At 54.6% G+C, this 57,671-nt stretch carries 55 protein-coding genes (2 of these 55 running past the window's edge); 23 read left to right on the forward strand and 32 right to left on the reverse strand.

Annotation, left to right across the window (positions count from 1 at the left end; translation table 11 throughout):
- Nucleotides 1-231, forward strand: partial view of a 7-cyano-7-deazaguanine synthase QueC gene (queC, locus tag C1N59_RS15280; protein ID WP_006117951.1) — the 3' portion only. 465 nt of this gene lie to the left of the window's left edge; the window shows 231 of its 696 coding nt (coding positions 466-696); its start codon lies off the left edge, out of view; it ends in the stop codon at nt 229-231.
- A 36-nt stretch (nt 232-267) separates the two neighbouring features.
- Here queC and C1N59_RS15285 read toward each other — a convergent pair whose 3' ends face one another.
- From C1N59_RS15285 to bolA, 9 genes are all read right to left on the reverse strand, one after another.
- On the reverse strand, nt 268-672 hold the full coding sequence (locus C1N59_RS15285) for an acyl-CoA thioesterase (RefSeq protein ID WP_394549834.1): 405 nt from the start codon (nt 670-672) through the stop codon (nt 268-270).
- Between the two features lie 95 nt (nt 673-767).
- Nucleotides 768-1,091 carry a helix-hairpin-helix domain-containing protein gene (locus C1N59_RS15290; RefSeq protein ID WP_033738667.1) on the reverse strand — a complete coding sequence of 108 codons (324 nt, stop codon included), beginning with the start codon at nt 1,089-1,091 and terminating at the stop codon, nt 768-770.
- A gap of 139 nt (nt 1,092-1,230) precedes the next feature.
- Complete coding sequence (gene ppiD / locus C1N59_RS15295) at nt 1,231-3,099, reverse strand: peptidylprolyl isomerase (protein ID WP_262959921.1); 1,869 nt, start codon at nt 3,097-3,099, stop codon at nt 1,231-1,233.
- Between the two features lie 250 nt (nt 3,100-3,349).
- Nucleotides 3,350-3,622 carry a nucleoid-associated protein HU-beta gene (gene hupB, locus C1N59_RS15300; protein ID WP_006117956.1) on the reverse strand — a complete coding sequence of 91 codons (273 nt, stop codon included), beginning with the start codon at nt 3,620-3,622 and terminating at the stop codon, nt 3,350-3,352.
- A gap of 215 nt (nt 3,623-3,837) precedes the next feature.
- Nucleotides 3,838-6,192, reverse strand: coding sequence for an endopeptidase La (lon, locus tag C1N59_RS15305; protein WP_033738666.1), 2,355 nt, complete (start codon nt 6,190-6,192; stop codon nt 3,838-3,840).
- 186 nt (nt 6,193-6,378) lie between these two features.
- Nucleotides 6,379-7,650 carry an ATP-dependent protease ATP-binding subunit ClpX gene (clpX, locus tag C1N59_RS15310; protein ID WP_033738665.1) on the reverse strand — a complete coding sequence of 424 codons (1,272 nt, stop codon included), beginning with the start codon at nt 7,648-7,650 and terminating at the stop codon, nt 6,379-6,381.
- 132 nt (nt 7,651-7,782) lie between these two features.
- The gene (clpP, locus tag C1N59_RS15315; protein WP_006117959.1) at nt 7,783-8,406 is read right to left on the reverse strand and encodes an ATP-dependent Clp endopeptidase proteolytic subunit ClpP; all 624 of its coding nucleotides are present in this window, start codon (nt 8,404-8,406) and stop codon (nt 7,783-7,785) included.
- A 335-nt stretch (nt 8,407-8,741) separates the two neighbouring features.
- Nucleotides 8,742-10,046, reverse strand: a complete 1,305-nt coding sequence (gene tig / locus C1N59_RS15320; protein WP_394549835.1) for a trigger factor — start codon at nt 10,044-10,046, stop codon at nt 8,742-8,744.
- 294 nt (nt 10,047-10,340) lie between these two features.
- On the reverse strand, nt 10,341-10,655 hold the full coding sequence (gene bolA / locus C1N59_RS15325; protein WP_006117961.1) for a transcriptional regulator BolA: 315 nt from the start codon (nt 10,653-10,655) through the stop codon (nt 10,341-10,343).
- 266 nt (nt 10,656-10,921) lie between these two features.
- Here bolA and C1N59_RS15330 point away from each other — a divergent pair, with 266 nt between their 5' ends.
- From C1N59_RS15330 to C1N59_RS15365, 8 genes are all read left to right on the forward strand, one after another.
- Nucleotides 10,922-11,500, forward strand: coding sequence for a lipoprotein (locus C1N59_RS15330; protein ID WP_006117962.1), 579 nt, complete (start codon nt 10,922-10,924; stop codon nt 11,498-11,500).
- 46 nt (nt 11,501-11,546) lie between these two features.
- Nucleotides 11,547-13,019, forward strand: coding sequence for a muropeptide MFS transporter AmpG (gene ampG, locus C1N59_RS15335; RefSeq protein WP_394549836.1), 1,473 nt, complete (start codon nt 11,547-11,549; stop codon nt 13,017-13,019).
- A 446-nt stretch (nt 13,020-13,465) separates the two neighbouring features.
- The gene (gene cyoA, locus C1N59_RS15340; protein ID WP_394549837.1) at nt 13,466-14,392 is read left to right on the forward strand and encodes a cytochrome o ubiquinol oxidase subunit II; all 927 of its coding nucleotides are present in this window, start codon (nt 13,466-13,468) and stop codon (nt 14,390-14,392) included.
- A 4-nt stretch (nt 14,393-14,396) separates the two neighbouring features.
- Nucleotides 14,397-16,379, forward strand: coding sequence for a cytochrome o ubiquinol oxidase subunit I (gene cyoB / locus C1N59_RS15345; RefSeq protein WP_394549838.1), 1,983 nt, complete (start codon nt 14,397-14,399; stop codon nt 16,377-16,379).
- Nucleotides 16,379-16,990: a cytochrome o ubiquinol oxidase subunit III gene (locus C1N59_RS15350; RefSeq protein WP_006117966.1), complete on the forward strand. Its 612-nt coding sequence runs from the start codon at nt 16,379-16,381 to the stop codon at nt 16,988-16,990. Before cyoB ends, C1N59_RS15350 begins: the two co-directional genes overlap by 1 nt.
- On the forward strand, nt 16,990-17,319 hold the full coding sequence (locus C1N59_RS15355; RefSeq protein ID WP_006117967.1) for a cytochrome o ubiquinol oxidase subunit IV: 330 nt from the start codon (nt 16,990-16,992) through the stop codon (nt 17,317-17,319). The genes C1N59_RS15350 and C1N59_RS15355 overlap by 1 nt, the downstream gene beginning before the upstream one ends.
- A 12-nt stretch (nt 17,320-17,331) precedes the next feature.
- The gene (gene cyoE, locus C1N59_RS15360; RefSeq protein WP_006117969.1) at nt 17,332-18,219 is read left to right on the forward strand and encodes a heme o synthase; all 888 of its coding nucleotides are present in this window, start codon (nt 17,332-17,334) and stop codon (nt 18,217-18,219) included.
- 132 nt (nt 18,220-18,351) lie between these two features.
- Nucleotides 18,352-19,716: an MFS transporter gene (locus tag C1N59_RS15365; RefSeq protein WP_006117970.1), complete on the forward strand. Its 1,365-nt coding sequence runs from the start codon at nt 18,352-18,354 to the stop codon at nt 19,714-19,716.
- 237 nt (nt 19,717-19,953) lie between these two features.
- Here the strand turns inward: C1N59_RS15365 and C1N59_RS15370 are convergent, their stop codons facing one another.
- A complete protein-coding gene (locus C1N59_RS15370) occupies nt 19,954-20,445 on the reverse strand; it encodes a YajQ family cyclic di-GMP-binding protein (RefSeq protein WP_006117971.1) in 492 nt (163 codons plus the stop codon).
- Between the two features lie 133 nt (nt 20,446-20,578).
- Here C1N59_RS15370 and panE point away from each other — a divergent pair, with 133 nt between their 5' ends.
- Nucleotides 20,579-21,499 carry a 2-dehydropantoate 2-reductase gene (panE, locus tag C1N59_RS15375; protein ID WP_033738652.1) on the forward strand — a complete coding sequence of 307 codons (921 nt, stop codon included), beginning with the start codon at nt 20,579-20,581 and terminating at the stop codon, nt 21,497-21,499.
- Nucleotides 21,453-22,052: a protein deglycase YajL gene (gene yajL / locus C1N59_RS15380; protein WP_006117973.1), complete on the forward strand. Its 600-nt coding sequence runs from the start codon at nt 21,453-21,455 to the stop codon at nt 22,050-22,052. Before panE ends, yajL begins: the two co-directional genes overlap by 47 nt.
- A 96-nt stretch (nt 22,053-22,148) precedes the next feature.
- Here the strand turns inward: yajL and thiI are convergent, their stop codons facing one another.
- Complete coding sequence (gene thiI, locus C1N59_RS15385; protein ID WP_039338476.1) at nt 22,149-23,597, reverse strand: tRNA uracil 4-sulfurtransferase ThiI; 1,449 nt, start codon at nt 23,595-23,597, stop codon at nt 22,149-22,151.
- A gap of 232 nt (nt 23,598-23,829) precedes the next feature.
- On the opposite strand from thiI, the gene xseB reads away from it, so the two are divergent.
- The 4 genes from xseB (at nt 23,830) to C1N59_RS15405 (ending at nt 27,909) form a co-directional block, all read left to right on the forward strand.
- The gene (xseB, locus tag C1N59_RS15390; RefSeq protein WP_006117975.1) at nt 23,830-24,072 is read left to right on the forward strand and encodes an exodeoxyribonuclease VII small subunit; all 243 of its coding nucleotides are present in this window, start codon (nt 23,830-23,832) and stop codon (nt 24,070-24,072) included.
- The gene (gene ispA, locus C1N59_RS15395; protein ID WP_033738647.1) at nt 24,072-24,971 is read left to right on the forward strand and encodes a (2E,6E)-farnesyl diphosphate synthase; all 900 of its coding nucleotides are present in this window, start codon (nt 24,072-24,074) and stop codon (nt 24,969-24,971) included. Before xseB ends, ispA begins: the two co-directional genes overlap by 1 nt.
- A 19-nt stretch (nt 24,972-24,990) precedes the next feature.
- Nucleotides 24,991-26,856: a 1-deoxy-D-xylulose-5-phosphate synthase gene (gene dxs / locus C1N59_RS15400; RefSeq protein ID WP_375124447.1), complete on the forward strand. Its 1,866-nt coding sequence runs from the start codon at nt 24,991-24,993 to the stop codon at nt 26,854-26,856.
- Nucleotides 26,857-26,934: 78 nt separating this feature from the next.
- Nucleotides 26,935-27,909: an aldo/keto reductase gene (locus C1N59_RS15405; protein ID WP_033738643.1), complete on the forward strand. Its 975-nt coding sequence runs from the start codon at nt 26,935-26,937 to the stop codon at nt 27,907-27,909.
- Nucleotides 27,910-28,043: 134 nt separating this feature from the next.
- On the opposite strand, the gene pgpA is transcribed toward C1N59_RS15405, so the two are convergent.
- The 6 genes from pgpA to nrdR all read right to left on the reverse strand — a co-directional run bounded on the left by pgpA (nt 28,044) and on the right by nrdR (nt 32,116).
- Entirely contained in the window at nt 28,044-28,502 is a 459-nt protein-coding gene (pgpA, locus tag C1N59_RS15410; protein WP_375093900.1) for a phosphatidylglycerophosphatase A, read from the reverse strand.
- 25 nt (nt 28,503-28,527) lie between these two features.
- The gene (gene thiL, locus C1N59_RS15415; RefSeq protein WP_054634408.1) at nt 28,528-29,505 is read right to left on the reverse strand and encodes a thiamine-phosphate kinase; all 978 of its coding nucleotides are present in this window, start codon (nt 29,503-29,505) and stop codon (nt 28,528-28,530) included.
- A gap of 54 nt (nt 29,506-29,559) precedes the next feature.
- Nucleotides 29,560-29,979, reverse strand: a complete 420-nt coding sequence (nusB, locus tag C1N59_RS15420) for a transcription antitermination factor NusB (protein ID WP_006117983.1) — start codon at nt 29,977-29,979, stop codon at nt 29,560-29,562.
- A gap of 19 nt (nt 29,980-29,998) precedes the next feature.
- A complete protein-coding gene (gene ribE / locus C1N59_RS15425; RefSeq protein ID WP_006117984.1) occupies nt 29,999-30,469 on the reverse strand; it encodes a 6,7-dimethyl-8-ribityllumazine synthase in 471 nt (156 codons plus the stop codon).
- A 90-nt stretch (nt 30,470-30,559) separates the two neighbouring features.
- On the reverse strand, nt 30,560-31,663 hold the full coding sequence (gene ribD / locus C1N59_RS15430) for a bifunctional diaminohydroxyphosphoribosylaminopyrimidine deaminase/5-amino-6-(5-phosphoribosylamino)uracil reductase RibD (RefSeq protein WP_394549839.1): 1,104 nt from the start codon (nt 31,661-31,663) through the stop codon (nt 30,560-30,562).
- Nucleotides 31,664-31,666: 3 nt separating this feature from the next.
- Nucleotides 31,667-32,116, reverse strand: a complete 450-nt coding sequence (nrdR, locus tag C1N59_RS15435; RefSeq protein ID WP_006117986.1) for a transcriptional regulator NrdR — start codon at nt 32,114-32,116, stop codon at nt 31,667-31,669.
- 458 nt (nt 32,117-32,574) lie between these two features.
- Here nrdR and C1N59_RS15440 point away from each other — a divergent pair, with 458 nt between their 5' ends.
- A complete protein-coding gene (locus tag C1N59_RS15440; protein ID WP_394550876.1) occupies nt 32,575-33,123 on the forward strand; it encodes a SadB/YajI family lipoprotein in 549 nt (182 codons plus the stop codon).
- Nucleotides 33,124-33,174: 51 nt separating this feature from the next.
- Here C1N59_RS15440 and secF read toward each other — a convergent pair whose 3' ends face one another.
- The 5 genes from secF to queA are packed head-to-tail and all read right to left on the reverse strand — an operon-like array spanning nt 33,175 to nt 38,622.
- A complete protein-coding gene (gene secF, locus C1N59_RS15445) occupies nt 33,175-34,143 on the reverse strand; it encodes a protein translocase subunit SecF (protein WP_006117989.1) in 969 nt (322 codons plus the stop codon).
- A gap of 10 nt (nt 34,144-34,153) precedes the next feature.
- Complete coding sequence (gene secD, locus C1N59_RS15450) at nt 34,154-36,001, reverse strand: protein translocase subunit SecD (RefSeq protein ID WP_394549840.1); 1,848 nt, start codon at nt 35,999-36,001, stop codon at nt 34,154-34,156.
- Nucleotides 36,002-36,026: 25 nt separating this feature from the next.
- Nucleotides 36,027-36,359: a preprotein translocase subunit YajC gene (gene yajC / locus C1N59_RS15455; RefSeq protein ID WP_006117993.1), complete on the reverse strand. Its 333-nt coding sequence runs from the start codon at nt 36,357-36,359 to the stop codon at nt 36,027-36,029.
- The gene (gene tgt, locus C1N59_RS15460) at nt 36,359-37,507 is read right to left on the reverse strand and encodes a tRNA guanosine(34) transglycosylase Tgt (protein ID WP_006117994.1); all 1,149 of its coding nucleotides are present in this window, start codon (nt 37,505-37,507) and stop codon (nt 36,359-36,361) included. Before tgt ends, yajC begins: the two co-directional genes overlap by 1 nt.
- 44 nt (nt 37,508-37,551) lie before the next feature.
- Nucleotides 37,552-38,622 (reverse strand): tRNA preQ1(34) S-adenosylmethionine ribosyltransferase-isomerase QueA, encoded by a 1,071-nt coding sequence (gene queA / locus C1N59_RS15465; protein ID WP_394549841.1) that lies wholly within the window; start codon nt 38,620-38,622, stop codon nt 37,552-37,554.
- Nucleotides 38,623-38,723: 101 nt separating this feature from the next.
- On the opposite strand from queA, the gene C1N59_RS15470 reads away from it, so the two are divergent.
- From C1N59_RS15470 to C1N59_RS15480, 3 genes are all read left to right on the forward strand, one after another.
- A complete protein-coding gene (locus tag C1N59_RS15470) occupies nt 38,724-39,305 on the forward strand; it encodes an acyl carrier protein phosphodiesterase (protein ID WP_006117568.1) in 582 nt (193 codons plus the stop codon).
- A gap of 202 nt (nt 39,306-39,507) precedes the next feature.
- Complete coding sequence (locus C1N59_RS15475; RefSeq protein ID WP_394549842.1) at nt 39,508-40,323, forward strand: inositol monophosphatase family protein; 816 nt, start codon at nt 39,508-39,510, stop codon at nt 40,321-40,323.
- Nucleotides 40,323-41,609: a histidine-type phosphatase gene (locus C1N59_RS15480; RefSeq protein WP_394549843.1), complete on the forward strand. Its 1,287-nt coding sequence runs from the start codon at nt 40,323-40,325 to the stop codon at nt 41,607-41,609. The genes C1N59_RS15475 and C1N59_RS15480 overlap by 1 nt, the downstream gene beginning before the upstream one ends.
- A 167-nt stretch (nt 41,610-41,776) precedes the next feature.
- On the opposite strand, the gene proY is transcribed toward C1N59_RS15480, so the two are convergent.
- From proY to phoB, 6 genes are all read right to left on the reverse strand, one after another.
- Nucleotides 41,777-43,129 (reverse strand): proline-specific permease ProY, encoded by a 1,353-nt coding sequence (gene proY, locus C1N59_RS15485; protein ID WP_394549844.1) that lies wholly within the window; start codon nt 43,127-43,129, stop codon nt 41,777-41,779.
- A gap of 70 nt (nt 43,130-43,199) precedes the next feature.
- Entirely contained in the window at nt 43,200-44,519 is a 1,320-nt protein-coding gene (gene brnQ / locus C1N59_RS15490) for a branched-chain amino acid transport system II carrier protein (protein ID WP_006117572.1), read from the reverse strand.
- Between the two features lie 390 nt (nt 44,520-44,909).
- A complete protein-coding gene (locus C1N59_RS15495) occupies nt 44,910-46,013 on the reverse strand; it encodes a cobalamin-independent methionine synthase II family protein (RefSeq protein WP_058708271.1) in 1,104 nt (367 codons plus the stop codon).
- Between the two features lie 279 nt (nt 46,014-46,292).
- Complete coding sequence (locus tag C1N59_RS15500) at nt 46,293-47,213, reverse strand: PstS family phosphate ABC transporter substrate-binding protein (protein ID WP_058701179.1); 921 nt, start codon at nt 47,211-47,213, stop codon at nt 46,293-46,295.
- A 13-nt stretch (nt 47,214-47,226) separates the two neighbouring features.
- The gene (gene phoR / locus C1N59_RS15505) at nt 47,227-48,546 is read right to left on the reverse strand and encodes a phosphate regulon sensor histidine kinase PhoR (protein WP_033738623.1); all 1,320 of its coding nucleotides are present in this window, start codon (nt 48,544-48,546) and stop codon (nt 47,227-47,229) included.
- 14 nt (nt 48,547-48,560) lie between these two features.
- Nucleotides 48,561-49,250 (reverse strand): phosphate response regulator transcription factor PhoB, encoded by a 690-nt coding sequence (phoB, locus tag C1N59_RS15510; RefSeq protein ID WP_014606457.1) that lies wholly within the window; start codon nt 49,248-49,250, stop codon nt 48,561-48,563.
- Between the two features lie 197 nt (nt 49,251-49,447).
- Here phoB and sbcD point away from each other — a divergent pair, with 197 nt between their 5' ends.
- The 3 genes from sbcD to C1N59_RS15525 are packed head-to-tail and all read left to right on the forward strand — an operon-like array spanning nt 49,448 to nt 54,691.
- A complete protein-coding gene (gene sbcD / locus C1N59_RS15515) occupies nt 49,448-50,644 on the forward strand; it encodes an exonuclease subunit SbcD (RefSeq protein WP_394549845.1) in 1,197 nt (398 codons plus the stop codon).
- On the forward strand, nt 50,641-54,315 hold the full coding sequence (locus C1N59_RS15520) for an SbcC/MukB-like Walker B domain-containing protein (RefSeq protein ID WP_394549846.1): 3,675 nt from the start codon (nt 50,641-50,643) through the stop codon (nt 54,313-54,315). Before sbcD ends, C1N59_RS15520 begins: the two co-directional genes overlap by 4 nt.
- Before the next feature lie 10 nt (nt 54,316-54,325).
- Nucleotides 54,326-54,691 carry a cell envelope integrity protein TolA gene (locus C1N59_RS15525; protein ID WP_033738618.1) on the forward strand — a complete coding sequence of 122 codons (366 nt, stop codon included), beginning with the start codon at nt 54,326-54,328 and terminating at the stop codon, nt 54,689-54,691.
- Nucleotides 54,692-54,823: 132 nt separating this feature from the next.
- On the opposite strand, the gene mak is transcribed toward C1N59_RS15525, so the two are convergent.
- Nucleotides 54,824-55,729: a fructokinase gene (mak, locus tag C1N59_RS15530; protein WP_006117580.1), complete on the reverse strand. Its 906-nt coding sequence runs from the start codon at nt 55,727-55,729 to the stop codon at nt 54,824-54,826.
- A gap of 143 nt (nt 55,730-55,872) precedes the next feature.
- Here mak and rdgC point away from each other — a divergent pair, with 143 nt between their 5' ends.
- Entirely contained in the window at nt 55,873-56,784 is a 912-nt protein-coding gene (rdgC, locus tag C1N59_RS15535; protein WP_033738615.1) for a recombination-associated protein RdgC, read from the forward strand.
- 33 nt (nt 56,785-56,817) lie between these two features.
- Here the strand turns inward: rdgC and ppnP are convergent, their stop codons facing one another.
- From ppnP to aroL, 3 genes are all read right to left on the reverse strand, one after another.
- Nucleotides 56,818-57,108 (reverse strand): pyrimidine/purine nucleoside phosphorylase, encoded by a 291-nt coding sequence (ppnP, locus tag C1N59_RS15540; RefSeq protein WP_006117582.1) that lies wholly within the window; start codon nt 57,106-57,108, stop codon nt 56,818-56,820.
- Between the two features lie 154 nt (nt 57,109-57,262).
- Entirely contained in the window at nt 57,263-57,454 is a 192-nt protein-coding gene (locus C1N59_RS15545; RefSeq protein WP_006117583.1) for a YaiA family protein, read from the reverse strand.
- Between the two features lie 111 nt (nt 57,455-57,565).
- On the reverse strand, nt 57,566-57,671 hold the end of the coding sequence (gene aroL, locus C1N59_RS15550) for a shikimate kinase AroL (protein WP_006117584.1). Its footprint extends 419 nt past the window's final position; the window shows 106 of its 525 coding nt (coding positions 420-525); the start codon falls outside the window, past its right edge; the stop codon is at nt 57,566-57,568.

The raw sequence follows: 57,671 nt of genomic DNA on the forward strand, positions 1-57,671 counted from the left end.
TTTGAAACACCGCTGATGTGGCTTAATAAAGCCGAAACCTGGGCGCTGGCCGATTACTGGCAGCAGCTCACCTTAATCCGCGAAGACACCCTCACCTGCTACAACGGCATTAAAGGCGATGGTTGCGGCGACTGTGCCGCCTGCCATCTGCGGGCCAATGGCCTGAAGGCCTATCAGCAGGATCGCGCTGGCATTATGGCCGCCATGAAGGCCAAAACCGGTCTGGAATAATACTTTTGCGGCGACGATGGCGTGTCGCCGCCTCAATCAGACCGGCTTCATTAATCTTTCCAGTCGCTGCCGCAGTTCTCCTTCGAGCGGAACGGCTTTTTGCGTGCGAAGATCAATGCACACAAACGTCAGTGCAGCATCCGCGACCACCGTTTCACTGCCCGCTAACAAAATGTGTTGAGTGATGATGCCACTTTTCCCATTGAGGTGCTTAATATCACTGCTGACCTCCAGTACGTCGCCCAATACGGCCGGGCGACGATAATTGATATTGATGTTTACCACCACAAAAGCCAGTTTTTGCTCAAGCAGCCAGGTAAAGGCCTCTGCTTCTTCCAGCCATTGCCAGCGCGCTTCCTCTAAAAACTCCAGATAACGCGCATTGTTAACATGCTGGTAAACATCCAGATGGTAGCCGCGCACTTTTATCGTGGTCTGCATGATCCTTCTCCTGCTGCTTATTGACTGGTTGGACCTGTTCACTCTAGCAGAGTCCCGCCCTGACAGCAGGTTAAGCATCAGAGTTGCGCTTCACTTCACAATTTTAACCGTGAGGCATTTCGCTCCACCAGCGCGTGACCAAAGCCAGGCACGTCTTTCAGTTGATCTACCGCCGTGAACGGCCCGTATTCTTCACGATAGCTGACGATAGATTGCGCCTTTTTCAGACCAACGCCATTCATCACCGCTGAGAGTTGCTCCGCCGTGGCTTCATTGATACTGACCTGCTCCTGATGCGGCATTGAAACCTGTGCAGCCTGTGTCTCACTGGGGGTTTCCGCCGCTGCCAGTGGCGTTTGAACGAGGGCGCCACACAGGGCGAGGGAAAGATAAAAGGCATGTAAGTGGGTTTTAGCCATGCTGTGTTTCTCCTTGTGTTAAACAGCAGGCTCAGCGTGTCATGTCCGCTAAACAGACTCAAAGGGCAACGTTCTAAAATGGAAAAGGCCGCATAAGCGGCCTTTAGTCATTTCAGCTGTTACCTGAAATTTGCGAGGATTACTGCATTTGAGCAGCGGCACCGTATTTGATTTTGGCCGCTTTACGCAGGTTTTGCAGTAAGGCTTCAAAGGTCAGTTGCGCGTTGTTTTGCGTGACGCCTTTGACCATCTCGTCAATCTGCGCCTGAGGCAGGCTACCGGTCGTAACCTTATTCACCGCGATCAGCACCACATTGCCTTGCATGTCCTCACCCACGCCCCATGACGGTTTGTTATCCGCTGGCTCTGGCAGGTTGAAGGCAGCCTGAGCAACGGGATCCTGCGTGTTACGGTCAACCGTTTTGCTGGCGGTTAACGTCAGACCTGCGGCTTTCAGCACATCCGGTTTACCGGCTTTCAGCTCGGCTAACAGTTTATCAGCCTGGGCTTTTGCCTGTTGCGTCGCTTTATCATGCTTGATCGTCTCGGTGATTTGCGCTTTTACCTTGTCGAGGGGTTCCACCGCTTCGGGTTTATGCGCACTGATACGCAGTACAAAGGCACGATCGCCATCGACATTGATGATGTCAGAGTTATTTCCGGGCGCACCGTTTTGTCCCACTAACCCACCATTGAAGATGGCCTGCTTAACGGCATCAAAGTCGAGATCTTTAGGCACATCGTCACGGCTGAACCAGCCTGTTTCTGTGGCTTTCATACCTGACGCCTGCTCTGCACCAGCCAGCGACTCATTATCATTGCTCGCGGCTTCACTGACTTTCTGCTGCAGTTTGTAGAATTCCGCCTGTGCTTTATCCTGTTTGACCGCGTCCGCGATCTCATCACGTACTTCTGCCAGCGGTTTAACCTGCTCAGGCTTGATGTCGTCAAGACGGGCAATCAGGAAACCTACAGAAGACTTGATTACACCGGAAAGCTGACCCTTTTCTTTCAGTCCCGCATTCTTCAGCTCGTCTGGCGTTGTTGACGGCTCAAGCCAGCCCATATCGCCGCCTTTACGGGAAGAGATCGGGTCAATGGATTTGGTTTTTGCCAGTTCCGCGAAATCCGCGCCGCCTTTCAGCTGCGCCAGAATAGCGTCGGCATCGGCTTCGGTTTTGGTCTGAATCACGCTGTAACGATCGCGCTGGGGCTGCGTGTAGTCCGCTTTATGTTGATCGTACCAGGCCTGAATATCCGCATCGCTGGCATTTTCCTGCATGCTGGCGGCATCCAGTTTGATATAGCTTACGCGGAACTGCTCAGGGGCCATAAAGCTGCTTTTATGCTGCTGATAATACTGGTTGATTTCGTCGTCATTGACGGTTTGCTTTGCAGCCAGAGCATTCACATCGAGGGTAGCCGTCTGAATATCACGCTTTTGCGCCACCAAATCCACCAGCTTAGTGGTTTCATTTTTCAGCATAAAATCGGTATTCGCGACCGCATTGATCAGCTGTTGGGTGGCCAGTTGTTTACGCAACGCTTCGGCATACTGATCCGGCGTGAATCCCATATTGCGGATCATCGCATTGTATTTAGCATTATCGAACTTGCCGTTGGTCTGAAACGCAGACTGGCTGAAGATAGCCTGTTTGACCTGATCGTCACTGATGGCAATATGCAGATCTTTTATGTAGGTATCCAGTAATGCCTGGTCAATCAGCTGAGACAGCGCCTGCTGGCGCATCTGCTGCATGTAACCTTCGTTGCCTGCAAGCTGCGAGAACTGATCACCCAGCATCTGCTGCTGACGATTGCGCTCGTTGTTGAACGCCTGCTCTAACTGCGCACGGCTGATCTCCTGGCCATTAACTTTGGCCGCATAATCGTTGTTACCGCCAATCAGATAGTTGCCAACGCCGGTCAGCACAAAGGAGAGAATGATCAACCCCAAAATAATCTTGAGCACGACATGGTTCGACGCCGCGCGTAAATTGTCCATCATGGTATGACAACACTCCGCTGTAGTGTGAATGTAAAGCCCTGCCGCAATAACGCCATCTTCCCGACGCATTACTCCGCTGCAAGTCTGGCTGGCAGCATGCATCCTGTTGAGACAAGTCTCGCAACCTTAAACCGCCTCTCCGGATGTAAAAAAGGCACATCTTATTGATGTGCCCGTATGTTACATGAGAACGCGTTAACCGTCCTCTAATCCACTCAAGAAAATGTGTTATTGAGTGGTGGCGTTGTCATTAGTTGACAGCGTCTTTCAGTGCTTTACCTGCACGGAAACCCGGTACTTTACCTGCCGGGATAGTAATCTCTTTACCGGTTTGTGGGTTACGGCCGGTGCGCGCTGCACGCTCACGTACTGAGAAAGTGCCGAAACCTACCAGCGCCACTTCATCTCCGCTTTTCAGCGCGTCAGAAACAGAGCCCATAAATGCATCTAAAACACGTCCTGCTGCTGCTTTAGAAATGTCGGCATCGGCAGCAATTTTATCGATCAGTTGTGACTTATTCACTCTATTCATCCCCTCTTTATTATTTCACATCGTACCCACGCTTCCTGTCGGGCACGAACGCGCAGCAAGTTATATCAAGCCTTATATGCCGAAACAACGGTAATCCTCTTATAACATCGCTTCAGCAGCCACCTAAATTAGCGGGACAAAAAAAAGCTGGCAAGCACCAATTGGTGTTGCCAGCGCGGCTTTTTAACGCTTTATGCCATTAATCACTATTTTGCGGTAGCTACCTGCATACCGTAAGGCGCGTTTTCCAGTGCCAGGTTCAGCACTTCCTCAATACGTTTGACCGGATGAATTTCCAGATCGGCAATCACGTTCTGAGGAATTTCTTCCAGATCGCGTTTGTTTTCGTCCGGGATCAGCACCACTTTAATACCACCGCGGTGTGCCGCCAGCAGCTTCTCTTTCAGCCCGCCGATAGGCAGGACCTGACCACGCAGGGTGATCTCGCCGGTCATCGCGACGTTTGAACGCACCGGGTTACCGGTCAGGCAGGACACCAGGGCAGTACACATGGCAATACCGGCACTGGGACCATCTTTCGGCGTCGCGCCTTCCGGTACGTGCACATGGATATCGCGTTTTTCATAGAAATCGCCATTGATACCCAGTTTTTCCGCCCGGGCGCGGACGACAGTCAGCGCGGCCTGAATGGATTCCTGCATGACTTCGCCCAGCGAACCGGTATAAGTCAGCTTGCCTTTACCCGGTACACAGGCGGTTTCAATGGTCAGCAAATCGCCACCCACTTCCGTCCAGGCCAGACCTGTTACCTGACCCACGCGGTTTTCGCTGTCGGCGCGGCCATAGTCAAAACGCTGCACCCCAAGGAAATCCTTCAGGTTTTCACCATTAATGGTGATGTGCTTTTTGGTTTTGTCCATGAGCAGCGTTTTCACTGCTTTACGGCACAGCTTGGACAGTTCACGTTCCAGGCTACGCACACCGGCTTCACGCGTGTAGTAACGAATGATGCCAATGATGGCGCTGTCTTCGACGGTGATCTCAGACGACTTCAGGGCGTTACGCTCAATCTGCTTCGGCAGGAGATGCTGCTTGGCGATATTGAGTTTTTCGTCCTCGGTATAGCCAGAAAGACGAATCACTTCCATACGATCCAGCAGTGGAGCCGGAATGTTCATGGAGTTCGACGTCGCCACAAACATCACATCAGACAGATCGTAATCGACTTCCAGATAGTGGTCGTTAAAGGCGATGTTCTGTTCAGGATCCAGTACTTCCAGCAGCGCTGAGGCCGGATCGCCGCGCATATCCGACGACATTTTGTCGATTTCATCCAACAGGAACAGCGGGTTTTTCACGCCGACTTTCGCCATCTTCTGAATCAACTTGCCCGGCATAGAGCCAATATAGGTACGGCGATGACCGCGAATTTCCGCTTCATCCCGCACGCCGCCGAGGGCCATGCGTACATACTTACGCCCGGTTGCTTTCGCAATAGACTGACCCAGCGAGGTTTTACCCACGCCCGGCGGTCCCACCAGACACAGAATCGGCCCTTTAATTTTGCTGACGCGACTTTGCACCGCAAGGTACTCAAGGATGCGGTCTTTGACGCGTTCCAGGCCATAATGGTCGGTATCCAGCGTTTCCTGGGCTTTGCGCAGATCTTTCTTCACTTTGCTGCGCGCATTCCACGGAACCTGAACCATCCAGTCGATATAGCCGCGCACCACGGTCGCCTCGGCAGACATCGGCGACATCATTTTTAGCTTCTGCAGTTCTGCTTCAGCTTTCTCACGCGCTTCCTGCGGCATTTTGGCCGCATCGATTTTACGTTTTAACGCTTCGTACTCGTCAGGCGTATCATCCATCTCGCCCAGCTCTTTCTGAATGGCCTTCATCTGCTCATTCAGGTAGTACTCACGCTGGCTCTTTTCCATCTGCTTTTTGACGCGATTGCGAATGCGTTTCTCAACCTGCAGCAGATCGATTTCAGATTCCATCATGGCCATCAGATATTCCAGACGTTCATTGACGTCTGACATCTCCAGCACTGACTGTTTATCCGCGAGTTTTAATGGCATGTGCGCCGCCACCGTATCCGCCAGGCGCGCCGCATCATCAATATTGTTCAGTGACGTTAAGACCTCAGGCGGGATCTTTTTATTCAGTTTGATATAGCCTTCAAACTGATTGATCGCCGTGCGCACCAGCACTTCCTGCTCGCGCTCTTCAATCTCCGGAGAGACCAGATATTCCGCCTGGGCGACAAAATGGTCACCGTTGTCAGCCAGCGTAGTGATATTGGCACGCTGTAAACCTTCAACCAGCACTTTTACCGTTCCGTCTGGCAGTTTTAACATCTGCAGTACGGAGGCAATGGTACCCACTGAAAAAAGATCGTTTATGCCAGGTTCATCCGTTGAAGCCTCTTTCTGTGCGACCAGCATGATCTTTTTATCATGATCCATTGCGGCTTCGAGGCACCGAATTGATTTTTCCCGGCCAACAAACAACGGAATTACCATGTGCGGATAAACTACCACGTCGCGCAACGGCAGGACGGGGATTTCAATGCGTTCAGAACGCTCAGGATTCATAGAGCTCTCTCTTAGTTTAGTGTCCGCAAGGTGATGGGTACCGCATCAGGCAGGTGTGCGGTCAAACCCACAGGTGTCTGAGTATATGGGGATGATTGTCAGACATTCAATGTCACAACGGTGAGAAATGCAAAAGGGGAAAGATTTTCCCCTTTATAGATGGCACAATGTGGACGATTTGTTTATTTATTCGCCAGAAGCCTGAGCTTCGTGCTTGCCATAAATCAGCATGGGTTCAGACTGACCTTCAATCACCGACTCATCAATCACCACTTTCTCGACATCTTCCATGGACGGCAGATCGTACATGGTTTCGAGCAGCGCGCCTTCCACGATAGAACGCAGACCGCGCGCACCGGTTTTACGTGACATCGCCTTTTTAGCAATCGCCGTCAGGGCTTCGTCACGGAACTCCAGCTCAACGCCTTCCAGGTTAAACAACGCCTGATACTGCTTGGTGAGTGCGTTTTTCGGCTCACGCAGAATCTGAATCAGCGCTTCCTCACTCAGTTCATTGAGCGTGGCTACCACAGGCAGGCGGCCAATGAATTCTGGGATCAGGCCAAATTTGATCAGATCTTCCGGCTCACATTGCGCCAGTAACTCGCCTTCTGTTGCCTTCTGTGATTTACCTTTCACCGTTGCGCCAAAGCCAATGCCTGAACCGGTTTCAACGCGCTGCGAGATAACCTTATCCAGACCGGCGAAGGCGCCACCACAGATAAACAGAATCTTAGAGGTATCGACCTGCAAAAACTCCTGCTGCGGATGCTTACGGCCACCCTGCGGCGGCACAGCGGCGACGGTGCCTTCAATCAACTTCAGTAACGCCTGCTGCACACCCTCACCCGATACGTCGCGGGTGATCGATGGGTTGTCTGATTTACGTGAAATTTTATCGATTTCATCGATATAGACGATACCACGTTGGGCTTTCTGCACATCGTAGTCACATTTTTGCAGCAGCTTCTGGATGATATTTTCGACGTCTTCCCCCACATAACCGGCTTCGGTCAGCGTGGTTGCATCCGCCATGGTAAAAGGCACATCCAGTAAACGGGCCAGGGTTTCAGCCAGCAACGTTTTACCGCTACCGGTCGGACCGATCAGCAGAATGTTACTTTTGCCCAGTTCGATACCGTTGCTGGTATCCCCGTTGCGTAAACGTTTGTAGTGGTTGTACACCGCCACGGCCAGGACTTTTTTGGCCCGTTCCTGACCAATAACGTAATCGTCGAGGTGATGGCGGATCTCATGCGGCGTAGGCAGCGCACTACGTTCGCGATGCGGGGCAACCTCTTTAATCTCTTCGCGAATAATGTCGTTACACAGATCAACGCACTCATCGCAGATATACACTGACGGCCCGGCAATCAGCTTACGCACTTCATGCTGGCTTTTGCCGCAAAAAGAGCAGTACAGCAACTTTCCTGAACCGTCTTTGCGCTTATCTGTCATCAGTTAACCTCTTCTTGTTCTCAGGCCGTACCAGCCGTACAGCACTGGCCGTGGGTACACGGCCGATGTTCATTCAACCCGTCATTATCTTGTCCTGTTAACTATAGACCAGAGACAAGGTGAAGTTAGGGCTTATTGGCGATGCGTCAGGATTGAATCGACCAATCCATACTCTACCGCTTCGCTGGCGGAGAGGAAACGGTCACGCTCAGTGTCACGCTCAATTTCTTCCAGTGACTTACCGGTATGTTCCGCCATCAGCTCGTTCATGCGCTGCTTCACTTTCAAAATTTCACGCGCATGAATCTCAATGTCGGTCGCCTGTCCCTGATAGCCACCCAGCGGTTGGTGAATCATCACGCGTGAGTTTGGCAGGCAGAAACGCTTGCCTTTCGTCCCGGCTGTCAGCAGGAAAGCCCCCATTGAGCAGGCCTGGCCCATACAAATGGTGCTGACGTCAGGCTTGATAAACTTCATGGTGTCATAAATTGACATGCCAGCCGTAATGACGCCACCCGGTGAGTTGATATAAAGGTAAATATCTTTTTCCGGGTTCTCCGCTTCCAGAAACAGCATCTGGGCCACAATCAGGTTAGCCATGTGATCTTCTACCTGGCCGGTTAAGAAGATAACGCGCTCTTTAAGCAGACGGGAATAGATGTCGTATGAACGCTCGCCGCGCGAGGTTTGCTCGACCACCATTGGCACCAACGCATTGTGCGGTGCAGTAAACTCACGATCGCCACTGTATGACATTACCGTCTCCTGGATAAATTTCATTGGCAACATTCTGTACCGATTTTACGTAAGACGAGCAACAAAAACTATGCTCTGCCTCTTACCGACAACATCAGGACGGTTAATCAGTCAGCCGAACTGTTTTTTGCATACTCCCTCTATCTTGGGATAGTGCTCAGTTGTTTCAAGCATAACAACCTTTTCATCAATCGCTAACCCGGAAAAAGCGATGCGTGAACAATTCGCCTAAAAATTAATCAAATAGCGACAGACCCGTTGCCAGAAAGCGTATTACAGAAAAAAGCCCGCGACTTTTCAGGCGCGGGCTTTAGCACAAGGGGTTAAACGGACGATCAGGCCTGAGCGGTCTGATTCATCAGTTCCTGGAAGTTAGTTTCTTTTTCAGAAACTTTGGCTTTCGCCAGCACAGCTTCAACCGCCTGCTCTTCCAGCGCCACATTGCGCATGTTGTTCATCAGCTCGTTATTTTTGCTGTAGAACTCGATCACTTCCTGCGGATCTTCGTAAGCAGACGCCATTTCTTCGATCAGCACTTTAACGCGATCTTCATCGGCTTTCAGTTCGTGCGTGCGAATCACTTCGCCCAGCAGCAGACCGACCACAACGCGACGCTTCGCCTGCTCTTCAAACAGTTCGCGTGGCAGTTCCAGCGCTTGCTTCTCGTTACCACCAAAGCGTTGTGCAGCCTGACGACGCAGAACGTCGATTTCGCTGTCGATCAGCGCAGCAGGCACATCAATAGGGTTCGCTTCAACCAGACCGTCGATAGCCTGTGTCTTCACGCGGTTACGAATCGCGCCTTTCAGCTCACGTTCCATGTTCTTACGCACTTCCGCACGCAGGCCCGCAACCGAACCATCTTCCACGCCGAAACGCTTGATGAATTCTTCGGTCAGTTCTGGCAGTTCGCGCGTTTCCACTTTCTTCAGCACGATCTCGAACTTCGCGTCTTTCCCTTTCAGGTTTTCCGCGTGGTAGTCGTCAGGGAATTTCACGTCGATAGTGAAGGTTTCGCCTGCTTTGTGACCCACAACGCCTTCTTCAAAGCCTGGGATCATACGGCCCTGGCCCATGGCCAGAACGAAGTCAGATGCTTTACCGCCTTCGAATTCTTCGCCGTCAACAGAACCGGTGAAATCGAGGGTAGCGCGGTCTTCAGCACCCGCTGCAGCGTCGGTTTCAATCCAGTTAGCCTGCTGCTTGCGCAGCGTTTCCAGCATGGTATCGACATCGGCGTCGGTCACTTCGACCTGAGGCTTTTCAACTTCGATGTTTTCCAGGCCTTTCAGCTCAACTTCTGGATACACTTCGAACTCAACCGCATAGGTGAAGTCCTGACCTTCTTTATATTCGCCTGGCACATAGTTAGGCGCGCCAGCCGGATTGATCTTCTCTTTGATGATGGCGTCAACAAAGTTACGCGTCATCAGATCGCCCAGCACGTCCTGGCGCACAGAAGCACCGAAGCGCTGCGCGACGATGTTCATGGGCACTTTGCCTTTACGGAAACCATCGATACGGACTTTCTTCGCCACATCCACCAGTTCTTTTTTAACGGCGCTTTCGATGCTGTCAGCTGCGACAGTAATCGTAATGCGACGGCCCAGGCCCTGAGTGGTTTCTACAGAAACTTGCATCTTGTTACCTCAAAAAATCACGTGCTCGGTCAACTTCAGACACCACACATTAATTAATGCGCCGTATCTAACAACCGGGACGGCTTCCGTGAAGAGAACCTGATCCCTGTTACCAGAAGCGTCCCGAAGACATTCCGGAAAAATAGACGCAGCATTATAGCGGCATCACTGAGATGAGTCGAGGACGCTAAGTCACCACTTTTCAGGGAGTTTGCTGCTTTTTTGAGCCAGGTAACGCGTTTAGCAAGGATAAAACACAAAAACGGCCCGCAGGCCGTTTAAAAAGAGAGGGTGTTATGCGAGTGTGCCCGCACCGCGACAGTTCGGCGAAGCGAGTACCGTATCCTGCAATCCTTCCCACTCTTTCAGGGTATAAGTATGCAAGGCCAGTGCGTGAACACTTCCCGCCAGCTCAGCACTGAGTTCACCATAAATTGCGCGATGGCGGGCGAGAAAACGCTGACCGGTAAAAACGTCGCTGACAATCACCACTTTGAAATGGCTTTCAGAACCGGCAGGCACATTGTGTCGGTAGCTTTCATCATGCACTTCCAGATGAGCCGGCTCAAAAGCCAGGCGCAGCTTCTCTTCTATCTGTTCTCGAATCATGGTTTTACCCTCAATGGCGAGCGCTGTGCCCCATCTGTTTAAATATTAGTCCGTTTTTGGCTGCGCAACGCGACAGCGGACGCAATATTATCACTCCGTCGCCCTCTTCGCTTGTGCCTTGTCAGGCGGGGAATATGAAAAGGTAGAGAGCAAGAAAAAGCGCCTTGCGCGGTTTACCTTGTGGCAAAGGACTTTATTCACTGCACCGCTTTGCTATGATGGCCGCAGTTTTTGCACACCAACCCATGACACTAACGAGAAAGCGTATGTTGAAAAAACTGTTATTCCCGCTGCTGGCTGCTTTTATCCTGGCCGGTTGCGCTTCCAGCAACAACACATTGACCATTCAACCTAAGATTCAGCTGCCACAGCGCGATCCGAGCCTGATGGGCATTACGGTGAGTATCAACGGCGCCGATCAGCGTCGCGATCAGGCGCTGGCAAAAGTTAATCGCGATGGACAATTGGTCAGCCTGACCCCGTCGCGCGATCTGCGTTTCTTACTCCAGGAAGTGCTGGAGAAACAAATGACAGCGCGCGGCTATATGGTCGGTCCTAATGGCGCGGTTGATCTGCAAATCATCGTCAATAATCTGTATGCCGACGTCACCCAGGGTGATGTGCGTTACAGCATTACCACCAAGGCGGATATCTCTATCGTGGCGACCGCGAAAAATGGCAATAAACAGATTAAAAATTACCGCCAGACCTACAGCGTAGAAGGGGCTTTCAGCGCCACCAATCAGAAAATCACCAATGCGGTGAATTCTACGCTGAGCGACGTGATCGCCGATATGGCGCAGGACACCAGCGTCAACGACTTCATCAAACAAAACGCCCGTTAATCAGGTCTTTTGCCCGGCACCCGGCCGGGCACTTTTTAAGGTCAGTATGAATCACTACTTCCGTGTCTTCCGCCAAAAAAATGCAGCCATTTTACTCCTTCTGGGATTCGCATCAGGTTTGCCTCTGGCCTTAACCAGCGGGACGCTGCAGGCGTGGATGACGGTTGATAATATCGATTTGAAAACCATCGGATTCTTTTCACTGGTGGGCCAGGCCTATGTGTTTAAGTTTCTCTGGTCCCCCATGATGGATCGCTTCACGCCGCCGCTTCTCGGTCGGCGCAGAGGCTGGTTGCTCATTACGCAACTGACACTGGTGGCCAGCATTGTGGCAATGGGCTTTTTGCAGCCCAGCCGGGATTTAACCCTGATGGCGGCACTGGCGGTACTGATTGCATTCTGTTCTGCGTCACAGGATATCGTCTTCGATGCCTGGAAAACGGATGTGTTGCCGCCGGAAGAACGCGGAAGTGGCGCTGCCATCACGGTGTTAGGCTATCGCCTGGCAATGTTGATATCGGGCGGTCTGGCGCTGTGGCTGGCCGATCGCTATCTCGGCTGGGAGGCGACTTACTGGCTCATGGCCCTGCTCCTGCTGCCCTGTCTTATCGCAACCTGTCTTGCCAAAGAGCCGGACAACGCGCAGGCCGCGCCGCGCACGCTACGTCAGGCGGTTGTCGATCCTCTGCACGATTTTTTTAATCGCAACAACGCCTGGCTGCTGATCACGCTCATCATTCTTTACAAGCTCGGCGATGCATTTGCCGCCTCTCTCACCACCACCTTTTTGATTCGCGGCGTGGGATTTAATCCGGGCGACGTCGGGCTGGTAAACAAAACGCTGGGCTTGCTGGCGACCATCATTGGCGCGCTTTATGGCGGCATGCTGATGCAACGCCTGAGCCTGTTTCGCGCGTTAATGATTTTTGGCCTGCTCCAGGCGGTGTCGAATTTCGGCTACTGGCTGCTGGCGGTCACCGACAAACACCTCTGGAGCATGGCGAGCGCGGTCTTTATTGAGAACCTGTGTGGCGGAATGGGAACCGCTGCGTTTGTCGCGCTGCTGATGACGCTGTGTAATAAGTCCTTCTCGGCGACGCAGTTCGCCCTGCTGTCTGCGCTTTCAGCGGTAGGCCGGGTTTACGTGGGACCTGCAGCCGGTTATCTGGTCGAGATCTGGGGCTGGCCAACGTTCTACGCCTTTACCGTTTTTGCCGGTCTGCCGGGCCTGGCCCTGCTGGCTTTTTGTCGCGGTACACTGGACTTTATCCAAAAAACCGGCCAGTTTTTGCCGCGCCGCTATTTTTCCACAGGCTACCGCTGGACGAAACGGCTGTTTGCAGGCGGATGCGGGTTACTGGCGCTGTGGCTGCTGTCGCTGGCGCTGAATGCAACGGGTATGCTCACGCTTTCGACGTGGCTGGCTCCGCTGTTTGAAGCCGGTATGGCGCTGGCGCTTTGCGGTGTGCTGTCCGGTGTGGTGCTGGATTATCGCGCATTGAGAAAGGCCGGGAATTGACCTTTTGCCTCATAATCGCACAGTCGCAGGTGCCATTTCAGCCAATTGGTTAAGCGCACCTAATTTGTCTTTGCGTGTCAATTTACAAAAAATATTTTTATCATGTGCGCGCTTCGGGCAAGATATTTAAATCCGGTACGCAATTAATTAAGTTAAAAATTAGAGAAAAAATGATGCAATATTGTTAAATAATTGAGTATTAAAAGTCAGGGTTATTCCTTTCCTACTTTTGTTTAACCCCGCATCCATCTCTTTTTGTTATATTACTGCCAACTGCTTGTCCACGTTAATAATTTGTCACCGAGAACAACATCTGTGACACCCTTAGCAAAAGGTGTCAACATGGTTCTGACACATCCTTAAGCTGGTTTACACTGCATAAACCTTCCCGTAAAATGCGCGCACACTTAAACGACAATAGAGCCCTTTGTCATTGAGGTCGTTAAATGAGACTCAGTAAATACAATAAAAGTTTGGGGATTTTGTCATTAATCGCAGGCACTTTATTAATGAGTGGCTGCGATAATGCATTGTTAAATCCCAAAGGACAGATTGCGCTGGAGCAACGTTCGCTGATACTGACCGCTTTTGGTCTGATGATGATCGTCGTGATTCCTGCAGTCTTAATGGCAGTCGTGTTTGCCTGGAAATATCGGGCGTCGAACACGAATGCTAAGTACAGCCCTAACTGGTCACACTCCAATAAAGTGGAAGCTGTGGTCTGGACCATTCCGATCCTGATCATCGTTTTCCTTGGTGTACTGACCTGGAAATCAACCCATGCGCTGGAGCCAAGCAAACCCCTGGTCTCTGACGTGAAACCGGTTGAAATTGACGTCGTTGCTCTGGACTGGAAATGGTTATTCATTTATCCAGAACAAGGTATTGCGACAGTTAACCAGATTGCCTTCCCGGCAAACACCCCGGTTAACTTCAAAATCACCTCCAACTCCGTCATGAACTCCTTCTTTATTCCTACGCTCGGTAGCCAGATCTACGCGATGGCGGGCATGCAGACCAAACTGCACCTGATTGCCAACGAGCCAGGAACTTTCGACGGTATTTCCGCCAACTTCAGTGGTCGCGGTTTCTCTGGCATGAAGTTCAAAGCCATTGCAACCAAAGACGATGCGGAGTTCCAGCAGTGGGTTGCCAAAGTAAAAGCGGCACCTAACACGCTGATGACGATGGATGATTTCGAGAAAGTGGCTGTGCCAAGCGAAAATCACCCGGTGGAATATTTCTCTTCAGCTAATCCTGAACTGTTCTTGCAGGTCATTAACAAGTTCATGAATAGCCACGGGAAAATGGACATGTCTGAACACAAAGGCATGGACATGAGTCACACCGCTACCGCGGGAGCCGAGGAATAATACGATGTTCGGAAAATTAACTCTGGATGCAGTGCCCTACCATGAACCGATTATCATGGTTACGGTTGCCGGCATCATCATTGCAGGTCTGGCGATCGTCTCTGCCATCACCTACTTTGGTAAGTGGAAATATCTGTGGTCTGAATGGCTGACGTCAATCGACCATAAAAAACTGGGTATCATGTATATCATCATGGCGTTCGTTATGCTGCTGCGCGGCTTTGCTGACGCCGTGATGATGCGTACCCAACAGGTTCTGGCTTCCTCCGGGGAAGCAGGCATATTGCCCCCTCATCACTACGACCAGATCTTTACCGCTCACGGCGTAATCATGATCTTCTTCGTGGCGATGCCATTCGTGGTGGGCCTGATGAACATTGCCGTACCGTTGCAAATCGGTGCGCGTGACGTTGCCTTCCCGTTCCTGAACAACCTGAGCTTCTGGTTTACCGCAATCGGTGTGATTCTGGTTAACCTGTCTCTGGGTGTCGGCGAATTCGCGCAAACTGGCTGGCTGGCCTATCCACCGCTGTCGGGGGCAGAATACAGTCCCGGCGTGGGGGTGGATTACTGGATCTGGAGTCTCCAGCTTTCCGGTATTGGTACAACCCTGACCGGTATTAACTTCTTCGTGACCATTCTGAAGATGCGTGCGCCGGGCATGGACCTGTTCAAAATGCCCGTCTTTACCTGGGCTGCGCTGTGCACCAACGTCCTGATCATCGCTGCGTTCCCGGTTCTGACCGTGACTCTGGCGCTGTTGACACTTGATCGTTACCTCGACTTCCATTTCTTTACTAATGATATGGGCGGTAACATGATGATGTACGTCAACCTGATCTGGGTCTGGGGTCACCCAGAGGTGTACATTCTTGTTCTGCCGGTGTTTGGTGTCTTCTCCGAAGTCACGGCCACCTTCTCGAAAAAACGTCTGTTTGGTTATACCTCACTGGTCTGGGCGACCATCGCCATTACCGTGTTGTCGTTCATCGTCTGGCTGCACCACTTCTTCACCATGGGTGCCGGTGCCAACGTTAACGCCTTCTTCGGTATCATGACGATGATCATCGCGATTCCAACCGGGGTTAAAATCTTTAACTGGCTGTTCACCATGTATCAGGGTCGCATTCAGATGCACTCTGCGATGCTGTGGACCGTAGGCTTCCTGGTCACCTTCTCTGTGGGTGGTATGACCGGTGTTCTGCTGGCCGTTCCGGGCGCTGACTTTGTCCTGCACAACAGTCTGTTCCTGATTGCGCACTTCCATAACGTGATTATCGGTGGTGTGGTATTCGGTTGTATGGCGGGTGTGACCTACTGGTTCCCGAAAGCCTTCGGCTTTACCCTGAACGAAACCTGGGGCAAACGTGCTTTCTGGTTCTGGATCATCGGCTTCTTCGTTGCCTTTATGCCGCTGTACGCACTGGGCTTCATGGGAATGACCCGTCGTCTGAGCCAGGATATCGATCCTCAGTTCCACTCTCTGCTGGTTGTTGCAGCGGTAGGTGCGGGTCTGATTGCCTGCGGTATTGTTTGTCAGCTGATCATGTTCTACGTGTCTGTACGTGACCGCGACCAGAACCGTGACCTGACTGGCGATCCGTGGGGTGGCCGTACGCTGGAGTGGGCAACCTCTTCACCACCGCCGTTCTATAACTTTGCTGTTATCCCGCATGTGCATGAGCGTGACGCTTTCTGGGAAATGAAAGAGAAAGGCGAAGCGTACAAGCAGCCGGCTAAATATGAAGAAATTCATATGCCAAAAAACAGCGGTGCTGCGATTGTAATTGCCGCGTTTGCGACCATCTTCGGTTTTGCGATGATCTGGCATATCTGGTGGCTGGCAGGTCTTACTTTCCTCGGCATGATCGTAAGCTGGATCGTGAAGAGCTTCGACGAAGACGTGGACTACTACGTTCCTGTTGCCGAAGTAGAGAAGATTGAAAAGCAGCACTTTGACGAAATCAGCAAAGCAGGTCTGAAATAATGTCAACTACCGTAAAACACCACCACGACGCCCATGCGGAGCATGGGCATCACGATGCAGGAGCCAATAAAGTCTTTGGCTTCTGGATCTACCTGATGAGTGACTGCATTATCTTTGCAACCCTGTTTGCGACCTATGCAGTTATGGTTAACAACACCGCCGGCGGCCCGGCAGGCAAAGATATCTTTGAACTGCCGTTCGTGCTGGTTGAAACCGCCCTGCTGTTATTAAGCTCCATCACCTACGGCATGGCTGTTATCGCCATGAACAAGGAAAATAAAGGCGCCGTTATCGGCTGGCTGGCGTTGACCTTCCTGTTTGGTGCGGGCTTTATCGGGATGGAAATCTATGAATTCCATCACCTGATTGCTGAAGGCTTCGGTCCAAACCGTAGTGGCTTCCTGTCCGGCTTCTTTACACTGGTCGGTACGCACGGTCTGCACGTGACCTCGGGTCTGATCTGGATGGCCGTGCTGATGTTCCAGATCGCGAAACGCGGTCTGAACGCCACTAACCGTACCCGTATCATGTGTCTGAGCCTGTTCTGGCACTTCCTGGACGTGGTTTGGATCTGCGTGTTTACCGTTGTTTATCTGATGGGAGCCATGTAATGAGTCATTCTGTTAACGAACATGGTGCATCACACGGTAGCGTGAAGTCTTACATGATCGGCTTCATCCTCTCTATCATCCTGACGGCAATCCCGTTCTGGATGGTAATGGATGGTAGTGCTTCTCATGGAACCATCCTCGGCGTTGTGCTGGTCTGTGCAGTCGTTCAGGTGCTGGTTCACCTGGTTTACTTCCTGCATCTGGACAGCAAATCTGAGGGCGGCTGGAACATGGTGGCCATTGTCTTCTCAGCAATCATTATCCTGATTGTTGTGGTTGGCTCACTGTGGATCATGTGGAACCTCAACTACAACATGATGCCCCACTAAAGAGTCTGTGTAATGTTTAAGCAATACCTGCAAGTTACAAAGCCAGGAATTATTTTCGGGAATTTAATTTCTGTGATTGGCGGATTTTTGCTGGCCTCTAAGGGCAGCATTGATTACGCCCTGTTTCTCACCTCACTGGTTGGCGTGTCGCTGGTGGTTGCGTCAGGTTGTGTCTTCAACAACGTGATTGACCGCGATATCGACATCAAGATGGAAAGAACCAGGAATCGGGTGCTGGTTAAAGGCCTTATCTCCGCGAAAGTAAGCCTGGTGTATGCCACTGTGTTGGGTATTGCTGGCTTTGCACTGCTGTATTTCGGTGCTAACCCGCTGGCCATGTGGCTGGCGGTGATGGGCTTCGTGGTATACGTTGGCGTTTACAGCCTGTATATGAAGCGTCATTCGGTTTACGGTACGCTGATTGGTAGCTTGTCTGGCGCTGCGCCGCCGGTGATTGGCTACTGTGCCGTGACCAATGAGTTTGATGCGGGCGCCCTGATCCTGCTGGCGATTTTTAGCCTGTGGCAGATGCCGCACTCCTATGCGATTGCTATCTTCCGCTTTAAGGATTACCAGGCTGCCAACATCCCGGTCTTACCGGTTGTGAAAGGCATCTCTGTAGCAAAAAATCATATTACGCTTTATATCCTGGCGTTTATGATTGCCACGCTGATGCTGACGCTGGGTGGCTATGCAGGCTATAAGTATCTGGTCGTTGCCGCTGCCGTCAGCGTCTGGTGGCTGGGCATGGCGCTGTCAGGTTATAAAACCTCAAACGATCGGGTTTGGGCACGTAAGCTGTTTGTCTTCTCCATCGTCGCCATCACCGCGCTGAGCGTGATGATGTCAGTGGATTTCATGACGCCTGCGTCAAAAGATTTGCTGACTTACGTGCGCTGATGTGTACCAAAACAGCATGAAACGGGCGCGATTTTCGCGCCCTTTCTTTTTGTTACGACTGCTTAAGAACTATTGTTTTACCCTTCCACTCTCCCTCCCTAAAATAAATGCAGCACATCAACAGAGGTAGGAATGAACGATAACAAAATGACTCCGGTGGAGCTGCGCGCCACATGGGGCCTTGGCACGGTCTTTTCCCTGCGTATGCTGGGAATGTTTATGGTCCTGCCGGTATTGACCACCTATGGCATGGCGCTCCAGGGAGCGAGTGAAACCTTAATCGGTCTGGCCATTGGCATTTATGGCCTGGCTCAGGCCATTTTCCAGATCCCCTTTGGCCTGCTGTCCGATCGTATTGGACGCAAGCCTCTGATTGTGGGCGGCCTGCTGCTGTTTGTCCTTGGCAGCGTGATTGCCGCCAGCACGGAATCCATTTGGGGCATCATCCTTGGCCGGGCGTTGCAGGGTTCGGGCGCGATTGCGGCCGCCGTGATGGCGCTGCTGTCGGATTTAACGCGTGAACAGAACCGCACCAAAGCGATGGCGTTTATTGGCATCAGTTTTGGCGTTACCTTTGCGATTGCGATGGTGGTGGGACCGATTGTGACCCACGCGCTGGGCCTGCATGCGCTGTTCTGGATGATCGCAACGCTGGCGACGCTGGGTATTCTCATTACGCTTTGGGTGGTCCCCTCCTCCACTCAGCATGTCCTGAACCGTGAGTCGGGCATGGTGCGCGGCAGCTTTAAAAAAGTGCTGGCCAACCCGCGCCTGGTAAAACTGAATCTTGGCATCTTCTTTTTGCATATCCTGTTGATGTCGAGCTTTGTTGCGCTGCCCGACCAGTTTGAACAGGCGGGATTACCGCCATCAGAACACTGGAAGGTCTATTTAACGACCATGCTGATCGCCTTTGCGGGCGTCGTGCCTTTTATCATTTATGCGGAAGTGAAGCGCAAAATGAAGCGCGTCTTTGTCGGCTGTGTCGGCATGATGGTCATCGCAGAAATTGTTTTATGGGGCGCGCAGGGCCATTTCTGGACGCTGGTGCTCGGCGTACAGCTCTTCTTCCTCGCCTTTAACCTGATGGAAGCCATCCTGCCTTCCCTGGTCAGTAAGGAATCGCCTGCCGGTTACAAAGGGACAGCAATGGGGCTTTACTCCACCAGCCAGTTTCTGGGCGTTGCGATCGGCGGAAGCCTGGGCGGTTGGGTGTTCGGTCATTTTGATGCGCAAACTGTGTTTATGGTGGGAGCGATTGTGGCGGCAATCTGGCTGTTCGTCAGTATGACCATGCAGGAACCGCCCTACGTCAGCAGTCTGCGCATTGTGCTGAGTGATGCGGCGCTGGCAGTACCGAACCTGGAGAAGCGCCTGAAGGCCCAGCCTGGAGTGAACGCGGTGCTGATCGTACCGGAAGAAAAAAGCGCTTACATTAAGATAGACAGTAAGATCACCAGCCGACCGGAGCTTGAAGCCCTTATCGGCGGTGGCTAATCCCCTGCCCTCACCGGGTTTGTCGTCTTTGACAAACCCGGTTCCTCCCGTTTATCCCCGCGCAAAATGCGTCCCTCTGGTCACGCAGATTCCGTCACGGACGTCAGCACCTTGCAGGGCAAAAGCGTTGCTGTCGCGGAAGGGGATCAGTGACAGCCTGACGGGTGTCACAGTCAGGCTGCCAACCTGACAGGATGCCTCAGAGGGCATCCTGTGCTCACGTGCTGAGCGGAGAGATTAATCGCGGAAGTTTTTGAACTGGAAAGGCTGGCCCAGGTTGCCATTACGCACCAGCGCCATTGCGCCCTGTAAATCATCACGAGACTTACCCGTTACGCGCAGAGATTCGCCCTGAATCTGCGTCTGCACTTTCAGCTTGCTGTCTTTAATCAGCTTCACCAGCTTTTTCGCGACGTCGCTTTCAATGCCTTTTTTCATTTTGGCATCCACGCTCCAGCTTTTGCCGCTGTGTTCAATCTCTTCTGGTACTTCCAGCGCCGCGCCTTCAATACCGCGCTTGAGCATTTTCTCGCGCAGGATATCCACCAGCTGCTTTACCTGAAAATCCGATTCACTGATGACCTTAATGGTTTCATTTTTTTCATTGAGTTCGTAACTGGCAGTGACGTTGCGAAAATCAAAACGCGTCGACAGTTCACGGTTAGCATTCTCTACTGCGTTGCGAACTTCCTGCATGTCGACTTCTGAAACGATATCGAAAGATGGCATCTCTTCTTCTCCTGAGGCTAAACTGGCATGCATAATACGCGTCTTACGGCACTAAATAAAATCGCACTGTGTAGCGCTATACTTAACTCATTGCCACAGCGCATAAATAATAAGCCCGCGAGCGGGAGGCAGCATGAAAATAACCGTATTAGGATGTGGCGCATTGGGCCAGGTGTGGCTCACCGCTCTTGCTCATTGCGGGCACGATGTCCAGGGCTGGTTACGCGTACCTCAGCCCTACTGCTCAGCAAATGTAATCGATCCGCTGGGGCGCGTGACGAACCGGACCTTCATTGCCAACGATCCGCTGTTTTTGGCGCAGAGCCAGCTGCTGTTGGTGACGCTGAAAGCCCCGCAGGTATCAACGGCCGTAAAAAATCTGGAAAGCGTGATGTCAGAAAACTGCCCGGTTTTGCTGTTGCACAATGGCATGGGCACGCTTGGCGAATTAAAAGGTCTGACGCAGCCGCTGTTACGCGGTATTACCACGCACGCCGCAATGAGGGATGGCACGGTCATTAAGCACGTCGCCACGGGCGTCACCCATATTGGTCCCGGCAACCGTAAAAGCGAGCACTGGAGTGAGGTCGCCGATGTGCTGCACGAAGCGCTGCCCGATGTCGCCTGGCATGACAATATCCGGGCGGCCTGCTGGCGTAAGCTGGCGGTAAACTGTGTGATCAACCCACTCAGCGTGGTTTACGACTGTCAGAATGGCGCACTGCGTCAGCATCAGGCCGACATCATCACCTTATGTGACGAAATCAGTTGGGTTATGGAGCGTGAAGGCCAGTCCGTGGCCAGCCAGAGCCTGCAGGATCAGGTGCTGAATGTGATTGAGACGACCGCCGCCAACACCTCATCAATGCTGCAGGATATACGCGCTCAGCGACTGACGGAAATTGAATACATCACCGGCTTTCTGCTGCGTCGCGCACGCACTCACGGCTTAGTGTTACCTGAAAACACCCGGCTGTACGACATGATTAAACGCAAGGAGTCTTATTATGGGCGCGAACGCCTCGGTACTGGTCTGTCTGGCTCATGGCAGTGAAGAGACGGAAGCCGTTACCACACTCGATCTGCTGGTCCGTGGCGGGATAAAGACGGTGACCGCCAGCGTGGAAAGCGATGGCTGCCGTGAAATCGTCTGTTCGCGCGGCGTTCGCCTGCTGGCCGACGTCCCGCTGGTCGAGGTGGCGGACAACGCCTACGATGCCATTGTCCTGCCCGGCGGACTAAAAGGAGCCGAGACATTTCGTGACAGTCCGCTGTTGGTTGAAACCGTACGCCAGTTTCATTTGTCAGGACGTATTGTTGCGGCCATCTGCGCAGCCGCTGGCACGGTACTGGTGCCGCATAACCTGTTTCCGGTCGGCAATATGACAGGGTTTCCCGGTTTAAAGTCCACCATACCGGAAGAGAAATGGATGGAACGTCGTGTCGTCTGGGATCCGCGAGTCAATTTGCTCACCAGTCAGGGACCGGGCACGGCGATGGATTTTGCGCTGAAATTAATTGATTTGCTAGCAGGCAGTGATAAAGCACGTGAGGTCGCGGCACAACTGGTGCTGGCGCCGGGTATTTACGACTATCAGGCCAGTTAAGTCGCCGGTTCAGACGCCTGCCGGACGCTCTGTGCTCGTCTTGCCCTGGTACGCAAGGCGAGCACAGGGGGAAGCGGTCAGTGACCGCTATGCGGATTACGGACGATATACCTTCACGTTTTTAAATCCCTGCTCATGCAGATAGAGCGCCTGTAATTTACTCATCACACCGCGATCGCAGTACAACAGCCAGGTTTTGTTCTGATCAAGGTCGCCAAACTGCGTACTGAGTTTGTAGAAAGGCATCGACTTCACCTCCGTTCCCGCCAGCTGTAGCGGTTTGTCTTCCTGCTCATCCACCGAGCGGATATCCAGCACGCTGTCGTTTTCGTTCAGCAAGCCGACCGTCTCAACCTCAACCACCTCTTCCTGCGTCTGCTCCGCGATTTCGCGAATATCCACATTGGTCGCCTCGGCCACCATGCGTTCCAGAATCGCGAAATCAAACTGGCTTTCTTCGGCTTCGATTTTGCCTTTTACCGCTTTGACCGTCGGGCTTTTCGAAATCACGCCACAATATTCCGGCATGGTGCTGGCAAAGTCTTCGGTGCCGATTTCACGCGCCACTTTAATAATGTGCTCTTTGTCGTGGGAAATCAGCGGGCGCAAAATCAACGTATCGGAGGCATTGTCGATCAGTCGCAGATTGGTCAGCGTCTGGCTGGAGACCTGCCCCACCGCTTCGCCTGTGACCAGGGCCTGTACGCCATAACGTTCCGCCACCATTGAGGCTGCACGGACCATCATACGTTTCAGCACCACGCCCATTTGACCGTCGTCGATTTTTTCTAAAATTTCGCCGACAACTGGCTCAAAGTTGATTGCCACAAAACGTACACGGTGCGAACGGCCAAAGCGGTTCCACAGATAATGGGCGACCTGACGTACGCCGATTTCATGTGCCGCGCCGCCCAGGTTAAAGAAGCAGTAGTGAACGCGGCTGCCACGACGCATCAGCATGTAGCTGGAAACGCCGGAGTCAAATCCACCCGAGATCAGCGACAGCACATCTTCCTGGGTACCAATCGGGAAGCCGCCCAGCCCTTCATAGCGTGCGGTGACCAGCGTTAAGCGGTTTTCTTCCACTTCGAGGTTAACCGTCACCTCAGGTTTCTTAAGCTGAACGGTGGCGCTGGCGATGTGCTGATTTAGCCCGCCGCCAACATAGCGCTCGACGTCCTGCGAACTGAAGCTGTGTTTGCCACGGCGCTTAACCCGCACGCAAAAGGTTTTGTTTTCCAGGCTGTCGCGATACTGTGCCAGCGTCTGCTCGAAAATATCGTGGATGTCGGTATATTCGCGCTCTTCAACCGCAAGGACATGATGAATACCCGGGATGCGCATCAGCTCATCGGGAATAATCTGCCGCATGGCTTCATCTTTGCAGCGCACTTCAATATGATCCCAAAAACGCACCACCGCGATCTCATCGCTGACCGTTTTGAGCACGTTGCGGATATTACTGGCAAGAATCTTAATAAAGCGCAGACGCACCGACTGACTCTTGATGGTGATTTCAGGAAATAACTTGACGATAAACTTCATGGCAATACAGCTTCGTTGGGCAAATAAGTGCTAAAACAGGCTGCACTTAGCTGGTAAGATCATAAAATTGCGGGGTGACAGGCGCATCCGCATCCGAGGCGCGAGAGTATATCACCTTTACCCGGTGACTGCTTCTGCAACAGCATGCACATTGATTATTTTGCTAATCATTCTCTCTCAGCTACCATGACCGATTGCAAGATAACGTTCCAACCGTGAGTCGACACGAAATATGCCGAAAAAAGCCGAACAGCCAGCCAGCTTTGAAACGTCATTGCAGCAGCTGGAGCAGATTGTTAATCGTCTGGAAAGTGGTGAACTGCCGTTGGAAGACGCCCTGAATGAATTTGAGCGCGGCGTGCAGTTAGCGCGCAATGGCCAGCAAACGTTGCAGCAAGCCGAGCAGCGCGTGCGCATTCTCCTCAGCGACGATAACGATGCCGATCTCTCCTCTTTCACGCCGGAAAACAACTAATGGATTTTCCTGAACTGCTCAATGCGTATCACCAGCAGGTGAATCACGCGTTGATGGGCTACCTGGATGCCCTCCCTTTTCAGAGTTCTCCTCTGGTGAATGCCATGCAGTATGGGGCACTATTAGGCGGCAAACGCATGCGCCCGTTTCTGGTTTACGCAACCGGCACCATGCTCAATGCGAATAAAGCCAGTCTCGATGTGCCTGCAGCGGCTGTCGAATGTATTCACGCCTATTCACTGATTCATGACGATTTGCCGGCAATGGACGATGATGCGTTACGTCGTGGGCAACCGACCTGCCACATCAAATATGGCGAAGATACCGCCATTCTTGCCGGTGATGCGCTACAAACGCTGGCCTTTTCTATTCTGGCCGACCAGCCCATGCCGGGCGTGAGTGCGGAATACCGCCTCGCTATGCTGTCAGAGCTGGCCAGGGCCAGCGGCGTAGCGGGTATGTGCGGCGGGCAGGCGCTGGATCTGGCGGCAGAAGGTCAGTCTGTCGATCTTCATCAACTGGAACAGATCCATCGTCACAAAACGGGGGCGTTGATTCGCTCAGCCGTGCGACTCGGTGCCTTTGCTGCCGGCGACGCGGGCCGTGAAGCGCTGCCGTATCTTGACCGCTATGCGGATGCCATCGGCCTGGCCTTTCAGGTGCAGGATGACATCCTGGATGTGACGGGCGACACAGCCGTTATCGGAAAACGTCAAGGTGCCGATCAAGATCTTGGAAAAAGCACCTATCCTTCATTGATGGGTCTGGATAATGCCCGGATTAAGGCACTGGATTTATACCAGGAAGCCGTGGATGCTTTGCACATGCTCTCTGCAAAATCCTATGACACCTCTGCCCTGAAGGCGCTGGCGAGCTTCGTAATTGAACGCGATAAATAACTTCCATGATGAGTCACTGATGAGTTTTGATACTACAAAATACCCGACACTGGCGCAGGCAGAAACGGTACAGGCACTACGTGCCCTGCCTAAAGAAAAATTGCCTGCGCTCTGCAATGAGCTGCGCCAGTATTTATTAGACAGCGTGAGCCGCTCAAGCGGCCATTTTGCGTCGGGCTTGGGCGTGGTCGAGCTGACGGTGGCGCTGCATTACGTCTATAACACACCGTTCGACCACCTCGTGTGGGACGTCGGTCATCAGGCTTATCCGCATAAAATTTTAACCGGCCGCCGCGATCGCATTGGATCGATTCGGCAAAAGAATGGCGTGCACCCCTTTCCGTGGCGGGGAGAAAGTGAATACGACGTCCTGAGCGTCGGTCACTCCTCTACCTCCATCAGTGCCGGGCTGGGCATGGCTGCTGCGGCCGAACGGGAAGGTAAAGGGCGCCGTACCGCCTGTATTATCGGCGACGGTGCCATCACCGCAGGCATGGCCTTTGAGGCCATGAACCATGCGGGCGATATTAAACCCGATATGCTGGTTATCCTGAACGACAACGAAATGTCGATTTCTGAAAACGTCGGGGCGCTGAATAACCGCCTGGCACAGATTTTATCGGGTAAGACCTACGCGCGTCTGCGCGAAGGAGGCAAGCGCGTACTGACCGGCCTGCCGCCGATTAAAGAGTTAGTAAAACGCACCGAAGAACACCTGAAAGGCATGGTGGTGCCGGGCACCCTGTTTGAAGAACTGGGGTTCAATTACATCGGACCGGTCGATGGTCATGATGTCCTGACGCTGGTGAATACGCTGACGAATATGCGTAGCCTGAAAGGCCCGCAGTTCCTGCATATTATGACGAAAAAGGGTAAAGGTTATGCCCCGGCAGAGCAGGATCCGATCACCTGGCATGCGGTGCCCAAATTTGATGTCGCCAGCGGCGAACTGCCTAAGAGCGCCGAAGGATTGCCGAGTTATTCGAAGATCTTCGGTAACTGGCTGTGCGAAACGGCGGCTGACGACGCGAAGCTGATGGCGATTACGCCCGCCATGCGCGAAGGGTCGGGTATGGTAGGATTCTCCCGCAAGTATCCCAACCAGTATTTTGACGTTGCCATTGCCGAACAGCACGCCGTGACCTTTGCGGCGGGCCTGGCCATTGGGGGCTATAAACCGGTTGTTGCGATTTACTCTACCTTCCTGCAGCGCGCCTACGATCAGGTTATTCACGATGTCGCGATTCAGAAGCTTCCGGTCCTGTTCGCGATTGACCGTGGCGGCATCGTTGGGGCCGACGGCCAGACGCATCAGGGTGCCTTTGATCTCGCCTATCTGCGCTGCATTCCGGATATGGTCATCATGACGCCGAGCGATGAGGACGAATGCCGCCAGATGCTTTATACCGGCTATCACTATCAGGCGGGTCCGGCTGCCGTGCGTTATCCACGCGGAACCGGCACTGGCGTTGCTCTGACGCCACTGCAAAGCCTGCCGCTGGGCAAAGGTGTGGTTAAACGTCGGGGCGAAAAGCTGGCGATCCTTAACTTCGGTACACTGCTGCCTGAAGCCAGCCACGTTGCCGAAGCGCTGAACGCCACTCTGGTGGATATGCGTTTTGTTAAACCGCTGGATGAAGCGTTAATTACCGAACTGGCCGCACAGCATGAGTCGTTGATTACGCTGGAAGAAGGCGCGATTAAGGGCGGCGCAGGCAGCGGCGTCAACGAGTTCGTGATGGCGAAACGTCTGGGCATTCCCGTTCTCAATATTGGCCTGCCTGATGAGTTCATTCCCCCGGGCACGCAGGAAGAGATGCGTCACGACTACCACCTGGACGCAGACGGTATTCAGCAGCAAATCAGTCACTGGCTGGCGCAGTAGTTCCCCTCCCCCGCTCTCTGCGGAGAGCGGTATTCCTGCTATGCTTAATTCCCCTGGAAGGACATAGCAGGAGTCATGATGAAAACCGTTCCACTCGCGAATACTGATTTAAAAGTTTCCCAGCTCTGCCTGGGCTGTATGACATTTGGTGAGCCCACCCGCGGTAAACATGCCTGGACACTGCCCGAAGAGAGCAGCCGACCGCTTATCAGGCAGGCGCTGGAGGCCGGGATTAATTTCTTCGACACCGCTAACAGCTATTCAGACGGCAGTAGTGAAGAGATTCTGGGGCGAGCGCTCAGGGATTTCGCCCGCCGCGAGGAGGTCGTGGTCGCCACCAAAGTCTATTTCCCGCTGAGTAATCTGTCACAAGGCCTGTCCCGTAAAAACATTCTGCAATCCATTGATGACAGCCTGCAACGGCTGGGCATGGAGTATGTCGATCTGCTGCAGATTCACCGCTGGGACTATGACACGCCGCTCGAAGAAACCCTGTCGGCACTTGATGAGGTGGTGAAATCCGGCAAAGCACGTTATATCGGCGCCTCATCCATGCACGCCAGTCAGTTTGCACAGGCCTTAACCATGCAGGCAGAACAGGGCTGGGCACGCTTCGTCAGCATGCAGGATCAGTACAACCTGATTCAGCGCGAAGAAGAACGTGAGATGCACCCGCTGTGCCAGCGTGAAAATGTTGCGGTCCTGCCATGGAGTCCACTGGCACGCGGTAAGCTCACCCGGCCATGGGGCGAAACCACCGCCCGCTCCGTTTCTGATGAGGTGATGAGCACGCTCTATGCTTCAACGGAGGAAAACGATGCGGCGATTGCGGCGCGCCTGGCGCAGGTTGCAGCTGACAAAGGCGTAACGCGAGCGCAGGTCGCACTGGCGTGGTTACTGAGCAAACCGGTGGTGACAGCGCCCATCATTGGCGCCTCCCGTGCAGAGCAGTTTGCTGAGCTGGTGGAAGCCGTGAACGTTGACCTGACAACGCAGGATATTGCGGCCCTGGAAAGTGAATATCAGCCTCACCCGGCAACCGGCTATCAGTGATACCAACGCAGCGTGTTCACAGGCGTGACGCGCTCATTCGGCCCGGCCGGGAGAGAGATAAGGATGAGACAACCGTACGCCGTATTTCGGCTACGGTTGCAAAACGGTGATGATAAGGGCCGCAGTACGAACGCTTAACCGGCGAGATAAACCCCGGCACCATAAAGGATGGCTGCAGCAATAATGCCCGCAATAATGTCATCGACCATAATGCCCATGCCGCCATGCACGTTACGGTCGAACCAGCGAATCGGCCAGGGCTTCCAGATATCCAGCACGCGGAACAGCACAAAACCGGCCACCACCCACTGCCAGCTGTTCACCGGAATGGCCATCAGCGTAATCCACATCCCGATAAACTCATCCCAGACAATGCTGCCGTGATCGTGAACGCCCATGTCTTTGGCGGTGCGATGGCAAAGGTACACGCCCACGCTGATGCCTAGCAGCACGACCAGCGAATACAGATCGTGCGGAAGCAAGGTCAGCAGACACCAAAAAGGAATGGCGGCCAGCGATCCCACTGTACCGGGCATAACCGGGCTGAGCCCACTGCCAAAACCGGTCGCCAGTAAATGCCAGGGATTACGCATCCGCAGACGACCTTTGGCGATATGTTTATCTGATGTCAAAATGGTCGAATCCTTTAAAACGCACATCTGTCGGTTTGCCGTTTTCGAGCAGTGACAGTCCTTCTGACTCGGGCGCCATCTGCCCAATACAGGTATAAGGCACGCCAAGATGTCCCAGCGCCACGTCCAGTGCCCCCCGATTCACTTCCGGCACACTGAAGCACAGCTCATAGTCTTCGCCGCCGCTGAGCGCCCAGCGCAGCACCTGTGACGCGTCAAAATTGTCACGCAGTGCCGGGGACAGCGGAAGCGCGTCAAGGTTGATACGTGCCCCGCAGCCGCTGGCTTTCAGCACATGACCTATATCAGAAATCAGCCCGTCTGAGATATCGATAGCGGAAGAGGCCAGCGAACGCAGTGACTGCCCCTGTAACACGCGCGGCATAGGCCGCAGGTGACGTTTAATCAGGGCTTCATGAATGGCCGGATCGTCAATGCGGCAGTGATGCTGCAGCAACGCCAGCCCGGCCGCGCTGTCGCCCAATGTACCGGTGACATAGATCCAGTCGCCGGGTTTTGCGCCCGAACGCTTTAACGCTTTGCCGTGAGGAATCAGCCCATGAATACCCAGCGTCAGGCTGAGAGGCCCCCGCGTCGTGTCTCCCCCCACCAGCTGCATATCGTAATATTCCAGCAGGTCAAACAGGCTTTCGCTGAAGCTGCTCAGCCAGCTTTCATTCACATCCGGCAAGGTCAGCGCCAGGGTTAGCCAGGCAGGATCGGCACCCATCGCGGCCAAGTCGCTCAGATTCACCGCCAGTGATTTATAGGCTAAATCTGCAGGATGGATCGTGGGCAGGAAGTGGATACCGGAAACCAGCGTATCGGTGCTGACCGCCAGCGTTTGCTTTTCGGGCACGCTCAGCAGCGCGCAATCGTCGCCGATGCCGAGTTCGACATCACGGCGGCTACGCGTTCTGCGATTGAAGTAGCGTGCGATGAGTTCAAATTCACCACATGACATAATTGCGTTCCGCTTAACCATTAATGAAAAAGGCCGGCAAGCCGGCCTTATTGATTATTTGCGTTGGGGTCGAATTTGCGGACCGGCTTTATCCAGCACACCGTTGACAAATTTATGGCTGTCTTCAGCGCCAAATACTTTCGCCAGTTCGATACCTTCGTTGATGGCCACTTTATAAGGCACATCAGAACGCTTGCTCAGTTCATACAGCGACACACGCAGAATGGCTTTTTCCACCTGCCCCAGTTCTTCTAACTGGCGCGACAGATAGGGTTGCATCAATCCATCCAGGTACGCGCTGTTGGTCGCCACACCGGCCAGCAGTTCGCGGAAATAAGTAATATCGACGTCTTTAACGTCCTGTTCCGCCAGAAACTGGTATTCCACATCGGCAATGTCGTTGTTAGACAACTGCCAGGAGTAAAGCGCCTGGACAGCGCACTCACGGGCGCGACGGCGAGCAGCAGGTTTCACAAAATTCCCCTTACAAAAATCAGGCTTTAATGGCTTTCAATACGTTGATCATTTCAAGTGCGGTCAGGGCCGCTTCGGCACCTTTGTTACCCGCTTTGGTTCCAGCACGCTCAATGGCCTGCTCGATATTTTCGGTTGTCAGTACGCCGAATGCCACAGGAATATCGCTGTCCATGGCAACACTGGCAATGCCCGAGCTGGCTTCACCCGCGACGTATTCGAAGTGCGCCGTGCCACCACGAATCACGGTACCCAGCGCAATCACGGCATCATGTTTGCCGGTTTTAGCCAGCGCACGCGCGGCCAGCGGCAGTTCGTAAGCACCCGGTACCCAGACGACAGTGATATTGTCATCGTTGACCTGGCCGATACGCTTCAGGGCATCCACAGCGCCGTCTAACAGGCTCTCGTTGATAAAGTTGTTAAAACGCGCGATAACGATGGCAATTTTTGCCTCTGGCGTTGCAACGGCAGCTTCGATAACTTTCATACATATCCTTTCAGGGGTTTGTTTAGCCCCGCGCAGGGGGGCGGATTCTAACATACTCTTTGGCGGCGTGCTCTCGCTTTTCCGCCTCTGTTATTGCGGTATCAGGGTCAGACGGAGATCGCTGCCGACCTGACGCACGTCGCTGAAGGCAAAAACCGGCGCGTCAGCCAACTGCGTCAGACCCGTAAGCTGACACAAACCGCGCGCGTCATTACCCAGTAATTTCGGTGCCACATACACAATGAGTTCGTCAACCAGACCGGCCTGAAGCAGTGCCCCTGCCAGCGTGGCACCGGCTTCAACCCAGACGCTGTTAATCTGGCGCTGGCCCAGCACCATCATCAGCGCCACTAAATCCAGTTGGGTGTCGCGTAAAGGAACCGGAATTTGCGTCACCGAGTCAGGCCAGCGCTGAGTGTCGGCCTGCTGTCGCATCAGCCAGGTTTCGCCCAATTGTTCTATAAGTTTGTGCTGCGGTGTTACGCGATTCTGGCTGTCGACGATGACGCGTACCGGCTGGCGTAAGGTCTGCGCATCGATCAGGCGCTGACTGTCGCTGTCCAGTTCAGCCCAGCGTACGGTCAGGGAAGGATCGTCGGCCAGCACCGTTGCGCTGCTGCTGAGAATGGCGGCGCTCTGCGCTCGCAAACGCTGGACATCGCGTCGGGCAGCCGGCGAGGTGATCCACTGGCTTTCGCCACTCGCCATGGCGGTGCGGCCATCCAGTGATGCCCCCAGTTTAAGCTGTATCCAGGGGAAGCCGGTCCGCATGCGTTTCAGGAATCCCCGGTTCAGGGCTTCCGCTTCCTGCATCATCAGTCCGTGGCTGACTTCAATGCCCGCCAGCTGCAGTCGATGTAATCCCCGTCCGGCGACCTGCGGATTGGGATCCTGCATCGCGGCCACGACGCGTTTTACACCGGCCTCAATAAGCGCGTCGCAACACGGCGGCGTGCGCCCGTGATGACTGCATGGCTCCAGCGTCACATAGGCTGTCGCCCCACGCGCACGCGCACCGGCCATGCGCAGGGCATGCACTTCCGCATGCGGTTCTCCGGCGCGCTGGTGCCAGCCTTCGCCAACAATGTCGCCATCGCGTACAATGACGCAACCGACATTGGGGTTCGGCATGGTAGTAAAACGTCCGCGCCGCGCCAGTTCCAGCGCGCGCGCCATATAACGTTCATCGGTCATGATTTAATCCTGTAATCTGGCAATCTCTTCGCCAAAATCACGCACGTCCTCAAAGCTGCGATAAACAGATGCAAAGCGAATATAGGCCACTTTATCGAGTTTTTTTAGCTCGTCCATGACAAGGTTACCGATCAGCTTGCTGGGAATTTCACGTTCCCCCGTCGCACGCAACTGCGTTTTGATATGGCTTACCGCACTCTCTACGGCATCCGCACTGACCGGGCGTTTCTCCAGCGCTTTCATCATGCCGCTGGCGAGTTTGTCTTCATTGAAAGGTTCACGCACATCGTTGCTTTTCACCACGCGTGGCATGACCAGCTCAGCGACTTCAAACGTAGTAAATCGCTCATGGCACACCAGACACTGACGACGGCGCCGCACTGACGAACCCTCACTGACCAGACGAGAATCAATCACTTTTGTGTCTACAGCGGAGCAGAATGGGCAATGCATGACGTTTCCTGACACGAGATAAATGGGCCGTACAGTGTAGCGCGAACTGCAAGTCAACAAAATCGATTCCCGTGTTTTACCCCGCCCGCTTCACAGACCGGATGGGAAATGCCCGCCCGCGTAAAACCCGCTACGCTTAAAGTGTTCAGGGCAAAAAGCGGAGAACGTAGCCACTTTAGTGCCGATCCGGGGTACTGCATCACCGGATACCTGCGCCACTGCGCTGGCCGGATGCCCGATATCGACCTGTTTCACCTTGCATCATTACGCGTAACGCGAGGTGAAATCGGCACGCCAGCGGCTACGGCATTTTATCGCTCAGGGAAAGGCAATTTCAGAGCACACTTAAGGTAATCGGCGTGATTTCAGTTCAGGCTTCAACGCCATAAGCGGATGCTGATGGGTCCCGCGACAAGGGGCAATTATTACGTCATTTGAATAAAGGATAAAAAAACATGATGAACAGGATGGTTTGGGCACCCGCGGCCCTGTCACTGGTTCTGCTAAGTGGTTGCAGCACCCCAGCCCAGCCGCAGGTGAAACAACTGCACCGGGAAGTCAGTCAGCTTAATCAGCAGATGCAGCAACTCACCAGCCAGGCAAGTGCGGTTGAAATTCAGGGACAGCTGAACGCCCATTCACAGCAGGGCGCATGGCTGTTGCCGCAGGCAAACACGCCCGTGGCACTTCAAACGCAGGTTGGCACGCTGCGCCTGTCGCTCGCACGCATTGAGGCCGAGGCCGGCGGTACGCATGCTGACCTGACGCTTCGCATACAAGACAATTCACCGCTGCCCGGACTGCATGTGACAGTAGTCTGGGGCCAGCTCGATCCCGCAACCGGTAAGCCACTTGAGGCCGACAGCCTGACGCAAACCCTCAGCGTTCCCGCTTCACTGACGCCACGCAGTTCGGTCACCGTACCATTACGGTTAAAGGATGTGACGCCGGAGCAACTGGGTTATGTTCGAATTCACCAGGTGATCGCGGATACGTCCAGGCCCTGAAAACAAAAAAGCCGCCAGATTACGCTGGCGGCTTTTTTTATCGTACCAATACTACGGCAGGATCGAAGGCTGATCGGCGCCCTCTTTCTCCACTTTCTGTACCAGCATATGTTCGCGTTTCATGCCCAGCTTCAGCGCCAGCGCTGAAGAAACGTAGATCGACGAAACGGTACCGATGGTGACACCAATCAGCATGGTCAGTGAGAAGCCTTTCAGCAGCGCACCACCAAAGATGAAGAGGATCAGGATCATCGCCAGCGTAGTCAGCGAGGTGATCAGGGTACGGCTTAACGTCTGCGTCAGGGACACGTTCGTAATGTCATAAGAGGAGCCGCGACGGATCTTGCGGAAGTTCTCACGAATACGGTCCGAGACCACGATTTTATCGTTCAGCGAGTAACCGATGACCGACATCAGCGAGGCCACAATCGTAAGGTCAATCTCGACCCGGAACAGCGACAGCAGTCCACAGGTGATAATGACGTCATGCGCCAGCGCCAAAACCGTACCCAGTGCCAGACGCCACTCAAAGCGAATACCGATATAAATCAGAATCGCAATCAGTGCCGACAGCAGGGCTAACGCCCCGGCCTGCGCCAGATCGCTGCCCACGCTCGGTCCGACAAACTCGATACGTTTGACCGTCGCGTTTTGCTGCGTCGTCTGGTTGATAACCGTTACCACTTTATTACCCAGCTCGGTTCCCGCAGGCCCTGTGACCGGCGGCATGCGCACCATCACATCGCGGCTGCTACCGAAATTCTGGATCAACGGTTCCTGGAACCCGGACTTCACCAGCGCACCGCGGATGGCGTCGAGATCGGCCGGTTTCTCCAGATTGATCTCAATGACCGTACCGCCGGTGAAATCGAGCCCCCAGTTAAAACCGCGTACGCCAACAATGGCAATCGAGATGATGATTAACAGTCCCGAAATGATGAATGCCAGCGTATCCCAGCGCATAAAGTCAACGACTTTACGGCCGTGGTTTAACTGCTCAATGTTATATTCCTGTGCCACAACGCACTCCTCAGATAGACAGCTTCTTAACGCGCTTGCCACCGTACATCAGGTTGATAATGGCGCGGGTTCCGACGATCGATGTGAACATGGAGGTCGCAATACCGATAGCCGTTGTAATCGCAAAGCCCTTAATGGAGCCCGTACCAATTGCATACAGAATCACCACCTTAATCAGGGTCGTCACGTTCGCATCGACAATACTGGAGAAGGCACCTTTGTAGCCCTCATGAATTGCCTGCTGTACGGAACGCCCGTTGCGCAGTTCTTCTTTGATACGTTCATTGATCAGGACGTTTGCATCGACTGCCACCGCCAACGTCAGCACAATACCGGCGATGCCTGGCATGGTCAGCGTGGCCCCCGGTAACAGCGACATAATGCCGACAATCAGCACCAGGTTTGCCAGCAGTGCGCTGGTCGCAATCAGGCCCACTTTCTTGTAGTACAGCACCATAAACAGGATGGAGGCGACCAGGCCCCACAGGCAGGCTTCCAGCCCCTGAGTAATGTTCTGCTGACCCATTGTCGGACCGATTGTCCGCTCTTCCACAATCTGGATAGGCGCAATCAAGGCCCCGGCGCGCAGCAGCAGTGACAGCTGACGTGCTTCGTTCGGGTTGCTGATACCGGTGATGCGGAAGCTGTTGCCCAGGCGTGACTGGATGTTGGCGACGTTAATCACCTCTTCCTGTTTCACCAGAATGGCGCGACCATTCGCATCTTTCTTACCGCTGTCTTTGTACTCCACAAACAGGGTCGCCATCGGTTTACCGATGTTGTCCTTGGTGAAGTTCGACATGATATTACCGCCCGCGCCATCGAGTGAAATATTCACCTGAGGCTGGTTGTATTCGTCCATGCTGGAGGTCGAATCAGTAATGTGGTCACCGGTCAGAATCACGCGTTTGTACAGCACGACAGGCTGGCCGTCACGCATGTCTTTGACCTCGGAATCCCCCGGCACGCGACCATTGGCGGCGGCGGTCGGATCAACGCTGGTATTGACCAGACGGAACTCCAGCGTCGCGGTTGCGCCCAGAATTTCTTTGGCGCGCGCCGTGTCCTGAATACCTGGCAGTTCTACCACGATGCGGTCAGAACCCTGACGTTGCACCAGCGGCTCCGCGACACCCAGTTGGTTCACACGATTACGCAGGATAGTGATGTTCTGCTGAACGGCATATTCGCGCGCTTCGCTGAGGCGAGCATCGGTCATGGTGGCTCGCAGAGCATCGTTACCGCTGTTGCTGATCACCAGATCCTGATGACGGGATGACAGCCACTTCACGGCAGCGTCACGGCTGGCTGCGTCACGGAAACGGATTTCCACGCCGTAGTTAGCAATCTTGCTGACGTTGATATAAGGGATATTCTTTTCGCGCAGGTCGCTGCGCAGGCTGTCCGCATTCTGCTCTTGCAGTTTGCTCAGGGCAGTGTCCATATCCACTTCCATCAGGAAGTGCACGCCACCGCGCAGATCGAGGCCAAGTTTCATTGGCTGCGCCGCCAGCAGGGTAAGCCAGCGCGGCGTTGCGGGAGCCAGATTCAGCGCCACAACATAGTTTTCGCCCAGCGCTTTCATGATCGCTTCACGGGCGCGCAACTGCACATCCGTGTTAGAAAAACGCGCCGTAATCGCCCCGTTTTCCAGGGCAACAGACTTCGCCTGAATATTATCTTGTTTTAATACGTTCTGAATTTGATCCAACGTTTGCTCACTGGCGGCGCTTCCGCGCGCGCCAGTGATTTGAACAGCCGGATCCTCACCATAAAGGTTGGGAAGTGCATATACCAGGCCAATGACAAGCACCACGACCAGCATTATGTACTTCCACAAAGGATAACGATTTAACACGGCAGTTCCCTTAGGGAAGTAAAAATTACAGCGCCTTCATAGAACCTTTCGGCAGGACGGCAGCCACGAAATCACGTTTAATAACCACTTCGGTAGTGTCGTTCAGCGCAATCGCAATGTAGCCGGTTTCTGCCACTTTGGTTACGCGACCCACCAGGCCACCATTCGTCAGCACTTCATCACCTTTGGAGATAGAATCCATCAGCTTCTTGTGCTCTTTTGCGCGTTTCTGCTGAGGGCGCAGGATCATGAAGTAAAAAATCAGGCCAAAGACGACCAGCATGATCACCAGAGAATACGGACTTCCCTGAGACGGTGCGCCTGCTGCAGCCACAGCGTCAGAAATGAAAAAGCTCATTAAATTTCCCTCATTGATGAATTATCAGACGTTAAAGGCGGAACCGCTTTGCCCGTCCGTTGGTAGAACTCGGTAACAAAGCGCTCTAATTTACCCTCTTCAATAGCCTGGCGTAAACCTGCCATCAGGCGCTGGTAGTAGCGCAGGTTATGAATCGTGTTCAGACGCGCGCCCAGTATTTCGTTACAGCGATCAAGATGATGCAAGTAAGCACGGCTGTAATTGCGACAGGTGTAACAATCACACTCGGCATCCAGCGGCGACACATCGTCTTTATGCTTCGCATTGCGGATTTTTACCACGCCGTCTGTCACAAATAAGTGACCATTACGTGCATTACGCGTTGGCATCACACAGTCAAACATGTCCACGCCACGACGCACACCTTCGACCAGATCTTCAGGTTTGCCCACGCCCATTAAATAACGCGGTTTGTCCTCAGGGATCTGCGGGCAAACATGCTCCAGGATGCGGTGCATGTCCTCTTTCGGCTCACCGACCGCCAGGCCGCCCACAGCGTACCCATCAAAGCCAATCTCTACCAGACCTTTCACAGACACATCACGTAAATCTTCGTAAACCGAGCCCTGAATAATACCGAACAGCGCGTTCTTGTTGCCCAGGCTGTCAAAGCGGTCACGGCTGCGCTGCGCCCAGCGCAACGACATTTCCATTGAGCGTTTCGCATAATCCCAGTCGGCCGGGTACGGCGTGCACTCATCGAAGATCATGACGATATCGGAGCCCAGATCGTACTGAATTTCCATGGATTTTTCTGGATCGAGGAAAATCTGATCGCCATTGATCGGGTTACGGAAGTGAACGCCCGCTTCGGTGATTTTACGAATGTCGCCCAGGCTGAAGACCTGGAAACCGCCGGAGTCCGTCAGGATAGGGCCTTTCCACTGCATAAAATCATGCAGATCGCCATGCAGCTTCATGATTTCCTGACCGGGACGCAGCCAGAGGTGGAAAGTATTGCCCAGAATAATTTGCGCGCCGGTATCCTGCACTTCTTCCGGCGTCATGCCTTTTACGGTGCCATAGGTGCCCACGGGCATAAACGCCGGGGTTTCGACCACGCCACGATCAAAAATCAGACGCCCGCGACGCGCGCGACCGTCTGTGGTATCAAGCTCAAATTTCACAAGACCTCCATCGGAGAAACAGTCCGATGTTCAAAGTAAACAGATCAGGCGCCCACTTTTTCCAGCGGCGCCTGGGGGTTTTTGCTGATAAACATCGCGTCGCCGTAGCTGAAGAAACGGTATTCTTCTGCCACCGCAGCGCGATAAGCAGCCATGGTGTGCTGGTAACCGGCGAAGGCCGAGACCAGCATAATCAGGGTTGATTCCGGCAAATGGAAGTTGGTGATTAACGCATCGATCACCTGGTACTCGTAGCCCGGATAGATAAAAATTTGGGTATCGTCGAAGAACGGCGCAATCAGGGCATCCTGACTGGCTTTGGCGGCGCTTTCCAGCGAACGTACCGAGGTGGTGCCAACGGCGACCACTTTATTCCTCCGCGCCTTACAGGCCAACACCGCGTCTACCACATCCTGCGGGACTTCAGCATACTCCGCGTGCATGTGGTGATCTTCAATCGTCTCGACGCGCACCGGTTGGAAGGTGCCCGCCCCAACGTGCAACGTGACAAAGGCCATTTCCACGCCTTTATCTTTGAGCGCCTGCAACAGCGGCTCATCAAAATGCAGCCCCGCCGTGGGCGCGGCGACGGCACCGGGTCGGGCGCTGTAAACCGTTTGATAAAGCTCACGATCCGCCTCTTCATCCGGGCGGTCAATGTACGGCGGCAACGGCATATGGCCGACGCGGTTAAGAATGTCCAGTACGTCACGGTCATCGTCAAAGGCGATCTCGAACAACGCATCGTGCCGCGCCACCATAGTGGCTTTCACGCTCTCGTCGTCACCCAGCAGCAGCGCTGCGCCAGGCTTCGGCGCTTTCGATGCGCGAACATGCGCCAGCACGCGCTTGTCATCAAGCATGCGCTCGACCAGCATCTCAATTTTGCCGCCGCTTGCCTTGCGTCCGAACACCCTGGCCGGGATAACGCGCGTGTTGTTAAACACCAGCAGATCTCCGGGCTGGAGCTTATCCAGCACATCCGTAAACACGCCGTGAGTGAGCGCGCCGGTTGGGCCATCCAGCGACAGCAGGCGGCAACCACTTCGTTGCGCCTGGGGATAATGGGCGATAAGAGATTCAGGCAAATCAAAAGCAAAATCGGCGACACGCATGACAGACTTCTTACTCAGAAAAACAGGCGGCACAGTTTAGCGGAAAACCGAACAATTCTGAACAACTGGCTGCGTAAACGGAGTTGCGCTTATAATGCCGCATGAATTTTCTTGCGCATCTTCACTTAGCCCATCTTGCCAACAGCTCTTTGCTGGGCAATCTGATGGCCGATTTCGTTCGCGGCGCGCCGCACCAACACTGGCCTGAACCGGTGGCCGACGGCATTCTGATGCATCGTCGCCTGGACGTAATGACCGATGCCCTGCCGGAAGTGCGCGCGGCACGCCAGCTTTTCCGGGCAGAGACCTATCGCGTCGCCCCCATCACGCTGGATGTCATCTGGGACCATTTTCTGGCGCGCCACTGGGATCGCGTTCATCCGTCACAAACGCTGCAAGCGTTTACGGCCCGTGCCGAGCGCGAAATCGTCCCGCAACTGGCCGCCACGCCCGAGGAATTTAAAGAACTGAATGCGGTGATGTGGCGAGAACGCTGGTTCGAACACTACGCCGATCCCCTGCGCCTTGAACGCGTGCTGAATGGCATGGCCCGACGTCGGCCAAGGCTGGCGGCACTCAGCGACTCTTACCAGGACTTCACCGCCCATTATCCGGCCTTTGAAGCCTGTTTCTTTCAGTTTTATCCCCGCCTGATGCAGTTGGCCGCCAGCCGGCAGCTGTGATTCACCCTCTTTATCAGGTAAGACGCGGCTTACCTGATAACGCTGAAAAAGCACGCAAACAGTACACCGACGATATTGCCATTACTGGCGCACTACGGCTTAATAAGCCTTGCTTAACTATGCTTTGCGCTACTCTCACTGTCAGACCGCCTGTTCAGGCGCTTCCTGTATTCGATGTGTTTTAAAATCATAAGAGGGAAACATGTCATCCGCTTCGCATTCTGAAATTGACGCGCGCTATCGCTACGCCTGCGAAATCGCCCGTGCCGCCGCAAGCCGCGCCTTGTCATGGTATCAACAGCGTCAAAAACTGGTGGTGGAACATAAAAGGGACCTTCAGGACGTGGTCAGTGAAGCTGACCGTAACGTTGAAGAATTAATTAAATCACTGATTGCAGAACGCTATCCCGAGGATGCGGTATTAGGTGAAGAGAGCGGTGGAGAAACAGGCGAGGCCCGCATTTTATGGGTCATCGATCCGATTGATGGCACCGCCTGCTTCGTCAATGGTCTGCATAACTGGTGCGTTTCGCTGGCCATCGTCTGCGAAGGTGAACCGGTGGTGGGCGTGGTTTGCGATCCCAATCATCAGGAGCTGTTTCACGCCCGCAAAGGCCAGGGCGCCTGGCTTAATGAGACCCGGCTTGAGGTTCATCAGGCCCGTCACCTCAACGAAGGGCTGTTGGGCATCAGTAATTCCAGCCGGGTGCCGGGAGAAAAGGTTACGCAGCTTATCGATGCGCTACTCAAACAAGGCGGGATGTTCATTCGCATCGGCTCCGGTGCCTTAACCAGCGCCTGGGCCGCTGCCGGTCGCCTGATTGGCTATTACGAAGCCCATATGCATCCCTGGGACAGCCTGCCGGGCATCGTGTTAATGCGGGAAGCGGGCGGCATCACCAATGACTATATGCGCAATGATGGCCTGAAAAACGGCAATCCCGTTTTGCTGGCGAATGCCGTAATCTATCCACAGATTAAAGCCCTTCTCGCGCCTCAGGAACTGGAGGATGAATAATGTCTGCCTGTAGCCCCCTGCGCGTAGTCGCGCTCTGTGCGTTATGGTTCGTGGCGGGGTCGCTTTACGCGGCGCCAGAATACCAGTTAGAGAAAGTGGTCGAACTCAGCCGACACGGGGTGCGCCCGCCGACGCCGGGCAACCGCCAGGAGACAGAGGCAGCAACCGGACAGCCCTGGCCCCGGTGGAGTACAGCGGACGGCGAGCTGACGGGCCATGGCTACAGTGCGGTGGTGAATAAAGCGCGCTGGGAAGGCGATCACTATCGCCAGTTGGGATTACTTCCCGCGGGTTGTCCGAACGCGACAGCACTCTACGTACGCGCCAGCCCTCTTCAGCGAACGCGCGCCACTGCCGAAGCGTTGGTGGATGGCGCATTTCCCGGCTGCGGCGTGGCGGTGCATACCGTCACGGGCGACGTCGATCCGCTTTTTCAGACGGAAAAACTGCCCTTTGCCCGCATCGATCCGCAGCGTGAGATGGAAGAAAAGCGGCGTGTGGCGGGCGATTTAGCACAGCGACAGCAGCAGCTCCAGCCCGCCATTCAGGCGCTTAAACAGGCGGTCTGTCCGGCTAATCGCGCGTGCCCGTTTTTTGATCGCCCCTGGCAGTTAAAGCAGACCCAAAGCGGCAGCGTCTATGTTGAAGGCTTAAGCACGCTGGCCGCCATGGTCGAGACGTTGCGCCTGGGCTACAGCGAAAACTTACCGTTCGCGAGGCTGGCGTGGGGACACATCACTTCCGCTCAACAGATCACCGCCCTGCTCCCCCTGCTGACCGCCAGTTATGATCTCAGCAATGATGTGCTCTATATGGCGCAACGTCGTGGCTCGCTTCTGTTACAGCGGATGCTCGACGCCATTCAGGGGAACGATCCCGATGTACGATGGGTACTGCTGGTGGCCCATGACACGAATATCGCGATGGTTCGCCGCCTGATGGGATTTGAATGGCAACTGCCGGGTTATACGCGCGGTAATATTCCGCCGGGAAGCAGCCTGGTGATGGAGCGCTGGCGGGATAAGCAAAGCAATCAGCGCTACCTGCGCGTCTATTTTCAGGCACAAAGTCTGGACGGGCTACGTCAGTTACAACCCATTAATGACCGTCATCCTTTGTTGCGTCAGGAGTGGCAGCAAGCCGGCTGCCATATCACCGACGTGGGTACACTGTGCCCGTTACAGGATGCGATTGCCGCGTTGGGTCAACAGCTGGACCGCAGCGCGATCGTTCCGGAATCCCTTATATTACCCGCGCAGAACGCATTAGCGCCCGTGTCGGGTTAACGGTGGGCTTTCTCTTATTTTTCGGCAACTTATTTAACGACGTACGCTTTTGCATTAGCATCGTTTCGTCAATCATCCCTCTGTTTGTTTCATTTGCTATGTGACGTTTTCGGCGAATCCTTTCGCCGATTTTATTTCGTCGTGTCAGTCGCCTTCGCGTCCGGGAATCAGGACGGCTTGCGCACCAGCTTATAACCCAGCAGCAACAGCACAATCCACACCATGCCCACGTAAAGTGAGATGCGCGTATCCGGAAAGTAGCCGATCAGGCCGATGATAAAGCATAAAAAGGCTACGCCGAAACCGGCTGTCCAGCTTCCGCCCGGGAGGGCAAATGTCAGCTGACGGGCTGCCGCTTTACCAATTTTGCGGCGAAACGCAATCTGGGACAGCAGAATCATAATCCAGACCCAGACGGTGGCAAAGGTGGCCAGAGAGGCAATGACCAGGAACACTTTCTCGGGCATCAGGTAGTTGAGCCAGACCGCAATCAGCATGGCAAACATCATAACTACTACCGTGACCCACGGAATCCCGCGTGCTGACACCTTCATAAACACTTTAGGCGCATGGCCCTGCTGCGCCATACCGTGCAGCATACGCCCGACACCGAACACATCGCTGTTAATCGCGGACAGGGAGGCCGTCAGTACCACAAAGTTGAGGATAGAAGCGGCAGCGGCAATACCCAGATGCTGGAAGGTCAGCACAAACGGGCTACCGTTGGTGCCCACCTGATTCCATGGATAGAGGGACATGATGACAAACAGCGTACCAACGTAAAACACCAGAATACGCATCGGCACGGAATTAATGGCGCGTGGGATAGAGGTCGCCGGATCCTTAGCTTCACCGGCCGTGATGCCAATAATTTCTATCCCGCCGTAAGCAAACATCACCATCTGAAGTGACAGCAGCATGCCAACGATCCCGTGGGCAAAAAAGCCGCCGTTGGTCCACAGGTTGTGAATGCCGGTCGGATGGCCACCGTTACCGATGCCCCAGATGATCATGCCAAATCCGGCCAGGATCATCACAATAATGGTGGCGACTTTGAAGAAGGAGAACCAGAACTCCACTTCGCCGAACACCTTCACGCTCATCAGATTGACCGCACCGATGATCAGCACGACGCTCAGTACCCAGATCCAGTGCGGCACCTCCGGGAACCAGACCCCCATATAAATACCAAATGCCGTGACGTCGGCGATGGCCACAATCAGAATCTCAAAGCAGTACGTCCAGCCGGTGATATACCCAGCCATTGGTCCAAGATAATCCTGCGCGTAACGAGAAAACGAGCTGGCCTGGGGATTATTAACGGACATTTCTCCCAGCGCGCGCATGATAATGTACGCCACCGCGCCGCCGATAATATAGGCGAGCAGAACGCTCGGTCCTGCCATCCTGATGGCGTCCGCCGAGCCATAAAACAGCCCGGTGCCAATCGCCGATCCCAGCGCCATAAAACGGATGTGGCGCGTGCTCAGTCCGCGTTTGAGCTTGTTGGTTTCTTGCATAACAACCTGTACCTGTGAAATGAAAAAACCACGGGCAAGCCCGTGGTTAAAGAAGAATCAATCTTAGCCGTTACGAGTGAACTGTCACCTGTTCCGGCCCTTTTAACCGATCAACCAACGCCACAAGCAGCAACATCACCAGTGAGGGCGGCAACCAGGCAAGCCCCTGGTCGGCTAATGGCAGATGCTGGCTGAATGCGGGTAACGCCTCTTTAAACCCGGTGGTTTTGATTGCGTCAAGGATACCAAACAGCAGGCTGACAAGCATAGTCGGAGCAATGATTCGGCTGCTTTTGTTCCAGATATTCTGGGTAAAACTCAGCACAACCAGTACGATGCACGGCGGATAAATGGCGGTCAGCACCGGAATCGAGATCTGGATCAGATGACTCAGCCCCAGGTTGGAAACCACCATGGAGAACAGCCCCAGCACAAACACCAGCGTTTTGTATGACAACGGCAGATACTGGGCAAAAAACTCGGCGCAGGCACAGGTCAGGCCCACGGCTGTCACCATACAGGCAATAAAAATCAGCGCGGCAAGGAAGAAGCTGCCCATATCGCCAAAGGTGTGCTGTACGTAGGCATGCAGAATCGCGGCGCCGTTAGCATTTTGATCGACCAGCGCCCCGCTTCCTGCGCCCAGTTTAAACAGGCTCAGGTAGACCAGCGTCAGCCCTACACCCGCGATAATCCCCGCCAGTACCGTATAACGGGTTAACAGTGCCGCGTTATCAATACCGCGTGAACGGGCCGCATTCACAATCACAATCCCGAATACCAGGGCACCCAGCGTATCCATCGTGAGATAGCCGTTCACGAAACCGCTGGAAAACGCAGCGCGCTGGTAGTCGGCGGTGGCCGGAATGGTGCCGCCTGCGGGCCACAGCAGGGCGGCAACGCCGAGCAGCGTCAGGGCGGCAATTTTCAGCGGTGCCAGAATATGCCCGACCGTATCCAGCAGTTTGCCGGGATAGAGCGAAATGCCCATCACCAGCACAAAGTAGATCAGGCTGTAGATGAACAACGGCAATGCACCGTCGCCGGTGATCGGCGCGATCCCGACTTCAAACGACACCGTGGCGGTGCGCGGCGTGGCAAAGAGTGGCCCCACCGCCAGATAGCAGACAGTGGCCAGAACCACCCCGGCAATTTTACCAATCGGTGTACTCAGCGCGTCAATCCCGCCGCCGACGCGCGCCAGCGCAATGACGGTGATGACGGGTAATCCCACAGCGGTAAGCAGAAACCCTAAAGCGGCCACCCAGACATGTTCGCCTGACTGAATACCGACCATAGGAGGAAAGATAATGTTACCCGCACCAACAAACAGGGCAAACGTCATAAAGCCCAGCGCGAGAATGTCTTTAACGGTTAAACGATGTGTCATACGGCCTGTCACTGATGTTGCGATGAAAGATAAGTTTGCGTTGCCCCCTCGCTGCGCTATGACAACGGCTGATCAGACGACAGCAGCGCATTATGCGCAGCGTCCGGTTTAGCGCAGGTGATTTGAGCTGCTTTTTTTCTGTTCACAGAGGGATAAATCGACAACGGCCGTAAGTAAAACGTTTATAGCGAAGAAAGGCAATACGAGATCGGAAAACCAGAGGCTTATTTCGTTATTTAAGTCAAAATTAGTGGATCACATCAATATTAGCAGCAAGCACATCAGATGATGTGCCTTAATAATAAACAGGCCATGGGAAATACCAGCATGCTGACGTCTTTTTATGCACAAGTGGCGCATACATTGCGCCACACTGCGCACTTTTGACGCTTACCAGACCTGATTCGCCACATCCACAACCAGACGAATCTTCTGCCACTGTTCCGCTTCGGTCAGGCTGTTCCCCTCTTCCGTTGAGGCAAAGCCACACTGTGGACTAAGGCAGATCTGGTCAAGGCTGAGGTACTGCGTCGCCTCCTGTAAACGTGCTTTTACCTGATCCACGTCTTCGAGTTCGCCGACCTTGGTGGTAATTAAACCAAGCACCGCCTGCTGATGACCCGGCCGGATAAAACGCAGCGGCTCGAAACCGCCGGAACGGTGGTTATCATATTCCAGGAAAAACGCATCGACATTAACAGTGCCAAACAGGATTTCGGCCACAGGTTCATAGCCGCCTTCTGAAATCCAGGTCGAACGGAAATTGCCGCGGCAGACATGCAGACCGACGGTCAGATCGGCCGGTTTATCCTCCAGCGCTTTATTCAGCACGCGGGCGTACGTTCGGGCCAGCTGCTCGGGATCGTCACCGCGCTCGCGGATCTCACGCTTTTGCTCGTCCGAGCACAGGTAAGCCCACACCGTATCATCCAGTTGCAGATAGCGGCAGCCTGCCGCATAAAAGGCGGCGATTGCGTCTTTGTAAGTCTGTGCCAGATCGTCAAAGTACACATCTAGATCGGGATACACCTCCGCGTCGATCACTTTACGTCCGCCACGGAAATGCAGCACGCTGGGACTGGGAATCGTCATTTTCGCCACGGCATCCCCTGCGATGCCTTGCAAAAAGCGGAAATGATCCAGCATCGGATGCCCGTCAAACCCCAGTTTGCCGGTCACTTTGACACCGTGCGCTTTGGTCTGTACGCCGTTGAACTGAATGCCCTGATCGGCTTCAAAATGTTCCACGCCTTTCAGGCCGTAGAAAAAGTCAAAATGCCACCAGCCGCGACGGAATTCCCCATCCGTGACCACTTTGAGGCCGTTTTCACGCTGTTTTGCCACCACATCACGGATGGCTTCGTTTTCAACCTCACGCAACTCGTCAGCGCTGATTTCCCCCGCCTGGTATTTCTCGCGAGCCTGTTTGATCGCGGCAGGACGAAGAAAGCTGCCAACGGTGTCGGCACGAAACGGGGCGGTTTGTCTTTGCATGATCACTCCTCGTCACGGCCAGATAATTTCGGCCGGGAATAGTTACATAATGTTATTTTAGCCTTCTGGATGGCTAAACGTCTAAATGCAGAGTGACATGCCGTTCTCTCAGCGGCAAACGAATAAAATTCACGTCGCCTGAAAAAAATTCATGTTGCATCGTCGCCGTCGGCTTTTCTGTCAGCGGCCGCAGGACAGACAGCCTGATCGGGCTTACGGGTCCGGAGGCAGGCTGTTTTACGGTGACGCTAACGACGTTTGTTGACGGGCAGGTGGGCGTTATTCGAGCGAAGCGCGAGCCTGAGCAATCTGCGCCGCAGAGAGCGGCAAATACCCGGCCTCGCTGACGCGCTGTTGCCCCTGACTGGAAAGCACCTGTCGTAAAAAGGCATCGACCAGTGGCGGTAAAGGTTTACCTGGCGCTTTATTCACATAGAGATAAAGCGGACGCGACCATGGATAGCGGCCGGTACGGATAGTCTCTGGATCCGGTGCCACCGCGTCGCCGTTTTTGGTCACCACGGGCAGCAACCTGACGCCGCTCAGATGGAAACCAAAACTGGCATAGCCGATGCTGCGGGGATTACCGGCTACGGCCTGTACCACGGCGGCAGAGCCGGGAAACTCGGCCACGTCATTGCGGAAATCGCCCTGACACAGCGCCTGCTGTTTGAAAAAGCCCCATGTTCCCGAGGCGGAGTTACGGCCATAGCGCTGGATGGGACGCTGCTGCCATTCTGTCTGGCGCAGTCCCAGGTCACCCCAGCGTTGTGGAACCTGATGCGCGCCGCAAAGCCGGGTGATGGAAAAAACCGCATCGAGCTGCCGCGGATCAATTTCACGCAGCGGGTTACGTTGATTGACCACCACGACCAGCGCATCCATTGCCACCGGCACGGCCAGCGGCGGATAGCCATAGCGCGCCTCAAAGGCCTGGCGCTCATCAGCCTGCATCGGACGACTCATCGCGCCCAGTTGAACGGCCCCGGCGGTCAACGCAGTGGGCGCGGTAGACGACCCCGAAGCCTGAACCTGAACGTTCACGCCAGGCGCCTGACGGCTAAAGTCATCTCCCCATAACGTCATCAGATAGCCGAGCGTGTCGGAGCCGGCGCTACTGAGATTTCCGGACAGCATGACGGGCTGCGCCTGCCCGAGGGCTGGCAACAGCGAAAAGAACACCAAGAGAAAAGCGCGCATCGTTCCGGTCCGTTCACGATTGATGAACGGCATTCTCCTGCATCCCGTTACTGACAATCAACCTTGGTGCCAGGGTAAATGTAAAACAGGTTTCCTGATGCGGGATGCTGGTGATCTCCAGCCGGGCATTATGGTGACTCAACGCATGTTTGACGATAGCCAGCCCCAGCCCGCTGCCGCCGGTCGCACGTGAACGCGCTTTATCTACACGATAAAAGCGTTCGGTCAGGCGCGGAATATGCTCAGCGGGAATACCGGGACCGTTATCGCAGACCTTAAATACCGCGCCCTGCTTGCTGCGTAACCAACTGATATCAATTCGTGTGCCGTCTGGCGTATGGTTGACCGCGTTGTAGACCAGGTTGGAGATGGCACTGCGCAATTGCTCGTCATTGCCAAACACTTTCAGATGCGGATCGGTGTGAAAATGGATTTGATGTCGCCCGCCGCTCAGCGTTTCCGCTTCATGTTGCAGCAGTTTCAACATGACCGGCACATCAACTTTTTCTTTCATATTGATGACCGGGGCCGCCTCAATACGCGACAGCGTCAGAAGCTGCTTCACCAGGCTGTCCATTCGGCGGGTTTGTTCTGACATGGTGTGCAACGCTTTGTCACGCGAACGTTGATTCATGACCGAGTCATTCATCATCTCCAGATAACCCTGAAGCACCGTCAGCGGCGTGCGAAGCTCGTGACTGACGTTGGCGAAGAAGTTGCGTCGTGCACCTTCCAGCTGGTGCATTTGCGTTACGTCGCGGGCCACCATCAACCACTGGCCTTCGCTGTAGGGCATAACACGAAATTCCATGTGATGCTGGTTATTCAGCACCAGCGTCAGCGGCTTGTCGAAATCGCGCTGACGCAGATAACGTGAAAATTCAGGATAGCGCAGCAGATTAAGGATATTTTGCCCGTTATCTTCGGGCCAGCGCAGCCCGAGGTGCTGCTGTGCCAGGCCATTGCACCAGAAGATGGTGCCCTCTTCCGTTGTCAGGATAACGGCATCCGGCAGCGACTCTGCACCACTGCGAAACCGTTTGATCAGATGACCCAGCTCACGCCGCCGACGTCGGTTGCGCAGCTGCATTTGATACAGACCGTAAAACAGCGGTTCCCAGCTTGCCTGACCGGAAGGCGGGGTCATCGTGCGATCCAGCCACAGCCAGTGCGACAGCCGCATCAGGTTATAAAAATGCCACAGTAAAATACCGACTACGCTGAGTAACAACAGCCACGGCAGATAGCCGAACAACAGGCCGAGTACCAGCGCAGGCAAACACGCCAGCACCAGTTCGGACAATAATCGCTTCCAGGAGAGGCGTTCCAGCACGATTAAAGCTCCGTTTAAAAGCGGGCAGAGAAACGATAACCTGTTCCGCGGACGGTTTGTACCATGCGATCGTGACCGGTCAGTTCCAGCGCTTTGCGCAGACGGCGAATATGCACGTCAACTGTACGATCTTCAACATAGACGTTGGTGCCCCAGACGTGATTCAGTAGCTGTTCACGGCTGTAAACACGTTCAGGATGGGTCATAAAGAAGTGGAGCAGCTTGTACTCTGTCGGCCCCATCTCCAGCGGCGTGGTTTCCGACATCACCCGGTGCGAGGAGGGATCCAGGCTCAGGCCCTGCATTTCAATTACATCTTCGACCGCCATCGGCGAAATGCGACGCATCACAGCTTTGATACGGGCCATGAGCTCTTTCGGGGAAAACGGTTTGGTAATGTAGTCGTCGGCCCCGACTTCCAGGCCACGCACGCGATCTTCCTCTTCGCCACGTGCGGTCAGCATCATGACCGGAATATCACGCGTCATCGCTTCACGTTTAAGGTGTTTGATAAACTGAATGCCGCTGCCGCCAGGTAACATCCAGTCCAGCAGGATAAGGTCAGGCCAGGGTTCAATCAGCTTACTGACGGCGCTGTCATAATCTTCTGCCTCAATCGGCTGATAATCATTTTGTTCCAGAACGAAACATAACATCTCACGGATTGGAGCTTCATCTTCCACAACTAAAATGCGCTTAGCCATTATGACTCCTGCAGGTAGGACGGCTTTCACTGATATTTGCGGCGCCATTATGCGTCAGTTTTGTGACACTTTTATGAAAAAGTTAGCCATAAAAACCGGCCTGCAACAACCATTTATGACAACATGACGACATGTTTTGTGGCTTTAGTGATGGAGCCAGTATAATCGCCGGGCGATTTGTTATGGCAGGGAGTGTTATGCGCATTATCCATACCGCGGACTGGCACCTGGGGCAGTTCTTTTACAACAAAAGCCGGGCCGCTGAGCATCAGGCCTTTCTGGACTGGCTGCTGGCCCGGATTGAAGAGCATCAGGTGGATGCGCTGATTGTGGCGGGTGATTTATTCGATACCGGCACACCGCCCAGCTATGCACGTGAAATGTTCAACCGCTTTGTGGTGGCGTTACAACCCAGCGGCTGTCAGCTGGTGGTGCTGGCAGGAAATCACGATTCGGTGGCGACGCTGAACGAGTCGCGTGAACTGCTCGCCTGCCTGAATACCCGCGTGATTACCACGCCGCAGGACGGGGACGATGTGCTGGTGTTAACGACGCGTCGGGGCGAACCGGGCGCGCTGCTGTGCGCCATTCCTTATTTGCGGCCACGCGATATTATGCGCAGCCAGGCCGGCCAGTCAGGACGCGATAAACAGCGCAGCCTGCTGGAGGCCATTACCGCCCATTATCAGCGCAGCTTTGCTGCCGCGCAGGCGCTGAATCTGGCGCTTCCCATCGTCGCGACCGGCCACCTCACTGCTCTCGGCGTCAGCAAAAGCGACTCAGTGCGCGATATCTACATTGGTACACTGGATGCCTTTCCGGCCTCGGCCTTTCCGCCTGCGGACTATATCGCGCTGGGGCATATTCATCGTGCGCAGCGCGTGGCCGACAGCGATCATATTCGCTACAGCGGTTCGCCGATTCCGCTCAGCTTCGATGAACTGGGCAGCGAAAAAAGTGTGTTCCTGCTGGATTTCAGCCCGTCAGGCCTGACGGTCACGCCCCTGACCATTCCCCTGTTCCAGCCAATGCAGGTCCTGAAAGGCTCGCTGGCGCAAATCACCCGGCAGCTCAGCCAGTTTTCTGCGCCCGACGGGACCAAACCGGTCTGGCTGGATATTGAAGTGACCACGCAGGAATATTTAAGTGATTTGCAGCGCCAGGTAGAAGCGCTGACGGCCTCCCTGCCCGTAGACGTTTTGCTGCTGCGCCGCAGCCGTGAACAGCGCCGGCACAGTCTGGCACAGCTGGATAAAGAAACCCTGAGCGAACTGAATGTGGAAGAAGTGTTTGCCCGACGACTGGCGCTGGATGACGCGCTGGACGCGGATCAGATTGCCCAGACCACCCTGCGGTTTAAACAGACGCTGTCGGATCTGGAGGAACAGCCATGAAAATTCTGACGCTGCGCTTCAAAAATCTTAACGCGCTCAAAGGTGAGTGGTTTATTGATTTTCGCACCGAGCCGTTTGCCAGCAACGGGCTGTTTGCGATTACCGGCGCGACGGGCGCCGGTAAAACCACGCTGCTGGACGCCATCTGTCTGGCACTGTATCACCAGACGCCGCGCCTGGGCGGCATCTCTCAGGGGCATAACCCCCTGATGACACGCGACTGTGCCGAGTGCCTGGCGGAGGTCGAGTTTGAAATTAAAGGCGAAGCCTGGCGGGCATTCTGGAGCCAGAACCGCGCGCGCGGCACCGCTGACGGTAAACTGCAGGCTCCCCGCGTTGAGCTGGCGCGCTGCGCCGATAATCAGATTGTGGCAGATAAAGTGAGCGATAAGCTCAAACTTACGGAAACGCTGAGCGGGCTGGATTTTGCGCGCTTCACCCGCTCAATGATGCTGTCGCAAGGCCAGTTTGCGGCGTTTCTTAACGCCAAAGCCAATGAGCGGGCAGAACTGCTGGAAGAACTGACCGGAACCGAAATTTATGGTCGTCTGTCCATGGCCGTGTTCGAACGCCACAAAGCGGCCAAAACGGCGCTGGAACTGTTACGCAGTCGGGCAGGCGGCATGGCGCTGCTTGATGAGGCAACCCGTACTGCACTGCACCAGCAAAAAAAGGCCCTCAGCGACGCTGAACACCAGCTGACTGCCGCGCTTGCCGTGGCGCAGGCGCAGCAACAGTGGCAGCAACAGCATCAGCAGGCTATTGCGGATACAGAGCAGGCAACCGCGGCCCTCGCAGTGGCAGAGCACGCCAGTCAGGCGGCAGAGCCGGATCGTCAACGTCTGGCGCGCAGTGAACCGGCGGAGAAACTGCGCGGTCCGTTGCAGCAACGTGACAGTCTGCTGGCCGAACGCAACGCGATGCGGGAACGTCAGCAGCAGCTCAGCCAACAGATGCACACGGCCACACAGGCGCATCATGTGTTGCAGCAACGCTATGCGGAAACGGACACGGCGCACGAACAGTGCCGACAGCAACAGCAGCAGCAGGAAACGCTGTTGACCGGGCAGGTCATTCCGCTTGATCAGTCTCTCTCTGCCTTATACGAGCACATTCAGCAGCTACAGCAGGATGCCGAACGGCAACAGCAACACTGCGCTCAGCGCGAAGCCGCGTTACACAGTGAAGCCCGCCAGGTGCGCCACCTGCAAGAGACGATTGCCCAACAGCATGCCCTACGTGAGCAGTTAGCTGACATGCCGCAATGGGGTGAACACCTTCCGATCTGGAAAGAGCGTTTTGCCCAACTGACCCGCTATGAAGCGGCACAGGCTGAGCTGGATCAGCAGATACAGCAGCAACAGCGCCACATTCATCAGCGCCAGGGGGATATTGAGCAGCTGGCACAGCAACTCACGCCACTGGATCAGGCCGCACAGCAGGCGCAGCAGTCCTTGTCTCAGGCTGAGCAAGCACTAACTTCCCTTCAGAACGCGCATCCACCTGAAGCCTTACGTCAGGCACTGAGCCAGCATCAGCAACAGCGCGAGGCGCGCCATACGCTGACGATAGTGGCCGCGCAGTGGCAACCCCTGCATCAGCAGCGCACGCAGTACGAAAAACGCCTGCATGAGCTTGAGACGGCTCAGCAGCAGGCTGAAAGCGCTTTGCTGACGTTAAGAGAAACCTGGCGACGGGAAAAACAGCAGCTCAGCGACGTAGAGAAAATTTGCCAGCTCGAAAGCCAGATTGCTGACCTGGAACAGTACCGCGCCCGGCTTGAAGCCGGGCAGCCCTGCCCGTTGTGCGGCGCCTGCGAGCATCCTGCGGTCGAAACCTATCGTGCTCTGGAAGTTAGTGCTAACCAACAACGTAAAGCCGAGCTGCAAAAACAGGTAGACGCGTTGAGTGAAACCGGGACGGCAAAGAAGGAGCAGATAAAGCAGCTACAGGCTCAACAGCAATCCCTGCGTGAAGAAATCACGGGTCTGACCCAACAACTTGATGCCCTTTCTCAACAATGGCAGGAACTGAGCAGTGAGCTGGCGCTCACCTTCCCGCTGACAGATACGGATGCAAGAATCGCGTGGCAGCAGGCGCAAAATCGCCACGAGCAGACGCTTACGGCCCGGCTTGACGCACTGGAGCAAGCCGAGCGCGCGGTGCTGGCGGCCAAAGATCACCACCTGCGGCAGCACCAGACATTACAACAGCATCAGCAAACGCTACTGTTGACTCAGCAGCAACTGGAAAGCCAGGACCAGGCGCTTCAGGCGTTACAGCAACAGCAGCGTCAGGCCGCAGAAAACGGCCAGCAGCTTGAAGCCGCGCTGGCACAGCAGTTCAGCGACGTGGCGTTATCTTTACCTGAACGTACGGCGCGCGACAGCTGGCTGGCAACCCAGCAAGAGCGCTGGCAGCGCTGGCAAGAGAGTGAGCGGTTGCTTGCTAACCTGCAGCCGCAACTTGCACGGGCGGAAACACAGGCTGACGCGCTGCAACAGCAGTTACAGCTTGAGCAGCAACGCCTGGATCAGCAGCGGCAGCAGCTCACCGCGTTACAGCAGCAGGCACATGAAAAACAGCAGCAGCGTCAGGCCCTGTTTGGCGATCGCGATGTGGCTCAGGCGCGCCAGCAGATGCAAGTGCTCGTCGATCAGCACGAGGCGCAACTTACGCAGCAGCGCAACGCACTGCATCAGTCACAGGCAGAGGTCAGCCGTCTTAATGGCCAGTTGACGCTGCTGGAAAGCCAACTGCAGAGCCTGTCCGGGCGCGTCACGGAAGCAGAACAACGCTTCAGCGCCGCGCTGGCGGCGGCCGAATTCGCTGATGAAACGCACCTGCGCGCGGCATTGCTGGATGAACAGGCGGCGCAGCAACTGCGTCAGCAGCTTCAGCAGATTGACCAGCACCGTCTGCACCAGCAGGCACGCCTGGCAGAACTGCAGCAGCGGCTGGCGGCACATCAGCAGCAAAAACCGGCTTTGATGCCGGATTCACCGGACGTGCTGGCGGCAGAGCTGGCGCGCTTACAGCAGTCCCTGCGTGAAAATGCAAACCAGCAGGGCCAGGTACAGCAGCAGTTAGACAGCGATGCCAGCCTGCGAAACCAGCAGCAAACGCTGCTGGCGCGTATTGCGCAGGATGAGACGGCGTTAACGCAATGGACCCTGCTTAACGATCTTATTGGCTCGGCAACGGGCGATAAATTCCGGCGCTTTGCCCAGGGGCTTACGCTCGATCACCTGGTGGCCCTGGCCAACCGTCAGTTAGATCGCCTGCACGGTCGCTACCTTTTACAGCGACGTGCCAGCGATGTGCTGGAACTGGATGTGGTGGATACCTGGCAGGCCGACAGCGCCCGCGATACGCGCACGCTGTCCGGCGGAGAAAGTTTCCTGGTGAGCCTGGCGCTGGCGCTGGCACTGTCTGACCTCGTCAGCCATAAAACCCGCATTGAGTCGTTATTTCTGGATGAGGGCTTTGGTACGCTGGATGCCGAAACGCTGGACACCGCTCTGGATGCCCTGGATGCGCTTAACGCCAGTGGCAAAACTATTGGCGTCATCAGCCATGTTGAAGCCATGAAAGAGCGCATTCCCGTTCAGATTAAGGTACGCAAAATGAATGGCCTGGGTTACAGCACCCTTGACATCCCCGGCCAGTAAGAGGTTAACCATGTTGAGATGGACCGGTATTTTCGCGGTTGCCCTGCTGCTTTTAGCAGGCTGCAGCCAGCCGCACGGCGCTGATGCCAGGCACTGCGCGCCGAACATGACGCAGACTCAGTGCCAGGCCGTCGACCACTATATCGCGCAGGTGAATGCCGTGGTGATGCGCAATTTTCATCACGCGCAACGTTACGCAGGCCAGCGCTGCCTGGTGACGGCACAACGCCGCGCGGACGGCCGCTATAACGTCATGCGCACAGAAGGAAATGAATCGTTATGCCTGAGCGCCTGGCAGAGCGTGAGTAGCGCGCGTGATATGCCCCTTCCGCCTCAGGGCGCGCCCCGGCAATGGGTATTTGCTTTTGCCCCGTAACCATAACGCGGCAGCACGCGCCATCGCGGCCTGAACGTGAATGCAGATGCGCCCTTTCGGAAAGTCGTGAACCGGCGGTGCAGCCTGACGGTGATCAAGCCTGAAAACTGGCGGTTCACCGTCCACAACGGATTACTCAGGCCAGAGCCAGGCGGCTCCGCGAACACCGCTCGAATCCCCGTGTACGGCTTTCAGTACCGGCGTTTCACATTCGCCGCCAAATACCCATTTTTTCATCAGCGTGGGGACGGTCTGGTACAGACGATCCACGTTGCTCATGCCGCCGCCCAGAACAATCACATCCGGATCGATCAGGTTAACCACCTGGGCCAGCGATTTGGCCAGGCGCATTTCGTAGCGGCTCATAGCCAGTTCCGCCACCGGATCCTGCTGTGCCAGCAGGTGAACAATCTCGGCACCTTTGCGTGTAACGCCGCTCAAACGCTGATAATCAGTGGCAAAGCCGGTGCCCGAGACAAAGGTTTCAATACAGCCCTGTAGTCCGCAATAACAGGGCACTTCAGCGCGATAGCGCAGTTCATCTTCGTCCATCCACGGCAGCGGATTGTGGCCCCATTCGCCCGCATTACCATTGCCACCGATACGGGATTCACCGTTTATCGCCACGCCCGCCCCCGAACCGGTGCCAATAATCACTCCAAAGACCAGCGGCTTACCGGCACCCGCGCCGTCAACGGCTTCGGATACGGCCAGACAGTTCGCGTCGTTGGCAATGCGGACGTCACGATTCAGCGCGTGCGCCAGATCCTTGTCCAGCGGCTGTCCGTTAAGCCAGGTTGAGTTCGCGTTTTTTACCCGCTGCGTGTAGGGAGAAAGCGTGCCGGGAATACCGAGGCCTACCGTGCCCGTCTGTCCGGTCTTTTCTTCCGCCAGACGCACCAGATCGACAATAGCCTGTACCGTAGCGGCATAGTCGTTTCGGGGCGTGGAAACCCGATGGCGAAACAGCTCGCTTCCCTCGCTGGACAACGCAATCACTTCTGTTTTGGTGCCGCCCAAATCAATGCCGATGCGCACGGTTTATTCCTCATTATTCGTTAGGGGATTCTTACACTAAAAGGCGATGCCCTTAAAGGCAATGAAACCGCATCGATGTTTCGCTATCATGCGCACACTTAGTGAGATTTGTGCGCCCGATCGCGCCACGGTAAGGAATCCTGATGTTGTGGTTTAAAAATATGATGGTTTATCGTCTGAATCGTGACATTCCGTTGTCCGCAGACGACATGGAAAAACAGCTTGAGGCATTCACCTTCTCGCCTTGTGGCAGCCAGGACATGAGCAAGACCGGTTGGGTGTCACCGATGGGAAACCGCAGCGATGCGCTGACCCATGTGAATAACGGTCAGATTGTCATCTGCGCGCGCAAAGAAGAGAAAATTTTGCCTTCACCGGTGGTGAAGCAGGCGCTGGAAGCCAAAATTGACAAGCTTGAGGCAGAACAGAGCCGTAAGCTGAAAAAAACCGAGAAAGATTCGCTTAAGGATGAAGTGCTGCACAGCCTGTTGCCGCGTGCCTTCAGCCGTTTCAGCCAGACGTTTATGTGGATCGATACCGTTAATAATCTGATCATGGTGGACTGCGCCAGCGCGAAAAAAGCCGAAGATACGCTGGCCCTGCTGCGTAAAAGCCTGGGTTCACTGCCGGTCGTACCTCTGACGCTGGAAAGCCCGATTGAACTGACGCTGACCGAGTGGGTACGTTCCGGCGATCTGCCCGCAGGCTTTGCCCTGATGGATGAAGCCGAGCTGAAAGCGATTCTGGAAGACGGCGGCGTGATTCGCTGTAAAAAACAGGATCTGGTATGCGACGAAATCGCCAACCATATCGAGGCTGGCAAGCTGGTGACAAAACTGGCGCTCGACTGGCAGGAACGGATTCAGTTCGTCCTGTCGGATGATGGTTCCGTGAAGCGCCTGAAATTCAGCGATACGCTGCGTGATCAGAACGACGATATCGATCGGGAGGATTTTGCTCAGCGCTTCGATGCCGACTTTATCCTGATGACCAGCGAACTGGCCGCCCTGACCAGTAATCTGATTGAAGCGTTGGGTGGTGAGGCTCAGCGGTAAAACAGGCGGCCGCAAAAGATGCGGCCGTTTTTTTCAGTCTTTCAGATAGCGGCAAAGATAAGAGCTGGGCTCGCCTACCTGCAGATGAAACTCGCTGTGACCCGGCACGTTAAATACCGATCCCGCCTCGAACCATTTCCACTCTGTTTCCCCCGGCAGCAACACTTTCATTGATCCACTGACCACGGTCATCTCTTCCGGCTGGGCAGTGCCAAAGGTGTATTCGCCTTCTGCCATCACACCAACGCTGGCACGACCGGTGCTCGCACTGTCAAAACCGATGGATTTAACTTTTCCGTCAAAATACTCACTTACGTTGAGCATAAATCTTCCTCACAGCACATTAGGGTGACTGGCAGTGTAGAAGCGAACTTGCTGATCTGTCACGCGAAATAATGAGCGAATGTGATCGCTGGCGGTGACAAGGGGCGGGGATAAAACGGGCGCGCATCGACGGCATCCTTGCCAGCGCGACGGCTTACTCTTTTTCTACATCTTCGTAACGTTGTTTCGCATCATGCGCTTCCTGCTCTGAATCGTGCTCACTAATGAGTGAATCCGGCTTCGGATGATCGGCTCGCAGTTGCCAGGACGTGACTTTTTTACCTTCGGGGCCTTTTTCCACGGTCACAACGCGCGCTTCTCTGGGGTAAGGAGGTCTTGACGGCATCATTTGTCCCTCTTGGCTGAATGACATTCCACACGACAGGCGGTTGCCCGTCATGGAATAAGTATAGTCAAAAAGGCGTAAATCGCGGCGGGAAGGAGATAAATCTGACGGTTAGCTGGCGCGTGCCAGCGATAACGACTGCAGAATTTGCTCAACAACGCGTTCCGGCGGCTGCATCGCGTCCACTTCATGATGAGCGGCCATACGGTACAGGTGA

The organism is Pantoea sp. SGAir0183 (assembly GCF_043545505.1).

What these genes read in the sequence shown, in the direction of transcription:
- queA (WP_394549841.1), bottom strand. Translation starts at nt 38,622, where the DNA reads ATGCGTGTCGCCGATTTTGCTTTTGATTTGCCTGAATCTCTTATCGCC.
- nrdR (WP_006117986.1), bottom strand. Translation starts at nt 32,116, where the DNA reads ATGCATTGCCCATTCTGCTCCGCTGTAGACACAAAAGTGATTGATTCT.
- ampG (WP_394549836.1), top strand. Translation starts at nt 11,547, where the DNA reads ATGAATCACTACTTCCGTGTCTTCCGCCAAAAAAATGCAGCCATTTTA.
- ribE (WP_006117984.1), bottom strand. Translation starts at nt 30,469, where the DNA reads ATGAAAGTTATCGAAGCTGCCGTTGCAACGCCAGAGGCAAAAATTGCC.
- thiI (WP_039338476.1), bottom strand. Translation starts at nt 23,597, where the DNA reads ATGAAGTTTATCGTCAAGTTATTTCCTGAAATCACCATCAAGAGTCAG.
- C1N59_RS15370 (WP_006117971.1), bottom strand. Translation starts at nt 20,445, where the DNA reads ATGCCATCTTTCGATATCGTTTCAGAAGTCGACATGCAGGAAGTTCGC.
- C1N59_RS15285 (WP_394549834.1), bottom strand. Translation starts at nt 672, where the DNA reads ATGCAGACCACGATAAAAGTGCGCGGCTACCATCTGGATGTTTACCAG.
- C1N59_RS15440 (WP_394550876.1), top strand. Translation starts at nt 32,575, where the DNA reads ATGAACAGGATGGTTTGGGCACCCGCGGCCCTGTCACTGGTTCTGCTA.
- yajL (WP_006117973.1), top strand. Translation starts at nt 21,453, where the DNA reads ATGGGCGCGAACGCCTCGGTACTGGTCTGTCTGGCTCATGGCAGTGAA.
- C1N59_RS15330 (WP_006117962.1), top strand. Translation starts at nt 10,922, where the DNA reads ATGTTGAAAAAACTGTTATTCCCGCTGCTGGCTGCTTTTATCCTGGCC.
- C1N59_RS15480 (WP_394549843.1), top strand. Translation starts at nt 40,323, where the DNA reads ATGTCTGCCTGTAGCCCCCTGCGCGTAGTCGCGCTCTGTGCGTTATGG.
- xseB (WP_006117975.1), top strand. Translation starts at nt 23,830, where the DNA reads ATGCCGAAAAAAGCCGAACAGCCAGCCAGCTTTGAAACGTCATTGCAG.
- C1N59_RS15500 (WP_058701179.1), bottom strand. Translation starts at nt 47,213, where the DNA reads ATGCGCGCTTTTCTCTTGGTGTTCTTTTCGCTGTTGCCAGCCCTCGGG.
- panE (WP_033738652.1), top strand. Translation starts at nt 20,579, where the DNA reads ATGAAAATAACCGTATTAGGATGTGGCGCATTGGGCCAGGTGTGGCTC.
- clpP (WP_006117959.1), bottom strand. Translation starts at nt 8,406, where the DNA reads ATGTCATACAGTGGCGATCGTGAGTTTACTGCACCGCACAATGCGTTG.
- sbcD (WP_394549845.1), top strand. Translation starts at nt 49,448, where the DNA reads ATGCGCATTATCCATACCGCGGACTGGCACCTGGGGCAGTTCTTTTAC.
- C1N59_RS15525 (WP_033738618.1), top strand. Translation starts at nt 54,326, where the DNA reads ATGTTGAGATGGACCGGTATTTTCGCGGTTGCCCTGCTGCTTTTAGCA.
- ppnP (WP_006117582.1), bottom strand. Translation starts at nt 57,108, where the DNA reads ATGCTCAACGTAAGTGAGTATTTTGACGGAAAAGTTAAATCCATCGGT.
- ppiD (WP_262959921.1), bottom strand. Translation starts at nt 3,099, where the DNA reads ATGATGGACAATTTACGCGCGGCGTCGAACCATGTCGTGCTCAAGATT.
- proY (WP_394549844.1), bottom strand. Translation starts at nt 43,129, where the DNA reads ATGCAAGAAACCAACAAGCTCAAACGCGGACTGAGCACGCGCCACATC.
- dxs (WP_375124447.1), top strand. Translation starts at nt 24,991, where the DNA reads ATGAGTTTTGATACTACAAAATACCCGACACTGGCGCAGGCAGAAACG.
- cyoB (WP_394549838.1), top strand. Translation starts at nt 14,397, where the DNA reads ATGTTCGGAAAATTAACTCTGGATGCAGTGCCCTACCATGAACCGATT.
- lon (WP_033738666.1), bottom strand. Translation starts at nt 6,192, where the DNA reads ATGAATCCTGAGCGTTCTGAACGCATTGAAATCCCCGTCCTGCCGTTG.
- ribD (WP_394549839.1), bottom strand. Translation starts at nt 31,663, where the DNA reads ATGACCGATGAACGTTATATGGCGCGCGCGCTGGAACTGGCGCGGCGC.
- clpX (WP_033738665.1), bottom strand. Translation starts at nt 7,650, where the DNA reads ATGACAGATAAGCGCAAAGACGGTTCAGGAAAGTTGCTGTACTGCTCT.
- rdgC (WP_033738615.1), top strand. Translation starts at nt 55,873, where the DNA reads ATGTTGTGGTTTAAAAATATGATGGTTTATCGTCTGAATCGTGACATT.
- bolA (WP_006117961.1), bottom strand. Translation starts at nt 10,655, where the DNA reads ATGATTCGAGAACAGATAGAAGAGAAGCTGCGCCTGGCTTTTGAGCCG.
- C1N59_RS15495 (WP_058708271.1), bottom strand. Translation starts at nt 46,013, where the DNA reads ATGCAAAGACAAACCGCCCCGTTTCGTGCCGACACCGTTGGCAGCTTT.
- cyoE (WP_006117969.1), top strand. Translation starts at nt 17,332, where the DNA reads ATGTTTAAGCAATACCTGCAAGTTACAAAGCCAGGAATTATTTTCGGG.
- tig (WP_394549835.1), bottom strand. Translation starts at nt 10,046, where the DNA reads ATGCAAGTTTCTGTAGAAACCACTCAGGGCCTGGGCCGTCGCATTACG.
- C1N59_RS15470 (WP_006117568.1), top strand. Translation starts at nt 38,724, where the DNA reads ATGAATTTTCTTGCGCATCTTCACTTAGCCCATCTTGCCAACAGCTCT.
- C1N59_RS15520 (WP_394549846.1), top strand. Translation starts at nt 50,641, where the DNA reads ATGAAAATTCTGACGCTGCGCTTCAAAAATCTTAACGCGCTCAAAGGT.
- ispA (WP_033738647.1), top strand. Translation starts at nt 24,072, where the DNA reads ATGGATTTTCCTGAACTGCTCAATGCGTATCACCAGCAGGTGAATCAC.
- C1N59_RS15405 (WP_033738643.1), top strand. Translation starts at nt 26,935, where the DNA reads ATGAAAACCGTTCCACTCGCGAATACTGATTTAAAAGTTTCCCAGCTC.
- C1N59_RS15545 (WP_006117583.1), bottom strand. Translation starts at nt 57,454, where the DNA reads ATGCCGTCAAGACCTCCTTACCCCAGAGAAGCGCGCGTTGTGACCGTG.
- C1N59_RS15475 (WP_394549842.1), top strand. Translation starts at nt 39,508, where the DNA reads ATGTCATCCGCTTCGCATTCTGAAATTGACGCGCGCTATCGCTACGCC.
- C1N59_RS15290 (WP_033738667.1), bottom strand. Translation starts at nt 1,091, where the DNA reads ATGGCTAAAACCCACTTACATGCCTTTTATCTTTCCCTCGCCCTGTGT.
- yajC (WP_006117993.1), bottom strand. Translation starts at nt 36,359, where the DNA reads ATGAGCTTTTTCATTTCTGACGCTGTGGCTGCAGCAGGCGCACCGTCT.
- cyoA (WP_394549837.1), top strand. Translation starts at nt 13,466, where the DNA reads ATGAGACTCAGTAAATACAATAAAAGTTTGGGGATTTTGTCATTAATC.
- C1N59_RS15350 (WP_006117966.1), top strand. Translation starts at nt 16,379, where the DNA reads ATGTCAACTACCGTAAAACACCACCACGACGCCCATGCGGAGCATGGG.
- brnQ (WP_006117572.1), bottom strand. Translation starts at nt 44,519, where the DNA reads ATGACACATCGTTTAACCGTTAAAGACATTCTCGCGCTGGGCTTTATG.
- thiL (WP_054634408.1), bottom strand. Translation starts at nt 29,505, where the DNA reads ATGTCATGTGGTGAATTTGAACTCATCGCACGCTACTTCAATCGCAGA.
- pgpA (WP_375093900.1), bottom strand. Translation starts at nt 28,502, where the DNA reads ATGCGTAATCCCTGGCATTTACTGGCGACCGGTTTTGGCAGTGGGCTC.
- C1N59_RS15355 (WP_006117967.1), top strand. Translation starts at nt 16,990, where the DNA reads ATGAGTCATTCTGTTAACGAACATGGTGCATCACACGGTAGCGTGAAG.
- C1N59_RS15365 (WP_006117970.1), top strand. Translation starts at nt 18,352, where the DNA reads ATGAACGATAACAAAATGACTCCGGTGGAGCTGCGCGCCACATGGGGC.
- phoB (WP_014606457.1), bottom strand. Translation starts at nt 49,250, where the DNA reads ATGGCTAAGCGCATTTTAGTTGTGGAAGATGAAGCTCCAATCCGTGAG.